The organism is Nocardia speluncae NBRC 108251, from assembly GCF_001613245.1.
Classification (GTDB): domain Bacteria; phylum Actinomycetota; class Actinomycetes; order Mycobacteriales; family Mycobacteriaceae; genus Nocardia; species Nocardia speluncae.
Window position 1 is genome coordinate 805,966 of the sequence record NZ_BDBZ01000002.1, and the last position, 53,254, is coordinate 859,219.

Below are 53,254 nucleotides of genomic sequence, written 5' to 3' on the forward strand. Positions count from 1 at the left end.
CCGTCCGCGCCGGTGATACCGGCACGGTCCAGGACCAGGGTGACCGGTTGCTTCAACAGCGCCACATCCATCAGCAACTGATCGAAGGCGCGGTTGAGGAAGGTCGAGTAGATCGCCACCACCGGATGCAGGCCGCCCAGCGCGAGGCCCGACGCCGAGGCCAGCGCATGCTGTTCGGCGATCCCCACATCGAAGAGGCGATCCGGGAAGCGTTCCCCGAACGCGGACAGCCCGGTGGGACCGGGCATGGCCGCGGTGATTGCGACAATATCCGCGCGCCGTTCGGCGTGCGCGATGAGTTCCGCGGAGAACACCGAGGTCCAGCTGGCCGCGCCGCCCTTGCTCACCGCTTCGCCGGTACGCGGATCGATCGGACCGCAGGCATGCATTTGATCGGCCACATGGTTCTCGGCCGGTTCGTATCCGTGCCCCTTCTGGGTGACGGCGTGTACCACCACCGGGCCACCGAATTCCTTGGCATGACGCAGGGCCGACTCCAGCGCGACGATATCGTGCCCGTCCACCGGGCCCACATACTTGATCCCGAGATCGCCGAACAGTTCCTGCGGGCTCACCGCGTCCTTGATCCCGGCCTTCACCGCGTGCACCATGGAATACGCGGAATCACCTACACCCGGAATACTTTTCAGGAAACGGCGGCCCGTATCGAGCATATGTTCGTAGACCGGCTGGGTACGCAGCGCCGTCAGCCGTTCGGCCAGGCCGCCGATGGTCGGCGCATAGGACCGCCCGTTGTCGTTGACCACGATCACCACCGGCCGGTCCGGCGCACCGGCGATGTTGTTCAGCGCCTCCCAGCACATCCCGCCGGTGAGCGCCCCGTCACCGACCACCGCGACGACACGGCGGTCCTGCCCCGTGAGCGCGAAAGCCTTGGCCAAGCCGTCGGCATAGGACAGCGAGGCCGAGGCATGGGAGGATTCGATCCAGTCGTGTTCGCTCTCCGCGCGACTCGGATATCCCGACAACCCGTCCTTGCGGCGCAACGTGTCGAAGCCGTCTTTGCGACCGGTCACGATCTTGTGCACATAGGCCTGGTGGCCCGTGTCGAAGATCAACGGGTCGGCGGGCGAATCGAATACCCGGTGCAGTGCGAGCGTGAGTTCCACCACCCCGAGGTTCGGGCCGAGATGCCCGCCGGTGACTGCGACCTTGTGCACCAGGAACTCACGGATCTCCTCCGCCAGCTCCCGCAGTTCTGGTACCGACAGCCGTCGCACGTCTTCGGGCGTATCGACCCGGGAAAGCACTCCCACCTGATTCGCTCCCTCCGGATAGCGCAGTTGATCCGACCAGTCTAGGAGCCGCGGCCGAGTAATCACCCGACGACGAGGGCTGCGCACCGCCGCACCGGGCCGGATCCGCGGTCCGGCGTATCCGTCCAGCCTAAGGTGAACGACGTATGCCGCGCGAACCGCGTGCACTTGCGGCCGCGGCGCGCCGGAACCGCCGCAGACCCGATGAGAAGAGGCCGGATGAACCATCCGCAGACCGGGACCGTCACCGTATTCGGGCAGGGCACGGTACGTGCGATACCGGATCTGATCGTCGTCGGTATCGGGGTGGAATGCCGCGCGAGCACCGTCGGCCTCGCCTACGAACAGGCAGGCCGGCGGCTGACCGCGATCACCACCACGCTGCGCGACGACGAGGTCACCGATACCGATATCGCCACCGGAGTGCTGTCGGTGCGTTCGGATATCGCATGGCAGGACGGTGTATCCAGAATCACTGGATATATCGCCACCAGCGGCCTGCGAATCACCCTGAGTCAGCCCGGAGCCGGCGGGCCGGGCGCCGTCCCCGACCCGGCGAGCGTTATCGCGCACGCCGTGGCCGCAGGCGGTGACGACGCCCGGCTGGGCGGCATTCAGCACACTTTCACCGACCGCACCCGGCTACTGACGCGTGCCCGGGATTCGGCCTGGGACGACGCGCTGGACCGGGCCCGCCAGTACGCCCGCCGGGCCGCGCGCGACCTGGGGCCGGTACTCGAGATCACCGAGGACACCGCCGCACCGGCGCCCCGCGCACCGCAGGAGTCCGGCGCGGTGCGCATGGTGGCGGCGACGAGCCAGTCCTCGGTTCCGGTGGAACCCGGCGAGCAGGAGATCTCCGCGATTCTGCGGGCCACCTGGCAGCTGGGCTGACCCCGCGGCCAGAGGCAACCCATCTACCGTCCGATCCGTCGCGCCGCCGGCGGAAGCCATCAGCGTTCCATCAACGCGAGGCATTCCACATGATGAGTCGCAGGGAACGCGTCGAAGGCACGCAGCGCACCGAGTCGGTAACCGGCGTCCAGGTACAAACGGAGATCGCGTGCGAAGGACGCGGGATCGCAACCGATATGCGCGATGCGGTCCGGGGCGGCCGCAGTCACCGCGGAGATCACGGATTTACCGGCACCGGCTCGCGGCGGGTCCAGCACCACCACCTGCGGCCTCGCCTCCGAGTGACTCGCGACCCACCGCTCGACCCGCCCGGTTTGCAGGCTCAGCCACGGCAGGTCGCTGAGTGCGGCATTGCCGTCGGCGACCGAGCCCGGCGCGGATTCGACCGCGTACACCGAGCCTGCGGGTCCGATCTGTGCCGCCAGCCGGGCCGCGAACACACCCACCCCGCTGTAGAGATCCCAGGCGGTCGCTCCTGTGGTCGGATCGGCCCATTCGGCGACGAGGTCGGAATAACGTTGGGCGGCGCCTCGATGCGCCTGCCAGAAACCGGCCGCAGAGACGTCCCAGCGGCGTCCCGCAACGTACTGCACGGCGCGTCCGGTCCCCTCGACCACCCATTCGTCGCGCGCGGTATGCGCGGCGGCACGACGAGCCACCGCGCGGCGCCGCTGCCCGTTCGGAGTGTCGGACAGCGAGCCGTCCGGCCACAACCCACGTTCAGGGTTCGGACGTGCGCCCCGCGGCCGCTCCCCCGGGCCGCGGCGCCCGTCCCGTGGGCCGGCACCGCGACGCTGTCCCGGTTGCGGGGCCGGGGCGAGCTCGACGATATGCCGGTGTCCTTCGTCATCGACCGCGATGACCAGATCCGCGCCGGGCGTCCAGCGCCGTTCGGCTATACCGTCGAGCGCGCCGGTAACGGCTTGCGGACACCGCAGGTCCGCAAGCACTTCCGTACTTCGATACCGGTGCACGCCGGCCCGCCCGGCAGCATCCACGACGAGCCGGACCCGAGTTCGCCAGCCACCGGCCGAATCCGGCGGACCGGGAATCGGTTCGACCTCCGGTTCCCGCTCGATGCCGGTGATCCGGCGCAGCTGCTCGGCAACGATCATGGATTTCAACGCTCGTTGCGCCGGCGGAGCCACATGAGCGAAATCACAGCATCCCGCGCCCCCCGGGCCCGATACCGGGCAGCTCCGCGGCACCCGATCCGGTGAGGGTTCCAGGATCTCCACCGCATCGGCTCGGCAGAACGCTCCGCCCCGATCCTCGGTGACCCGCGCCGAGACGAGTTCGCCCGGCAGGCCGTGCCGGACGAACACCACCCGGCCCTCGTACCGGGCCACACAGAACCCGCCGTGCCCGGGCGGGCCCAGCCGCACTTCGAGCACACGATCGCGCCAGGACGTCATAGGTCGTTTTCTCTCTGTCCGTCTTCGACAACGCCGACCGGCCGGCACTGTGCCCGTGGGGCCACGAACTCACCCATTGTCGCCGTACCCGCGACGGACCGACCCCGGCGCCGCATGATCGCCCGCAGTACGTGCCCGCGCCGAGGAACTGAGCTGCCACGGCACGCTCGTCACCATCACTCCGGGCTCGAACAGCAGGCGGCCCTTCAGCCGGAGCGCGCTCTGGTTGTGCAGCACCTGCTCCCACCAGTGACCCACGACGTATTCGGGGATGAACACCGTCACCACATCGCGGGGCGCGTCCTTGCGTACCCGCTTCACATAATCGAGGACGGGTTTCGTGATTTCGCGGTAGGGCGACTCCACGACCTTCAACGGTACCGAGATATCGCTGTTCTCCCACTCCCGGACCAGTGCACGAGTGTCCTCCTCGTCGACGTTCACCGTGATCGCCTCCAGCGTGTCCGGGCGGCCGGCGCGCGCGTAGGCCAGTGCGCGGCGGGTCGGCATATGCAGCCGGGAAACCAGCACGATCGAATGGGTACGGCTGGGCAGGACCCCGTCCCATTCGTGTTCTTCCAGTTCGCGGGCCACCGAATCGTAGTGGTGGTGAATCATCTTCATCACCACGAAGATCACTGCCATTGTCACGATCGCGATCCAGGCGCCGGCGAAGAACTTCGTCACCAGCACCACCACCAGCACTGCGCCGGTCGCCACCAGCCCGAGCGCGTTGATTGCCCGAGACCGCAGCATCCGCGACCGCTCGGCCGGATCTGTTTCCCGGCGCAGCAACCGGGTCCAATGCCGCAGCATGCCGGTCTGGCTGAGGGTGAAGGAGACGAAGACGCCGATGATGTAGAGCTGGATGAGTTTGGTGACTTCGGCGTCGAATGCCACCACGAACCCGATCGCCCCGACCGCCAGGAAAAGGATGCCGTTGCTGAAGGCCAGCCGGTCGCCACGGGTGTGCAACTGCCGGGGCAGGAACCGCGCCTGAGCCAGTACCGAGCCGAGCACCGGGAAGCCGTTGTAAGCGGTATTGGCCGCCAGGACCAGAATCACCGCCGTCACTATCGCGACGAAGTAGAAACCGGGCGTGAACGTGTCGAAGACCGCGTGCGCAATCTGCGTAACCAGTGTTTTCTGCTGGTAGTCCGCCGGGGCACCGATCAACTGCGCCGGGTTCTCGGCGAAAACCACATGTGCTTCGCGGGCAAGCACGATGATGCCGAGAAACAAGGCAATGGAGATGCCACCGAGCATGAGCAGCGTGGTCGCGGCATTACGCGATTTCGGTTTGCGGAACGCCGGGACTCCGTTGCTGATCGCCTCGACGCCGGTCAGTGCCGCACTTCCCGAAGAAAACGCACGGGCGAGCATGAAAACGAGCGCCACTCCCGCCAGGTGTTCTTCCTCCACCCTCAGTTCGAAGGAGGCCGATTCGGCTCGCACTTCGTCCCCGAGGACGAAAATACGGAGGAGCCCCCAGCCGAGCATGGCGAACATCCCGATCAGGAACGCGTACGACAGCAGTGCGAAGGTCCGCCCGGATTCACGCACCCCGCGCAGGTTCATCGCGGTGAGCAGGGCGATGGCAGCCACCGCGAACAGCACCTTGTGTGTGGCGACGAACGGTATGGCCGACCCGATGGTGGAGGCGGCCGAAGATATCGAGACCGCGACCGTCAGCACATAGTCCACCAGCAGCGCGCTGCCGACCGCCAAGCCTGCGGTGGGGCCGAGATTGGTGGTGACCACCTCGAAGTCGCCGCCGCCGGACGGGTAGGCGTGCACATTCTGGCGATAGCTGGCGACCACGATGATCATCACGACCGCGACGGCGAGTCCGAGCCACGGGGCGTACGCGTAACCCGCGAGCCCGGACACCGACAGGACGAGGAAGATCTCCTCGGGCGCATAGGCGACCGAGGACATCGCGTCCGAGGCGAAAACCGGCAGCGCGATTCGTTTCGGCAGCAAGGTGTGGCCCAGGGCGTCACTACGGAAAGGCCGCCCCAGCACCAGGCGTTTGGTGGCGGTCGTCAACTTCGACACTGGACGGAGCATAAGCCCCCGTCCAGCCTGCCGCCGCCAGGCATTACCGGATTCCCGGTTTGCCCGGGTTCGGCAGGGGGAATCTGGCAGAGGGCGCGAAGCGGCGGGTACGGTTCGATTCGCGGCAACCGCATGGCTACGCGGGAACACTCGCCGCGGAGCCGGGCCCGCAGGATCGGGCGCGGCCGTCGGGCAGTACAAGTCAGGAGCGGGATTCACGGTGTACGTGGTGATCATGGGATGCGGACGGGTGGGGGCCTCGCTGGCCCGTGCTCTGGTCCGGATAGGGCATGAGGTCGCCGTGATCGACCGCAATCCGGACGCGTTCCGGCGACTGGGCGACGATTTCCCGGGCGAACGGGTAACCGGGGTCGGGTTCGATCGTGATGTGCTGCGCCGGGCGGGTATCGAACGAGCGGGCGCGTTCGCGGCAGTCTCCTCCGGCGACAACTCGAACATCATCTCCGCCCGGGTGGCGCGCGAGATGTTCGGTGTCGAACGGGTGGTGGCGCGGATCTACGACGCCAAACGCGCCGCCGTATACGAGCGACTCGGTATCCCGACCATCGCGACCGTTCCCTGGACCACCGACCGTTTCCTGCACAACCTGCTGGGCGATGCGGGCACCACCACCTGGCGCGACCCCACCGGCACGGTCGCTGTCGCCCAGTTGATCCTGCACGAGGACTGGTACGGGCGCACCGTGCGTGATCTGGAGAGCGCCACCGGCGCCCGGGTCGCGTTCATCATCCGTTTCGGGCAGGGCATCCTGCCCGATGCCAAAACCGTCGTCCAGGCCGACGACACCGTGTACGTGGCCGCAACCTCCGGATCCGCCGGTGAGGCGGTCGCGCTGGCCGCAAAACCCCCAGCGAGCAAGGACTGATCATGAAAGTGGCCATTGCCGGAGCCGGGGCCGTCGGCCGCTCCATCGCGCGCGAGCTACTGCGGTCGGGGCACACTGTCATGCTGCTCGAACGCCAGCTCGACCATATCGACCGCGATTCGGTGCGCGACGCCGTCTGGGTGCACGCCGACGCCTGCGAACTACAACTACTCGAGGACGCCGGCCTGCAGGACTACGAGGTGGTCATCGCCGCCACCGGCGACGACAAGGCCAACCTGGTGCACAGTCTGCTGGCCAAAACCGAGTTCGGGGTACGCCGGGTGGTGGCTCGGGTCAACGACCCCCGCAACGAGTGGCTGTTCGACGAGGCGTGGGGGGTCGATGTCGCGGTCTCCACTCCGCGGCTGCTGGCGTCGCTGGTCGAGGAGGCAGTGACGGTGGGCGATCTGGTCCGGTTGATGACTCTGCGGCAGGGGCAGGCGAATCTCGTTGAACTCACCCTGCCGCCCGATACCACCCTGGCCGGAAAACCGGTCCGCAGCCTGCGTCTGCCGCGCGATTCGGCCCTGGTCACCATTCTTCGTGGCGGGCGGGTGATCGTGCCGCAGCCGGATGACCCCTTCGAAGGCGACGACGAACTCTTGTTCGTCGCCTCCGCCGAGGCGGAGGAGGAACTGCGCTCGGTACTGGCACCGATCGGCACCGCCGAACACACGGACACCGCAGCGGGCCTCACCGCCTCGCAGGACGTCGAATACTGACCACTCGCCGTTGAGTGAGCCCGGTCCGGAGGCGGTGGCGCAGCGCCGCTACGTACAGCCTTCGCTCACGGCCGATGGACACAGCCGCTGGGCGGTGCCGCTCGGGCGGCGTCACGCGGCAACGGGCTGCTCGGCACGGGCCCGCAGCTTGTTCAGGGCCCGATACTGCATAACCCGGACGACCCCGGCGCTGGTACCCAGTTCTGCCGCGGTTTCGGCCGCGCTCAAGCCGAGCACGATCCGCATCACCAGTACCTTCCGGTGCACCGGATTCAGCTGCCCTATGAGCTCGCGCGCCACCGCGCCCCGTTCGGCCGCCAGCGCCCGCTCTTCCGGGCCCGCCGCCGTCGAAGCCAGCTCGGGAAGGTCCGCCACGGGGTAGGCCGGGTGGACCTGCGCTCCGCGAAAGGCGTCGGACACCTTGTTCGCTGCGATGCCGTATACGAAGGCAAGGAACGATTTTCCTTGGTCTCGGTAGCGGGGAATCGCAGCGACAGTGGCCATGAGGACTTCCTGGGTCACATCGTCGGCTGTCACATGGAGATGCGCCGGATTTCCCAGCCGGGTACGGCAGTAACGCTGCACCAATGGTTGCACCAGCCGCAGGATTTCGGTCACCGCGCGGCGGTCACCGGCGGCCGCGGGCTCGACCAGGAGATCGAGTTCGGCGGAAACCAGGCGGCTCTGTGACCGCACCGGGTGTTCACGCCCCCGCTCCGGACGTGTCATCGTGTGCTGCTCGGTACGCATTCGCCAGTCCTCTCGGCAGATCGTCTTCTCTAACGATCGTCCGATGAAAGGCGCTGTCGGGATAGACACCAAAGGGTGGGTCATCCGCCACCCTGGCGGCCGCGTGCGTGCCGCGAATGTTCGGTTCAGGCGGCATGCCGGGCCGACGAGGCCGGCAGATGCCCTGCCCGGCGCACTGCCCAGACGGTCACCACGAGAGCAAGCGCGGTGAGCGGCCAGCCCATCGCGATCCGGGCGGCGGCGAGCCAGCCCGTGCTGTCGGCCGTGTACAGATGGTGCTGCACCAGGTAGCGGGCGCCGAAAACGAGAACCCAGGCGGCGGTCGCCAAATCATAGAGCCGGACCACGCGGGAATCGGTGCGCCAGGCACCACCGTGGCCGTTGAGTACGCCCCACACCACGCCGACAAGTGGTCGGCGGACCAGTATCGAGATCAGGAAGGCGGCACCGTAGACGAGGCTGGTGTAGATACCGAACAGGAAGAAGCCCTTGGCCTCCCCTACGCGCCAGGCGATCAACGCGCAGATCCCGACACCCAGGAATCCCGAGACGGCCGGCTGGATCGGCTCCCGGCGCACCAGCCGCCAGATCAGCACGGCACCCGCCACACCCAGTGCCGTCCAGATCGCCACGGTGAGCCCGAGCAATGCGTTCATCGGAACGAACACCAGTACCGGCAGGGTGGAGTAGATCAGCCCGGAGAAACCACCCAGCTGTTCCAGCAGGGTCTGTTGCGGGGGCTCGGCGCGCTCCTCATCCGGTACATCGTCCGCAGACGATTCCGATGCGGGGACGGTCCGCGGTAGCGGCGTGGTGAGGTACTCGTCGCTCGATGCCATGCGTCAGCTGTTTCCGCGCAATTCGTAGTAGGGGTTGTAGATCACCTTGCGGCCCTCGCGTTCACCGATACGGCCGCGCACCATGATGCGCCGGCCGGATTCGATACCGGGAATCCGGCGTCGCCCGATCCACACCAGCGTGATGGCATCGGTGCCGTCGAAGAACTCCGCTTGCACATTCGCCCCGGCGGCCTGCGGACACGAATCGACACTGCGCAATCTGCCCAGCATCGTCGCCTCCTCACCGCGCCGGCACTCCGAGACCCGGCAGGCGCCCGAAGCGTCCGCCGACTCCGCCAGCTCCTCGGCGTCGAGCTGATCGAGATCCTCGGTCAACCTGCGGCCGAGCCTGCGAAAATATCCGGATGCGGACTTGGCGCCCGCTTTTCTTCCTGCCGAGGAAGACATCGCTTGCTCTCCTGTGCGCGGACGGCGTGGGTCACACGTCATCCGAGATTCTCTGCTACGGCCCGGCTGTGGCCGTACCCGCCACTGTAGATGGGTACCGGCGGCACCGCTACGCTCGGTCCGGTGTTCGATTCCCCACGTCCGGCAGTCGTGGTCGCGCTCCCCGGCACCGGCTCCGATGCGCATTTCGCCCGGCGCGCCTTCGAGCCCGCCTGCACCGCACGCGGGCTCGAGCTGATAGCGGTCGATCCCGAACCGGGCGCGGTGATCTCCGGCTACCTCGCCGCCCTGGACACCGCCGCCGCCCGCGGGCCGGTCCTGGCCGCGGGTATCTCCCTGGGGGCGGCGGTAGCACTCGAATGGGCCGGCCGCCGCGCGGCCGGGGACGTGGCGGGCGTGATCGCCGCACTGCCGGCCTGGACCGGCCCGGATACGGCGCATTGCCCCGCCACTCTCAGCGCCTCGGTCACCGCCGCGCAACTGCGCGCGGAGGGCCTCGAACCCGTCGTCACCCGGATGCGGGCGAGCAGCCCGCGCTGGCTCGCCGACGCACTCACCCGCTCATGGCGCTCGCAGTGGCCCGGACTGCCGGACGCGCTGGAGGAGGCTGCCCAGTACAAGTGGCCGGAGGCGACGCTGCTGGACACGTTGGCGGTCCCGCTGGCGGTGATCGCCGCCGCGGACGATCCGGTGCATCCGGTGGCAGTCGGCCGGGAGTGGGCACGCCGCGCGCCACGCTCGGTGATCACCGAGATCACCCTCGACGAGCTCGGCGCCGACCCCGCGGTAGTGGGCCGGCTCGGCCTGCGGTACGCCCGCTGACCGAACGCGGCCCATCGGCCGGGCCCGCGAGGGAAAGCCGGTCAGCCGCGGCCGAGCTGCTGCATCGCCGAACCCTCGGCCCCGCGCCGCGGCTGCTGTGGCTGCTGTGGAGGTAGCACCGAACCGGTCTGCGCCGGCCGCGGGACGTTCTGCTGCGCGGCAGCGGCCTGTTGAGCCTGCTGCTGTTGTTGCTGCTGCTGATGGGCCGCAGTGAGCTGCTCGGCGAGCTGTTGCGGGAGCACCACCGGTAGCGGTTCCCGCACCGGGAGCGCATCGGTGCCGCGCCGGATGATCGTTTCGCTGAGCACCGACCGCGCCGCGACGACCAGCGGGCTGCCGACCGCGGTGGACCCCGACGGACCGGCCGCCACCAGACGGATCATCCACCGATAACCGTCCACACCGATGAACCGCAGATCGGCCCCCTCGGTGACGGCGACCAGTTCGCGACCCCACGGCCCCTTCTCCACCGAGACCCGGGCGCCGTCCTTGCGCAGCGATTCCGCGAGATCGGCCGCCACTGTGCGCCACTGCCCCTTGGATTTCGGTGCGGCATAGGCCGCCACCGTGATCCGCCCGTGTTCGGTGGCCAGATGCACCGCCTGCGGGGTGCCCTGCGGCGTCATCTCGACCTGCAGCTGCCCGCCCGGCGGGACCGGCAGGATCACCGAGCCCAGATCGAGCCGGGTATCGGTGAATTCCGCCAGCACCTCGGCGACATCGTCGTAGTCGTAGGGACCCCGCCGGTGCGGCTCGGTATCGGGATCGTCGATCGCCGCGTCGTAGGCGTCGCTGTAGGCGGCGCCACCGTACCCGTCGTCGTAACTGTCGTCGTGGTCACCGGGGTACTGCTCGTCGGCGGCGCGGTGATATCCGCCGTCGTCGTCGTAGTCGTAGTCGCCCTGGTACTCGCCGGTGCGGTATTCGCCGGTGTCGTACCGTTCGTCCTCGGATCTGCGTCCGCCGGATTTCCGTCGTCCGAACATGTCAGGCCTCCTTGCCGTGGGCGCCGTCGGCACCGTTCGGCATCAAACTCGTGTGTCCCCCGCTGGACCCGTACCCGTGCGCGCCCCGCGCAGAATCGTCGAGCCGATCCACCGCCACGAAATCGACCAGTTCCACGCGTTGCACCAGCAACTGCGCGATCCGGTCGCCGCGACGCAATTCGATGGGGGTCCGTGGATCGTGGTTGATCAGGCACACCTTGATCTCACCGCGGTATCCGGCGTCGATCGTTCCCGGCGTGTTCACCACGGACAGACCGGTCTTGGCGGCCAAACCGGACCGGGGATGGATGAGACCGACCGTGCCCACCGGCAGCGCGATCGCGATACCGGTGCCGACCAGCACCCGCTCTCCCGGCTCCAGGACGACATCCTCGGCGGTGCACAGGTCCACGCCCGCATCGCCGTCATGGGCGCGGCTGGGCATAGGGATCCCCGGATCCAGCCGGAGCAGTGGTATCGGTGAGAGTGCGTTCACGTCCGACCAGCCTACGCGCAGGGGCACCCGGCTTGTCGCTTAGTGTTGAGTCGTGTCCGACCAGCCTCGACTCACCGAATCCGGCCACCATGCACCGCCGGCGCCACCAGTCCATCGCGAGCGCCTGTGGGTACCGCTGTGGTGGTGGCCGGTGGGTTTCGCACTCGCCGCCCTGCTCGCCGCGGAGGTCCATATGGGAGCGCCCGGCCTGCGGGCCTGGCTGCCGTATGTGCTGCTGCTCCCGATCCCGGTCTGGGTCCTGCTCTGGTTCGGCCGGCATCGGGTCGAGGTCGCTGCCGACAGCAACGGCACACCGGAACTCCGCGTCGACCGAGCGCATCTGCCGGTCTCTTACGTCTCCCGTGCGACGGTGGTGCCCCGCAGCGCCAAGACAGCAGCCCTGGGCCGCCAGCTCGACCCGGCCGCCTACGTTCAGCATCGCCCGTGGATCGGCACCATGGTGCTCCTGGTGCTCGACGATCCGGATGACCCGACGCCGTACTGGCTGGTCAGTACGCGTCGGCCCGAAGAGGTACTGGCCGCGCTCGGAGTCCCGAGCGCGGAATGACCTCGCGCCGCCGTCAGGCTGCGCAATCCATACAGATCATCCGGCCGCCGGCCTCAGTGGCCAGGCGGCTGCGGTGATGCACCAGGAAACAGCTCGAACAGGTGAACTCGTCGGCCTGTTTCGGAACCACCCGAACTGTCAGCACTTCCTCGGACAGGTCCGCGCCGGGGAGCTCGAACGACTCCGCGGTATCGGATTCGTCGACATCCACGACGGCGGACTGGGCTTCGTTGCGACGCGCCTTCAGCTCCTCGAGCGAATCCTCCGAAACATCGTCGGTCTCGGTGCGCCTCGGTGCGTCATAGTCGGTTGCCATGTCGTCTTCCCCTCGTCCTTACTCCGTATATCCGGATCGGCGTACGCCGTCGGTTTCGACCGCGGCAGCCGCCCCGCCGGTGGTGCACTTCACATGCGTACCGGTCTCCTATCAGCGTGAATCTTTGGACACACCGCCGATAGCGTCCGGACAACGCGTGAGTTGCCCTGCTTGTTCCCGTGACCGATCGCCGATTTACTCACCGATGTTTCGGTCTGGGCGGGCAGACAATAGCGGACCCTGCGGAATTTGTCGCAATCGAAACCCAGCCGTGTCGAAACCGCCGGGCAATCGATACGCGGGGTGACGGCGCCGTACGAGGCGCCGCCCCGGCACGCCCGCCGGCGACCGGGTAATGCACGGACCCCGGACTCGGGTACGTACAGTATCGACGTGGTTTCACTGATCACCGAAGGCAGCTCGACGGATACCAAAGGCCGTCCCTACTCGCGCCGGCGGATGCGCCCCTGGCTCATTCTGGTCGTTGTGCTCACGCTGATCTGCGCAGCCCTGTGGACCAGCGCGCTGACCACCAAGGACGACGACTACACGCCGATGGCCTGCAATTCCCCCAGCCCCGCGACCGACCCCAAGGCAGCCCCGCAGCCGCTGCCCGGGCAGCGGCTGAGCGCGGATTCGCTGGCGGATACGGAACCCGCTCCGATGGCGGATACGAAGGTGCGCGTCCTCAACGCGAACGGCCAGCGCGGGCAGGCCGCGCATGTGGCGGCACAACTCGGCGATCTCGGATTCGGCACCGTATCCGGCGACCCGTATGGTAACGATCCGATATACGCCAACGGTGATCTCGAATGCACCGGGCAGATCCGGTTCGGCGAGAGCGGTCGCCCGGTCGCGGCCGCCGTCCAACTGGCGGTTCCGTGTGCCGAACTCATCGAGGACAAGCGGGACGACAACAGCGTCGATCTGGTCCTGGGTGCAGTGTTCGGCGGTGATCTGCAACCCAACAACGACGCCGAAGAGGTACTCCGGTCACTGAAGAACCCGGTGAGTGGCGAGAGCCCGGAAATCGACCCGGAGATGCTCGAGGCGGCCCGTACCGCGCGCTGCTGAGCGCGCTCAGGCTTCCGGAATAGGCGCCGACACCCGTAGCCGGTCCAGCAACGCGAAAAGTTCCTCGCTGATCCCGGGCGCGGCGGCCACCACCAATGCACCCGCGGAACCCGCAGTCGCCAACGGAGGCAAGCGCAGCACCGCTCCGGCCTCGGCGGCGATCAGCCCACCGGCAGCCCAATCCCAGGGGTTGAGCCCGTGCTCGTAATGGGCGTCGACTCGGCCTTCGGCGACCATGCAGAGATCCAGCGCGGCCGCCCCGATGCGGCGGATATCGCGCACATGGGGCAGCAGTTCGGCGACGTAGGCGGCTTGCCGGGTCCGCCGCGGGACGCCGTAGCCGAAGCCCGTAGCGACCAGCGCCAGCCGCGCCGAGCGCACCGGGTTACAGCGCAGCGCGGTCGCGTTCCCGCCCGGGCCGATCCGGTCGGCTCCGAGGCCCGCTCCGGCCGCATACACCGTCGAGGCGGCGATATCGGCCACCGCGCCGGCCACCGGGCGGCCGGCGCGTACAGCGGCCACCGAGACTGCGTACGCGGGGATCCCGTACAGGAAGTTCACCGTGCCGTCGATCGGGTCGACCACCCAGACCACTTCGTCGTCGCCGGCTGCGGACAGATCGCCGCCGCCTTCCTCACCGAGGATGGGATCGCCGGGACGCAGCCGAGCCAGCTCGTCGCGGATCAGCTGTTCTGTTTCGGTATCGACGACGGTCACCGGGTCCGTCGGGGTGCTCTTGGTGCGAACGGCGGTATCCGCGACACCGGCGGGCCCGAATACCTCGGGCCGTCGGACCCGGACATGGGCGGCGGCGATGCCTGCGAGATGGGTCGCGATCCGGCGCAACAGCGCGGCGTCGGCGGGAGCGGGTTCGGTGGTAGCGGTCAGGGACCAAATCGATTCCGGCACGCCCACCATCGCAGCACAGATCCTGCGGTCCGGGCATTCGGGCGCGCACATTACTCTTGTCGTGCACAGCACACCGGCCCGAGTCGGCCCCGGGGCGGCGAGCGTGGGCCGAGTGGCGGAAAAGCGCCGTTCGGGTAGTCGCGCATGCCCCGGTTCGACACCGGTACGCGGTGCGGCGCCAGACGACAGCAGCCAGCACAGGGAACGAGGGAAACCCGCATGTCCGCTCGACGGCACGCGTTCGGGATCGATATCGGCGGCAGTGGCGTCAAGGGCGCCGCGATCGACCTCGAGACCGGGGAACTCCGGCACGAACGCATCAAGATCGCCACCCCGCAACCGTCCACACCGGATGCGGTCGCCACGGCCGTAGCGCAATTGGTCGCCCAGGCGGGTTGGGACGGTCCGGTGGGGCTCACGCTGCCGTGCGTGGTCCTCGACGGCGTCGCCCACACCGCCGCCAATGTCGACAAATCCTGGATCGGTACCGATGCCCGGGCCCTGTTCTCCGCTGCTCTCGACGGCCGCGAGGTAACGGTCCTCAACGATGCCGATGCGGCGGGGCTGGCGGAGGACCGTTTCGGTGCCGCCCGCGATATCGACGGCCTGGTCTTGCTACTGACCTTCGGCACCGGAATCGGGTCGGCGATGCTGAACAACGGGACCCTGGTCCCGAACACCGAACTGGGCCATCTCGAGATCGGCGGTATGGAAACCGAGCACCGGGCCGCGGCCTCGGTGAAGGAACGAGACGATCTGAGTTACGCCGAATGGGCGACCCGGGTCAGTACGGTGCTGCGCGGGTTGGAGGATTTGTTCTGGCCGACGGTTTTCGTCGCCGGTGGTGGGATCAGCCGCGACGCCGGCCAGTGGATTCCACTGCTCACCAACCGCACCCGGGTGGTCCCCGCAGGTCTGCGCAACACAGCGGGTATCGTAGGCGCGGCCATGGCTGTCGATGCCGGAATCACCCCCTGAAGATGTCCGCCGCACAGGCAAGGGCACACTGGTCGATCGTTACAATGGAAGGACCCCGGCGGTGAGCCGGACACCCGACCGGCGTTTTAGCCGGTAAACCCGACAGACCGCTCCGCCGGAATACTACTCTGGCGTGACGCCGCACGAGACCGTCACGAAAGGGCGTACGTGGTAGCCACGAATACCCGTCAGACAGCCGAACCGGCCGACGCCGAGGCCACGGAAGTTCCCGCGGCACGCCCGGCGCGCAAGGCCGTCGCCAAAAAGGCCCCGGCCAAGAAAGCCGCAGCCAAGAAGGCCCCCGCGAAAAAAGCGGGCGCCAAGAAAGGCGCGGCCAAGAAGGCCCCTGCGAAGAAGGCCGGTAGCGCAGGCGCGCCCGGCCAGGGTGAGGAGCAGCCGGAAGACGATTCGCTGGATGTGGCCGACCTCGGGGATCTCGAGGTCTCCGAGGACGATCTCACCGAGGAGAGCGACGAATTGGTGGCCGAGGTAGCCGAGGAGGAACCCGAAGCCGAGACCCCCGAACCCACCGCGGCCGATAAGGCCTCCGGTGATTTCGTCTGGGACGAGGAAGAATCCGAAGCGCTACGCCAGGCCCGTAAGGATGCCGAACTCACCGCCTCCGCGGATTCGGTACGCGCCTACCTCAAGCAGATCGGTAAGGTCGCACTACTCAATGCCGAGGAGGAGGTGGAACTCGCCAAGCGGATCGAGGCCGGCCTCTATGCGGCCGAGAAGATGCGCGAGTTCACCGAGGCAGGGGAAAAGCCGCCGGTCGCGATCCGCCGCGACTACAACTGGATCGTCCGCGACGGCAACCGCGCCAAGAACCACCTGCTCGAGGCGAACCTGCGCCTGGTGGTATCACTCGCGAAGCGCTACACCGGCCGCGGCATGGCATTCCTGGATCTGATCCAGGAGGGCAACCTGGGCCTCATCCGCGCGGTGGAGAAGTTCGACTACACCAAGGGCTACAAGTTCTCCACATACGCCACCTGGTGGATCCGGCAGGCCATCACCCGCGCCATGGCCGACCAAGCCCGCACCATCCGTATCCCGGTGCATATGGTCGAGGTCATCAACAAGCTGGGCCGTATCCAGCGTGAGCTCCTCCAGGATCTGGGTCGCGAACCCACCCCGGAGGAACTGGCCAAGGAAATGGACATCACCCCGGAGAAGGTGCTGGAGATCCAGCAGTACGCTCGGGAACCCATTTCGCTGGATCAGACCATAGGCGACGAGGGCGATAGCCAGCTCGGTGATTTCATCGAGGATTCCGAGGCTGTGGTCGCAGTGGACGCGGTGAGCTTCACCTTGCTGCAGGATCAGCTGCAGTCGGTGCTGGAGACCCTGTCCGAACGCGAGGCGGGTGTGGTGCGGCTGCGGTTCGGTCTCACCGACGGCCAGCCGCGGACCCTCGACGAGATCGGCCAGGTGTACGGGGTCACCCGTGAACGCATCCGGCAGATCGAATCCAAAACCATGAGCAAGCTACGCCATCCGAGCCGCTCCCAGGTCTTGCGCGATTACCTCGACTGAGACCTACCGGGCACCTGCTCCGCGCCACAGCTCCTGAACACGCCGGAACCCACCGGTTCTCGCGATGCTCAGGAGCTGTGGCGTGCCGAGGGTGGTCGCCCACCGTCGTCGAGAGTGGCCGTGGGCCCCGGCAACACCGGATCCCGGGACATATCCTTCAGTTCGACACCCGAGCGGCCGAGCCGGTGCGCACCGGCGATCAGTCCCGCCGTCACCTCCGCGGCCCGCCGGTAATCCAGGCCTTGCGGCGGATGGATATTGGAAACGCAATTCCGGTCCGCATCGGTGACGCCCGGACGCGGCCGGTGGGTGAGATAGATGCCGAGACTGTCCGCGACCGATAGGCCGGGACGCTCCCCGATCAGCACGAGAACGGTCGTTACTCCGAGCGCGGCACCGATATGGTCACCGAGCGCGACCCGGGCCTGGGTGGCCACCACGGGCACGGCGATCGAATAGCGCGGCCGCAGCAAATCCATGAGCGCCCCGAGCAGCGGCGGTCCGTGTTCGGTGAGGGCTCGGGCCGAGAGGCCGTCGGCAAGCACCATGCCGATCGCCGGCCCGTTCCGGCCGCCCCCCGGCAGGAGCGAGATCGAGCCCGCGGACGGTAGCCGGCCCAGGTCGGGGCGCCGCAAGTATTCGGCCCGGTCCCGCGCCCGGCTCGGCACGTGGACCGGTTCGCCGAGGCCCAGAGCCGCAACCCGCGCCGAGCAGACGGCCACATCCAGCGCGGTATGTACCGCGTCGCGGGCTCGGGCATGCGCCGTGGCGAACTCGAGCACCTGCCGGGTGGGCAGCGCGTCACCGGCCCGTCCCAGACCGATCCGGGCCTGGGTCAGCGTGCGCAAGCCATCCCAGAACGTAGGGCCGGAGTCGGTGTCCGCCCGCTCTCCGTCGCTGCCGATCCCCATGGTCACCACGCCCTCGTTCGCCGAAAACCGTCACCCACCCGAACTGCCTTCGCTGCCCACGCTGTCCCGCACGGGCAGCGACACCGACCGGCGCCTACAACATCGCGCGCAACGGTGAAGCGGACGGCGGTATCGCATGCACCCGACCGGTATCGTCGAGCATCCCCAGCCGGTCCAGCCAGCCCGCGAACTCGGGGGCCGGCCCCAGGCCGAGCACGCGGCGAGCGTAGAGCGCGTCGTGGAAACTCAGGCTCTGATAGCCGAGCATCACATCGTCGGCACCGGGCACTGTGATGACAAAGGCACATCCGGCGGCACCCAGCAAGGTGAGCAGGGTGTCCATATCGTCCTGGTCGGCTTCGGCGTGGTTGGTGTAGCAGACATCCACCCCCATCGGCAGGCCCAGCAGTTTGCCGCAGAAATGGTCCTCCAGGCCGGCACGGACGATCTGTTTTCCGTCGTACAGGTACTCCGGCCCGATGAACCCGACCACAGTGTTCACCAGTAGCGGCCGCAGTTCGCGTGCCACCGCGTAGGCTCGTGCCTCGAGCGTCTGCTGATCCACCGGTTTCCCACCCGTACCCAGATGCGCGCCCGCCGACAATGCCGAGCCCTGTCCGGTTTCGAAATACATGACGTTGTCGCCGACGGTGCCGCGCCCCAGGGAGCGCGCGGCGTCCTCGGCTTCCCGCAGCAGCGCCAGATCCACCCCGAACGCGGCGTTCGCGGACTGCGTCCCGGCCACCGACTGGAACACCAGATCCACCGGTGCGCCCGCGGCGATCAGCTCGATGGTGGTCGTGACGTGGGCCAGGACGCAGGATTGGGTGGGGATGTCGAAACGGGCGCGGATATCGTGGAGCAGCGCCAGTAGATCGGCCGCGGCCCGCGGGGAATCGGTGGCGGGATTGATCCCGATCACGGCGTCGCCGCAGCCGAGCAGCAGCCCGTCGAGCACGGCGGCCGCGATACCACGCGGATCGTCGGTGGGATGGTTGGGCTGCAATCGAGTGGCTAGCGTACCGGGCATGCCGATGGTGGTCCGGAACGCCGACCGCACCCGAACTGCCCGCGCCACCGCGATGAGATCCTGGTTCCGCATGATCTTGGCGACCGCCGCGACCATCTCCGGGGTGAGGCCGGGCGCCAGATCGCGGAGAGTTCCGGCCGGGTCCGAGATACCGTCACCGGCCGCAATACTCAGCAGACGGTCGCGCAGCTCCCCCACTGTGCAGGAAGCGATCGGCCCGAACGCGACCCGGTCGTGGGTATCCACGATCAGCCGGGTCACCTCGTCGGTCTCGTACGGCACCACGGGCTGTTGCAGGAACTCGGTCAACGGGAGGTCGGCCAGCACCCACTGTGCGGCGACCCGTTCGGCATCCGTGAGCGCGGCGCACCCGGCCAGTTCGTCACCGCTACGGCGCGGGGTTGCCTTGGCCAGCACGTCCACGAGACCGTCGAATCGGTAACTCGTACCGTCCAGCAGCTGGGTGTAGACAGTCATCCGCCGGTCCCGTCCTTCCGGGCCGCTGCGATCGCCGCGACGGACCGCGAGCGCATACGGCCGAAATACGCCGTGACCGAGAACGATACCGGCAGTATCGCTGCCGCATCGGCCGAACTGGTTCCAGGGCGGGCGTGCCGGACCCGCGGCGCGGTGCGGCTCACAGGCCCCGGCCGGTGGACGACACCACCGAGTACGGCCCGGGTGGCCGATCCGACGCACAGGACATAGTCGCAGCAGGGCATCGGGGCAAGTCCGGCGCGGAGGTGCGATGGCTTCGGCGCGGCCGGCCGCAACGCACACCGGAGCCGAGTCTCCGGCCGTCCGCACGCTTCGGTCACCGGCACAACGATGCGCGGGTGTGTTCGGTACGACGGCGGATCGTTATTTCGATGGACGCCCCGCAGCGAACCGTGTGCTGAGATTGAGGAATGCAACGGTGGTCGGCGTTATCGGCGACGGGAAAAGACATCGTCGTCGCGGTCGTCTGGTTCGCGTTCGGCTCACTGATGTATCTGGCCGGCTTCCATATGCTGTTCATCTCCGCCGACGGCCCGTCCACACCACTGGCACCGCGTTTCGCCCTTCTGGCGATGGTGTGCGCGGTCCTGCTGGTGCGGCGACGGGCGCCGATCACCGCCATGGTGGTGGGGCTGATCCCGCTGGCGTTCGATCTGATGCTCGGGCCGACGCTGCCGGTGTGGCTCGTCTATTCCGATCTGATCTATGCCGCGGTGGTCTACGGCACCCGTCGCCAGATGCAGGGGGCGGTGGTGGCGTGGCTGGCGCTGTCCGCGACGGCCGCGGGTGTGGTGCTGGCGATGACCGAGAACTGGCGTTTCATGGTGCTGGCGCTGATCATGGCGGCAGCCTTCGTCGGCACCTCGCTGTGGTGGGGGCTCACGGTTCGTGCACATATGGAGACCGCGGCGGCCGAACGCGCCCGGCGGCGGGCGCTGACGCAGGTGGCGGAACTGGACCGCCGGGCGGCGGTGGCCGACGAACGCAAGGCCATGGCCCGCGATCTGCACGATGTGATCGCCGGGCATCTGTCGGCGATCGCTCTGCAATCCGAGGCGGCACTTGCGGGGATGAACGGCACCGGCACCGATCCGCGACTCACCGGCATCCTGACCGCCATCCGCACGAACAGTGTCGAGGGCCTACAGGAGATGCGGACCATGATCGGCCTGCTCCGCCGGGACGGCGATGCGACCGAAACCACCGCGCCGGGGCGGCTGGCCCAGTTGCCGGGGCTGGTCGCGGTGGCCCGTCAGGCGGGTATGCGGGTGCGGGTACGACAAGACACGGTAGGGCACCCGGTGGCAGGCGCGGTCGATCAGGCCGCGTACCGGATCGTCCAGGAGGCTGTTACCAACGCAATGAAGCACGCACCCGGGCAGGAGGTCGATATCGAGGTGCAGACAGAGGCCGCAACGCTCGTCCTGACGGTACGTAATCGGCTCCCTGCCGAGGAAGCAGCACTGGCCGCGCTCGATACCGGCGTGGAACCACGCGGTCTGGCGAATATGCGCGAACGCGCCACGGCGCTGGGCGGCACATTCCGGTCCGGCCCGCAATCCGGGTGCTGGTGGGTGCAGGCACACTTGCCGTTCACCGCAACCGCGGAACCCGTGGCGGAACCACTGTGATCCGGGTGCTCATCGCCGACGATCACGCGGCGATCCGGGCCGGGCTGCGCATGATCCTGGACACCGCCGGCGATATCGACGTGGTGGGCGAGGCGGCCGACGGAGCGGTCGCGCTCGCCCAGGCCCGCGCCCTGCGACCCGATGTGGTGCTGATGGACGTGCGGATGCCCGGGGTGGACGGTATCGTCGCGACCGCTCGGATCACCGGCGACAATCTGGCCCGGGTCCTCGTGCTGACCACCTTCGACCTCGACGAATACGTTTTCGGCAGCCTCCGGGCGGGGGCCGGCGGTTTCGTCCTGAAATCCGCGTCGGGACCGGCGCTGATCGAGGCGGTCCGGGCCGTCGCCGCCGGGGACGGTGTCCTCGCGCCGGAGGTGACCCGCGCGGTGATCCAAGCCTTCGCGAATACGAACTCCGCGCCCCGGCCGGAGCCGCCCCCGGGCGTGGCCGATCTGACCGGCCGGGAACGCGAGGTCCTGGACTGCCTGGGGGCCGGGTTGTCCAACGCACAGATCGCCGCCCGGCTGTTCATCGGGGAGACAACGGTGAAAACGCATGTATCCCGGGTACTGGCCAAACTGGGACTCCGGTCCCGGGTGCAGGCCGCGATCCTCGCCCGGGAACTGGCCGCGGAACCGGAGGACGATTCGGGCGCCCGGCGGTAACGCCGGTGCCGATCGGCCCGGTCAGCCGGTCAGTGGCGGGTACATTCCGTCCGGTCCTGGCCGATACTGTTCCACGCCGATCACCGCCGACACCGGAAGCGGACCGTACAGGTGCGGGAACCGCAGCGCGGGATCGTCGCCGGGAACGCCCGGCTCCCAGCGCACCGGGGCGTCCAGTCGCGTGGGGTCGAGCCGGAGCAGCACCATATCGGATCGGCCGGCGAAAAGCCGGTTTGCCGGCAGGTGCACCTGGTGCGGCGCCGACAGGTGCACGAAGCCCTCGGTGACCAGTGACGCCGGCCGATGAGCGCCGGATTGCCGCGCAATGGCCCACTCACCGGGAGAACAGAGGTGAACAAGGGTGTGAGTGTCACAGGGCACGGGTAACCTCCGATACACAACTCAACAGTCGTACAGTGCAGCGGGACACCGGTATTCCACGCCCGGCCCGCGGTGTTCGCCACAGGCGGAAATCGCTGGTCGTGTTAGGGAAAACACAGTGGTTCCCCACAGGGAACAAACCCAATGCCCGGAACGTCTGACAGAGTAGTCATACCACTGCTGGGAAGTAGCGGAAGCGAGCCCGCGGAGTGACCACGGGCCTCACACCAGGTGAACGGTCTTTGTGCCGGAAGCCAGGACGGAGGAGTCATGCCAGGAACCCTGACTAGCACCCCACTGACCGCGGTCGATCGCTGCGATCGCTGCGGGGCGGCGGCCCGTGTGCGTGCCGTTCTGCCCGCAGGTGGCGAATTGCTCTTCTGCCAGCATCACGCGAACGAACATATGGAACGACTGCGTGAGCTGGACGCCGTGATCGACACGGAGTCCGCTCCCGCCCTCTGATTCCGTCCGCGCGTCCGACACAACAGCATCGAACAACAGAACACCGCTTATCCGTGGCGGGCGACCCTCCGGTCGCCCGCCACGTCTTCATGTGGGCAAAATCGCGTCGATCAGCCGCGCGAGCCCGTATTCGAAATCGCCGGCCGGGTCGCCGGGCGCCTGGTACAGCTCGCCGACCGCGGCCCCCACTCTCGTGGACAGTGGGTATTCGGCGGCGGGCATGACCTCGGTCAGCAGGGGTCCGTAGGTCTCCCACCAGTCGGCATCGGATTGCTCGCGAGTGCTGCCGGCCGCGGCGAGCGCGGTGCGGGCGTTACCGGTGGCGAACTGGGTGAGGACCGAGATCACCCGGTCCATCCCGGGGTCGTCGAGACCGATACGGGCCACGGCCGCCAGCTGTTGCTCGTAGCGCCGCATCCGGCCCGGTCCCAGCACCATCCGCCACGACGGCACTTCCAACAGCCATGGATGTGCCAGGAATTCGTCGCGGACCTGCCGGGCGACGGCCGCCAGCCGCTCCCGGGCCGGTAGTTCGGTAGGCAACGGTGCGTCGGCAGCGGCCACCGCATCGACCATCAGCGCCGTAAGCGCATCCTTGCTGGGCACATAGGTGTACAGGCTCATCGGCCGTAGGCCGAGTTCGGCGGCGACGGCGCGGATGGACACCTTGTCGTAGCCCTCCCGGTCCGCCAGGCGAATCGCGGCGGTGACGACATCGTCGACGCTCACGGTCTGTCGTGGGCCGCGTCCACCTTTCCGCGGGGGCAAGCTGTGCCGCCACAACAGCTCCAGCAGGGTCCGCGCCGAATCGGCAGGGCGGCCGGCGCTGCCTTCCCGAGACGAGGCCGGGGCCCGACGCGAGTAGCCGTCCATCGATCTCCCATTCTCGGTTCGGGCGCCGGTCCAGGGGACGCCCAGGAACAAATCCGATATCGTGCGCGTTCCGAATATTACTCCGTACGCAATACGATGATATTAGGGGTGCCCTCTGCCGACCGTCGAAACCACCTACCTGCCCGACCGGCACATGTTCGCACTGTGGACGTGGACGGGTCGCGATACCGGACCGCCACCACCCGGCCTCGGCGATGACGCGACCCTGCCGCTGGTCGTTCCCACCGGAACCACCGCGCAACTCCACGCGGGCAGCGCCGACCTCCAGGTCGCGCCGGTCCGCTGCGCCCTGGTGGAGCCCGAACGATTCGCCACGCTCCCGGTCGACCATCCCGGAAACTCGACCCGCGCCTGGCAATCGAATCTGGCCGGTACCGCGGCGCGGCTTCCGGTGGCCGCACACGCGGTACCCAACGCCCAGGGCACCGCCATCGTGGATGCCGAGCACGCTCTCTCGGTCCTGCGGGATACCGCCGAGACGGCCGGCCGGATGCGAACCGGGCTTCACGCCGACCTTCGCCCCTATCAGGTACGGGGAATCGCCTGGCTGCGCGACACCGTCGCGCGCCATGGCGGCGCGATCCTGGCCGATGAGATGGGCCTGGGAAAAACGCTACAGACCATCGGGCTCCTCGCCGACCGCGCCCAGCAAGGGACTCAACTGGTGGTGTGCCCGACCTCCCTGGTCGGCAACTGGATGCACGAGATCAACCGCTTCGCACCGGATCTGCGGCCGATGCCCTGGCGGGGAGGGCCGGTGGATACCGCATCCGGAACCGTCGTCGTCGCCGGCTATCCCGTACTACGCCGCCACGGAAGCGAGCTCACGGGCATCGAATGGGCGACGATCGCCTACGACGAGGCCCAAGCGCTGAAGAACCCGCGCACTCAGGTGACGAAGGCAGCGCGGGCGCTGTCCGCCGGCGCGATCGTCGCCCTCACCGGCACACCCGTCGAAAACCACCTCGACGAACTGTGGGCACTCCTGCATCTCGTCGCACCGGGGATCTTCGGGCACCGCACCCAGTTCCGGCGGCGTTTCGTGAAACCCATCGAGCAGGGTGCCTCCGACGCTGCCGCACGGCTGCGGGACGCGGTCGACCCCATCCTGTTGACGCGCCGCAAGGATCAGGTCGCCGCGTCACTGCCCGCCAAGATCCACTCGGATCTGCTGTGCGATCTGACCCCGGAGCAGGAGCGCCTGTACGACAGCCTGCTCGACCGCGCGGTGGACGAGGGTTTCGGCACCGGCGCCGGACGGCAGACCCGGATCCTGGCGGCGCTGACCTCGTTGAAGCAGGTGTGCAATCACCCCGGGCTGATCAGCGGCGAAACGACCGAACTCGCCGGGCGATCCGGCAAGCTCGACCTCTGCACCGATATCGTCGCCAACAATCTCGACAACGCCGCGCCGACACTGATCTTCACCCAGTACCGCGGTACCGGTGAGCTACTGGTCCGGCATCTGCGCGAGCAATTCGCGATCACCGCGCCGTTCTTCCACGGCGGGCTTTCGCAGACCGAACGCGCCATAATCGTCGACGAATTCCAGTCCCCGGACGGCCCGCCGGTTCTGGTGCTGAGCCTACGGGCGGCCGGCACCGGGCTCACACTCACCCGCGCTGCCGATGTGGTCCATTTCGACCGCTGGTGGAATCCCGCAGTCGAATCCCAGGCCTCCGACCGGGTACACCGCATCGGCCAGACCCGCACCGTCACCGTCACGACCCTCACCTCGTCGACCACGGTGGAGGAACATATCGCGGATATGCAGCGGCGGAAGTCCGCGCTGACCGATTTCGGCGCCGGTACCGGTATCGCCGAACTGGCCCGGCTGGACGACGACCGGCTGGTGGAGATCCTGCGGCGGAAGCGAGGCAACTGATGGTGGACAACGAATTCGGTTACACCCGCTGGGGAATGGACTGGGTGCGCCTGGCCGAACCACTGCGCCAGACCCGCCCGGACCCGCTGCTGCCCCGCGCCCGCAGTATCGCCCGCAACAACGGCGTTCGCACCGAGGCCGAGGGCCGGATCGTCCGGGCGCATATCCACCGTGGCGGTCAGGCCTCGGTCACCCATGTCGAACTCACGCCGCTCCCCCGGCCCGTGGTGACCGCGCTGGCCCCGATCGTGGGAAGGGCACCGACATTGCCGACCGACGAGATGTATGCCGCCGCGGCCGCCGCGGGCCTGCCGGTAGCTCCGGTTCCGGCGGCGATCGACTGCTCCTGTACCGCCCGCACCGCCCGATGTGTGCACGTTCTGGCCACCTTCTACGTGCTGGCGCGCCTGGTGGACGAGAACCCCCGGTTCGGGCTGGACCTACAGGGCTACGGCCACGATCCGGGGCCGGACGATTCCGCGGCACCCACCGAGACCCCCCGCTGGACACCGCTCAACACCGTGGACCCCGCAATGTATTTCGAGGTCTGACAACGTATTCGACACACGGGGAAGCAACTGGGTCGCCGCCCGGCGGCGAAGTCCACCTCGGGTCAGCGCCCAGCTCGTGGCCGCCGTTCGGTGATCGGCCGCCGACGGTGGGTCCATCGACGTCGGCGATGCTCACGGTGTCGCCGCCGGTGGAGAGAAGCCGGGCGGTAACGCAGCGGGCGCTACCGCCCGGCGGGCCCGAGACCGATGTCTCCTACCCGGGGCTTGCTCACCTGCGCTCAGGGAGCTCGAGCAGGGCACTCAGCGCGGCAGCGCCTTCCAGCAGGGCAGCGGAACGGGCATCGATCCGGGCATCGCGCGCCGTCAGCGCCGCCGCGAGATCGTTCCAGTGCCGCCGCCCGCCGAGTTCTGGAACCAGCTGCCGTAAGGATTCGATTCCGTAGCCGGCCAGCCGGAGCTGATGCACCAGTCTCGCGGCCCGTACGTCGTCGGGTGTGAACACGCGGGTTTCCCGGACGCCGGAGCGACGCGGGACCACCAAACCAGCGGCGTCCCAGTGCCGCAATGTGGACGGGCGCACCCCCAGCGCCCGGGCCAGTTCGGAAATGCTCATGGCATCGGTGGGGCGGATATCGGTGTTCGGTTCGTCCGCGATGGCCTGAGCTGCCGTACGCGCGGCATCCAGGTCCCGGCGTTCGCGGTCGAGCCGGGCGTGCGCGGTGTCGAGCATCGCGAACACCCGCCGGCGATCCCCGTTGTGCACCGCGCGCAGGATCGTTTTCGCCGAGGCCGGGTCGGTACCGGCAGCCAGCGCGCGATATGCGCACGCCGACCGGACATGGACATCGCCATACACCCGGTACCCGGTTGCGGTCCGGGTCGCCGGGGGCAGCGCACCGTCACGCTCCAGATTGCGCACCTGCTGAACGGAGTACCCGGTACGGCGTGCGACCTCCGCGGTGCGCAGACTTGCTGAGTTGCGAGTTTGCACGTCACCACCTGTTGATATTCGAGTCGAAGTCTCCACAAGCACTTCAATGTAATGCTTGAACTCATGACCATCGACGAGATCATCGGGCACCTCACCACACTCGACGGCGTCCTGACGCTGCGGCCGAGCCCAGGCGACGGCTCCCCCGAAATCGCCTGGGGCGACTCATTCTTCTACTACGCACCGGATGGCGAAGTCCCGGCCAGGACTCAGCCGTTCGCCACCATCGTGACCAAGAACTATCCGGGCGACGACCGATCGCAGCTCGACCGCCCGGGCAGCTTCCGCCTGAATATCAGCGTCGGCCCGGAGGTCTTCCGCGAGTGGACCGGCCGCAACCCCCGGGACGCGAAATCCGTCGAGGACGATCCGAGTGCACGCGACACCGTAATCGCCCACCCCGTGTACGACACCGTGGGATGGCTGGCAGTCGTCGACCCGGGAACGCGCACTACGCCGACGATCCGGGACCTGCTCCGGATCGCGTACGACCGCGCCCGCTCGCGTACCGAGAAGAGACGGTAGGAACTCACACCGGGCCACCGGCAGCCGTCGAATACGCCTCCGTGAAGTGCCGTCGTGATCGCCGACCGTGGCAGATGTGGCAATGGCCGGGACCCAGCAGGCCCGGACCGACGCCGACCGATCCGGGCGTCAGCGGCCGCCGCCGGATCCACAACGTGTGTCCCGCCGACCACCGGTTGTGGCTACCGCTGCGTGGCCGGCCCGCCGGCTCACATACGGCGCAGGGCGGCAATGCGTTCGGTCAACTGATCTGTTGTGGCGAGGGCCGTGGGCGGGCCGCCGCACTGGCGGCGCAGGTCCCCGTGGATGACCCCGTGTGGTTTGCCCGTGCGGTGGTGGTGCATCGCGACCAGGCTGTTGAGTTCGCGGCGCAGTTCACCCAGCTTGTCCGCGGTCGCCACCCGCTCCGCGGCATTGCCGGCGGAGACGGTAGCCGGTGCCGCGGGTTCCGGTGCGGGCTTGGAGCGTTCGGCGACCTGACGGGCCTGACGCTCCCGCAGGAGTGCGCGCATCTGCTCGGCATCGAGCAGGCCCGGGATCCCCAGATAATCCTCCTCCTCGGCACTGCCGGAGAAGGTTGCCGTGCCGAACGAGGACCCGTCGTAGATCACCTGATCGAGTTCGGCGTCGGCGGCCAGCGGCACGAACCGTTTCTCTTCCTCACCCGGTTCGTCGCGCTGCTTGTTCGCCTCGGCCAGCAACTCGTCGTCGAGACCGTTCTTCTCCCGATGCGGCTTCCCGATCACATGGTCGCGCTGCACCTCGAGCTGGGCGGCCAGGTCCAGTAGAACCGGGACCGAGGGCAGGAACACGCTGGCCGTTTCGGCGCTCCGGCGGGCACGCACGAAACGGCCGATGGCCTGCGCGAAATACAACGGCGTCGAGGCGCTGGTGGCGTACACCCCAACCGCAAGCCGCGGGACGTCCACGCCTTCGGACACCATCCGCACCGCGACCATCCACGGCTGGGTACCGGCCGCGAACTCACCGATCCGGGCCGAGGACGCCGGATCGTCGGACAGTACCAGCACGGGTTTGTTACCCGTGAGATGTTCCAGGAGTTCGGCATACAACCGGGCACGTTCCTGATCGGAAGCGATCACCAGCCCGCCCGCGTCGGACATACCGCCGTCACGCAACTGCGCGAGCCGCATATCAGCGGCGCGCAGGACGGCGTAGATCCAGTCGCCCGCGGGGTCGAGCGCGGTACGCCACGCCCGGGCGGTCTGCTCGGCGTTCAACGGTTCGCCGAGCCGGGCCGTGTACTCCTCGCCCGCACTGTCGCGCCAATGCGCCTCACCCGAATACGCGAGGAAGACCACCGGGCGCACGACACCGTCGGCCAGCGCCTCCGAGTAGCCGTAGGAATGATCCGCCCGTGAACGCGGCAGCCCTGCCTCATCGGGTTCGTAGGTGACGAACGGGATCTGGCTGTCGTCGCTGCGGAACGGAGTACCGGTGAGCGCCAGCCGCCGGGTGGCGTCGCCGAAGGCCTCGGCCACCGCGTCACCCCAGCTCTTGGCGTCGCCGGCGTGATGGATCTCGTCCAAGATCACCAGAGTGCGGCGGTTCTCCGTGCGCACCCGATGCTTGAACGGATGTGCCGCTACCTGGGCGTAGGTGACGACCACGCCGTGATAGTCCCCCGAGGTTCCGCCGGTCGTATTCGAAAAATTCGAGTCCAGGGCGATCCCGGAACGCGCCGCCGAGGCGGCCCACTGGTGTTTGAGATGCTCGGTCGGCGCGACGACAGTGATCTGGTCCACCGTCCGATCGGCCAGCAGTTCGGCCGCTACCCGCAGCGCGAACGTGGTCTTACCGGCGCCCGGGGTGGCGACGGCCAGGAAATCACGGGGTTTGGTGGCCAGATAACGGGTCAAGGCGCGCCGCTGCCAGGCACGCAGGGATGCGCCCGGAACTGCCGTCGCCGTGGCGCCGCTCGTATCGGTCACGGAGACAAACACTAGCGGCCACCGCCGCGATGGTGCCAAACCGGCGCGACGGGTGTCACACACCTCTATCGTGCTGCGCGGGGGAACCGATGATTCACCTGCCGACCGCCGACACGTTCGCCATGCGCCACACCACGGGGTGCGCGGGTACGAGATGCTGGACTGACCATGCACAGCTACGGAAACGAACACGGGAGCCCGCGCCGGGATACCTCGTGGCTGCGGCATGCCCTGCTCCAGACCCGGCGGCTGATCGTCCGAGTGGCTGTGAAGTCGTGGAACGATTCGATCTTCGCGAAATCCGCCGCCGCGGCGTTCTGGCAGACGTTGTCGCTGGTACCGCTGTTGTTCGGACTGCTGGGCGGCCTGGGGTACGTCAGCGGCCTGTTCGGACCCGACACCGTCGAGATCGTCGAATCGAAAATCCTGACCTTCAGCCGCGATCTCTTCAACCCCAGCGTTGTCACCGATCTCATCGAGCCGACCGTCCGCGATGTCCTCGGCGAGGGTCGCGCGGCATTCGTCTCGGTCGGCTTCGTGCTCTCGCTCTGGGCGGGCTCGTCGGCCATGGCGACCTTCGTCGACGCCATCGTCGAAGCACACGGCCAGCAGGATGCGCGCCACCCTGTCTGGCAGCGCATCTTCGCCCTGCTGTTGTACGTGCAGTTCTTGATCGCGGCGGTGTTCATCCTCCCGCTGATCGCGCTGGGGCCGGTACTGATCGGCCGGATCCTGCCCGACACCTGGCGCGAACCCGGGCTGCGGCTGATCGATTCCTTCTACTACCCCGCGGTGGGGCTACTGCTCATCGTCGGCCTGGCCACGCTCTATAAATTTGCCCTGCACAGCTCACTGCCGTACCACCGATTGTTCTGGGGTGCGCTGCTCGCCGGGGTGTTCTTCATGGCAGCCAGCGAAGTGCTGCGCCGCTATCTCACGCTGGTCACCCGCACCGGGGTCACCTACGGCGCGCTGGCCACCCCGATCGCCTTCCTGCTGTTCACGTTCTTCCTCGGTTTCGCGGTGATCCTCGGCGCCGAGTTCAATGCCGCCGTACAGGAGTTCTGGCCGGCCCGCGCGACCCGGATCGAACAGTTCAAGGCATGGCTGGCCAAACGACGCGATACGCCGCCGGGAGAGGACCACGAGCCCCCGGAACCGGGTGCGCACCGGATCCCGCCACAGCATCGCGGGCACGCGCGCCACAACGGCACCGGTGGCAAACCGGCGCCGTCGACGATGCGCTGATACGCGCTCAGTCGCCCTTGCGCAGCTGCTCGTAAACCTTCTTGCATTCGGGGCAGACCGGCGAGCCGGGCTTCGCCGAGCGCGTCACCGGGAACACTTCACCACACAGCGCGACCACCATCGTGCCCATCACGGCACTTTCGGCGATCCGGTCCTTCTTCACGTAGTGGAAGAACTTCGGGGTGTCGTCACCGGTGGTTTCGTCGGTGGTCGTATCGGGGCGAACCAGAGTATCGGTACTCACGCACTCCATGATGCCGTACCGCGCGACAGTCCTCACGCACCACCGGGTACCCACCGGGGTTACGCCCACGCCGCGGTAGTGCAAGACTCGAAGGTATGCAGCAGCACGGCGAAGACTCCGGGCGCGGCCCGGAGCATATCGACGCCGGTGCGAGCGGTCTCGGTGAAGACATCGACGCACCGCGACCGGCCCGTCCCACCCGTTCGTCCGGATACTTTCCCGGTGACGACGCGAAACACGCGGCACTGATCACCGAGGCGGCGCCTTCCTTCGAAGATCAGCATCGCGCCCGGGTACGCCGCTACACGATCATCATGGCGTTCCGGATTCCCGCACTGATCCTGGCCGGTATCTCCTACTCCGTCTTCGGGAGCCCCCTGGTCGCGATCCTGATCATGGCGGCATCCGTCCCCCTGCCGTGGGTGGCGGTGCTCATCGCCAACGATCGTCCACCCCGGGACAAGAACGAACCCAGCCGCTGGGACCGCCCACGCACCGCGCTCGAGGAACGCCGCCACGACGCGATCGACGGTTAGCCCGCACCGGTGTCCGGACACCGGTGGCGCCGCACGCGAGTGGCAGAGTACTGCTGTGCCCATCCACGGACCGACCGTCGCATCGCCACTGACCGCACTCTGCCCGGACCTGCGCACGGCCCTGACCCGTGTGGGGTACGACGCCGACACTCTGCTCGAGGTCCTGGGGCCCGAGGCACACAGCGCACTCGGGCGTGGTGAGCCGGTCCCCGTACGGCGCGTCGCACGTACCGCGGGCGACCTGGGCACGCTGGTGCGGCTGCTACTGCTCGGCGACGCGGTCCCGGAAAAGGAAGTTGCCGCGGCACTCGCGCCGGTCACGGTGGGCGATGCCGTCGAGGCCGGACTCCTGTACACCGAGGGCGACCGGGTGCGCGCCGCCCTCGACCTGCGCCCGCTCGATACCGGCGCGGGTAATCGCTGGGTTCTGTCCGATCTCGACGATTCGATGCACCGCCGGACAATGACCGCGGACCACGTACTCGGCGTCGGCCATGCCTCGCTATCGCTGCTGCGGGCGACCCCGACCGCTGTCGTCGGATCGGCGCTGGATCTCGGTACCGGCTGCGGTGTCCAGGCAGTGCACGCCGCCGGTTACGCCCGTTCGGTGACCGCCACCGATATCAACCCGCGCGCCCTGTGGCTGGCCGAAGCCACCGCCGCCCTGAACAAGCTCGACCTCGAACTACTCCCCGGATCGTGGTTCGAGCCGGTGGCCGGACGACGGTTCGATCAGGTGGTCGCCAATCCACCGTTCGTCGTCGGCCCGGCCCGGATCGAGCACACCTACCGAGACTCCGGGCTGGCCCTCGACGGGGCGAGCGAACTGGTGATCTCCCGCGTCCCGGGCCTGCTCGCGCCCGGCGGGACGGCGGCCGTACTCGCGGCCTGGGTACATACCGGGAACGAGGACTGGCGGCAGCGCGTTTCGGGGTGGCTGCCCACATACGGAATCGACGCATGGGTCGTCCAGCGCGATATCGCCGACCCCGCGCTCTACGTCGGCACCTGGTTACGCGACGCCGGCCTGGATCCGCGGAGCCCAGCGGCACAGGAACGGGCCGAGGAATGGCTCACCGCCCTCGACGGGGCCGGCGTCACCGGAATCGGGTTCGGGTTCGTCTACCTGCGTGCGTTCGACGGGCCGACCGAGGTCATGGCCGAAGATCTGACCCACGGTTTCGAGGACCCGCTCGGCGCGGAGGCGCTCGCCCATTTCGAACGGTCGGCCTGGTTGCGTGCGGTGGCAGCAGACCCGGCCGTCGCCTGGAACTCCCGCTACCGGGTCGATGCGGCGACCGCACTGGAACGGGTCTACCTGCCCGGCGACGACGGCTGGGACCAGCGGGTGGCCCGCCTGCACCGCGGCGACGGACCGCGCTGGCAACACGAGGTCGACGAGACCACCGTCTCCCTGCTGGCGGGAATGCGATCCGATGGTCTGCCGTTGCACGAACTGATCGAACTGCTGGCACTGTCCCAAGGATCCGACGAGGTGGACCCGGAATTCGCCGCGGCGGCGCTGGGAGTGGTGACGGGCTTGGTGCGGCACGGACTGGTACACCCGGTCTGAACGCCCGCTCGGGGCGGTGGCCGTTCCCGGTGTCCCGGACCCTTCCGTTCTCAGGAACTTCTCAGAACGCGATGCCGAAAACCGCAGTTCAGAGCGGTTTAACCGTGCCCCGCGAGGGAACTTTCCCTATGTCGGGTCCGTTGTTCGGAGTGAGACACCACCGACAGGAGGCAAGTCATGACAAGCCCCGCCACCACTCGTGTGCGCCCCAGTGATATGGACCTCGACGCCCAGAGCCCCGCCGCCGACCTGGTACGCGTGTACCTGAATGGGATCGGACGGACCGCGCTGCTCACGGCCGCCGACGAAGTGGAACTGGCCAAGCGCATCGAGGCGGGTCTCTATGCCCAGCACCTGCTGGAGACCGGCAAGCGTTTGTCGGCGACCCGCAAGCGTGATCTGGCGATCGTCGTCCGGGAGGGCCGGGCGGCACGGTCGCACCTGCTCGAAGCCAACCTGAGGCTGGTCGTCTCACTGGCGAAGCGGTACACCGGCCGCGGAATGCCGTTACTGGACCTGATCCAGGAGGGCAACCTCGGCCTGATCCGCGCGATGGAGAAGTTCGACTACGCCAAGGGTTTCAAGTTCTCCACCTACGCCACCTGGTGGATCCGCCAGGCGATCACCCGCGGTATGGCCGACCAGAGTCGCACGATCCGGCTCCCGGTTCATCTCGTGGAGCAGGTCAACAAGCTCGCCCGGATCAAGCGCGAACTGCATCAGCAGCTCGGCCGGGAAGCCACCGACGCGGAACTGGCCGCCGAATCGGGTATTGCGGTCGAGAAGATCGCCGATCTACTCGACCACAGTCGCGACCCGGTGAGCCTGGATATGCCGGTCGGCAACGACGAGGAAGCTCCGCTGGGCGATTTCATCGAGGATTCGGAGGCAACATCGGCCGAAAGCGCTGTGATCGCCGGCCTGCTGCACCGCGATGTCCGCAGTGTGCTGAACACCCTCGACGAACGTGAACAGCAGGTCATCCGGTTGCGGTTCGGCTTGGACGACGGGCAGCCGCGCACCCTCGATCAGATCGGAAAACTGTTCGGCCTGTCCCGTGAACGGGTCCGCCAGATCGAGCGCGAGGTCATGTCGAAACTCCGCAAGGGCGAACGGGCCGACCGGTTGCGCGCCTACGCCAGCTGAGCCCGCAGAATACCGATAATCCACGATGACCGGCCCCCAACGGCCGGTCATCGGCCGTTGGGGCGCTCCGAATCATCCGGCGCCGGGCTTGCCGGCACCTATCGTGAGTCAACCCATTTCATCCCAGGCGCCGCGGGCCGGTATCGAAACGGCTGGGCTGCGGGCCGATCCGGGCGCGGGCATACAGGATCGCGGCCGATTCCGGACTGGCCAGTACCGGTTCGCAGGACAATTCCCGCATTTCGGGGAGATCGTCGAACAGGGCCGATATACGGCGGGTCAGATCGATCAGGGCGGCCTTGTCGACTCGGGGGCTGGCCGGTGTGCCGTTCAGCAGCGGCGCGGCCCGGGGGGCATCGATCAGGGCGGCGGCTTCCTCTGCCGACAGTGGTAGCGCACGATAGGCGCGGTCCCCCAGAAGTTCGATGATCGGTCCCGACAGTCCGAATTCGATGACCGAACCGAACGCCGGATCGTCCTGCACCCGCAGCACGCAGCCGACGCCTTTAGGCGCCATGCGCTGGATATGCAGGAGCGGATCGCCACATAATTCCACCAGATCACGGTAGGCCTGGCGTACCGCTTCCGGACGCCACAAATCCAAGCGCACCCAGCTCATATCGGGCCGCCGCCGCCAGCTCTCGTTCGTCGCCTTTGCCGCCACCGGATACCCGAGTTCGGCGGCCGCGGCCACCGCCGAATCGACATCGCGGACCGCGCGGAAGTCGACGACAGAGATTCCGTAGCAGGCAAGTAGCGTAACGGTCTCATCGTCGGCCAGTCGGCGGCCGTCACCCGAATCGGCCATCCATCCCGCCATCAGCGCGACCGCTCGTTCACTGTCGATCCCGGCTGGACGATTGTGTTCGGCCTCCGGCCGGCCGGTGCCGTCGTGTCCCGGCGTGGCCGGACGATCGCGCCAGCGGGCGTAACGCTGTACCCGCGCCAATGCCCGCACCGCACGTGCCGGATCCGGGAACGACGGGATGGAGCCGCGGATCGCCGCCGCTCCGGGGCCACGCACCGCGAGCAGATCGGGAATACCATCCCCGCTGGCAAACGTGGTGAGTACCGGCTTGTCGCCGGATACGGTGGCCACTGCGGTGCGGATCGCTTCCGCATAACCGGTCTGCGGCAACGGGATCGGCGGCGCGAAAATGACGATCACCGCGTCGGTTTCGTCCGAACGCAGGGCCGCGGTCACTGCGGTGAGGTAATCCTCGGGCATTGCCTGCGGCCCGAGATCCACCGGTTCCGCAGCATTCAGCCCCTCACTGCGTGCGGCGTCGGCGGTGAGCCAGTTGAGCGCCGTACTGTTTCCCACGATCGCCGGACGCGGACCGCGTGGTAGCGGCTGGTAACCCAGCAGCGCCGCACAGTCGAACATCTCCGAGATCGACTCCGCCTGAACGACACCGGATTGTGCGAACAGATCGCGGACGACGGCGCGGTCCAGCTCCCCGTCCGAATTCCCGCGCGCCGCCAACCGGCTGGGGCTCACGGCCACGATCGGTTTGTTCCGCGCGACCCGGCGCGCGATCCGGGAGAACTTCCGCGGGTTACCGAAACTCTCCAGGTACAGCAGGATCACATCGGTATCGGCATCGGTATCCCAGTACTGCAAGAGGTCGTTACCGGAAACATCGGCACGATTACCGGCGGATACGAAGGTGGACAAGCCCAGATTCCGAGTGGCTGCCTCGGCCAGGATCGCCACGCCCAAAGGGCCCGACTGGCAGAAGAACCCGATTCGCCCGCGACCGGGTAGCACGGTAGCCAGGGTCGCGTTGAGGCCGATTGCGGGATCTGTATTGGCGATACCGAGGGCGCTGGGGCCCACTACCCGCATCCCGTGACCGCGGGCAGCCGCGACCAGTTCCGCTTCGGGCCCGCGGCCCTGCTCCCCGGTTTCGCTGAATCCGGCGGACAATACGAGCAAGCCTTTGACGCCCTTGGCCATACAGTCGTCGAGCACGGAGCCGATCTCGGTAGCGGGTACCGCCACCACCGCCAGATCCACCTCGTCGGGGATATCGCGCACCGTGGGATAGGCGTGCACTCCGCGGACCGAACGGCGGCCGGGATTCACCGGATACACGGCACCGTGGTACGAACCGTCGAGCAGATTCGCCAGCACCACTCCGCCGACCCGTCCCGTACTGGGTGTGGCACCGATAACCGCCACCGAACGCGGCGCGAGCAGGTTGCCGACGCTACGGGCCTCCGAGGCCCGCTCCCGCGCATCCCGGACCGAACGCAGGGCTTCGGTGGGATCGATGGCGAACTCGAGATGCAGCACCGACCCGTCACGGCTGCGTTCCACCTGGTACCCGGCCTCGCGGAACACGGTGACCATTACCGTGTTCTCCGCGAGCACCTCCGCGACGAAGGTTTCGATCCCGTTCTCCGCCGCCGCCCCTGCCAGATGCTCCAGCAGGATCGAACCGAGGCCGCGGCCCTGGTGACCGTCCGCCACGACGAACGCGACCTCCGCGGAGCGCTTGCCCGAGCGATCGAGCAGTTCGTACCGGCCCACGGCGATGATCGAATCCCCGAGCACGACGACCAGCCCGACCCGATCGTGATAGTCGACGTGGGTGGTGCGGTACAGATCCTTCGGCGAGATCCGCGGGTACGGCCCGAAGTAGCGCAGGTATCGGGTGCGTTCGGAGAGCGCGGTGTGGAACCGCTGCAGTTCGTCGGCGTCCGCGGGCGTGATCGGGCGTAACCGCACCACGCCGCCGTCGGAGGCCAGAACATCGGCGTACCAGTGCTGTGGCGCGGGGGCCGGCTCGTCGGGAACTGTTTCGGCCGATTCAGTCACGCGGGTCCTCCGGATCCAGGCCGAGCGGGCCGAAGCACGCGCGGCGGGTGGCGAGGACGGCGGTATCGACCGCACGCTGCGCGCGGTCGATCCGGGCGTCCCCGGTTTCCGCGGTGCCCCCTGGGCCGTCCCAGCGCTGGAACGCGATATCCACACCGTCGCCCATCGTGCGGGGCGGCGATATCCGCGGCCTTTCGGTTTGCACGAGATCGATCCAATCCTGCGGTATCGCAGTCGCCGGGTCCACCGGACGGTCCAGCGCGAGGGCCAAGAGCTGGGTCCACGCCCGCGGCACGACCCGGACCAGGCCGTACCCGCCACCGCCGACGGCCAGCCAGCGGCCCTCGGCGTACCGGTCGGCCAGATCCCGCATGGCGGCGAAGGCGGCCACCTGGCCCTCGACACCGAGTTCGAGATCGGCCAGCGGATCCTCCCGGTGGGTGTCGACTCCGCACTGACTGATGATCAGCTGCGGCCGGAACGCCGCGATCGCGCCGGGTACGACTGCATGGAAGGCGCGCAGCCATTGCGGGTCGCGGGTACCCGGTAGCAGCGGCAGGTTGATCGCGGTGCCGTCGCCGGATCCACTACCCGTTTCCTCCGGCCACCCCGTATTCGGCCACAATGTCGCGGGGTGCTGGTGGATCGAGAGGGTGAGTACGCGCGGATCCCGGTAGAACGCGTGCTGGACGCCGTCACCGTGGTGGACATCCACGTCGATGTAGGCGATCCGGTCGAAACCGTGGTCGAGCAGCCAGGAGATGGCCACCGCGACGTCGTTGTACACGCAGAAGCCGGCCGCTCGTCCCGGCATGGCATGGTGCATCCCGCCGCCGATGCTCACCGCGCGCCGGGAACTTCCCGCCGCGATCGCCCGAGCTGCGGCCAGCGTGCCGCCCACGATCACCGATGAGGCCTCGTGCATCCGGGGGAAGACCGGATTGTCGGTGGAGCCGAGGCCGTAGGGCGGGTCGGCCGATTCCTCGCCGGGAGCAGCGGGTACCGCCCGGCGTACCGCCTCGATGTAGTTCCCGGTGTGCACCCGGAGCAGCTCGCCGGTATCGGCCGCGGCCGGCTCCAGCGTTTCGATACCGTCCAGCACGCCGAGCGCACGCGCCAGCGCCATGGTGTACCGCAGCCGGGCCGGTTTCATCGGGTGCTCGGGCGTCCACGAGTACTCGAGGAACCGGTCGGTCCACACGACGGTCGCCGCCTGCGGGGCGCCGCATTCTGCCTGCCGTGCTGAAGTGGCCATGATCGCAACCGTATCGGGAAGGGCGGAACCCCATCCGACGTTGTCATGCAGTAGAAATACATGTATGTGCGACAGCGGCGCCGAACCGCGCGCCGCCGGTATTCCCATCGCGTCATGCGACCCGCTCCGTCCGACCGGGGTCGCTGGTGCGCAGGTAGAATTCGTGCCGACGAAGGGGCAACAGTGAAGGATCTGGTCGACACCACGGAGATGTATCTCCGTACCATCTACGACCTCGAGGAGGAGGGCGTAGTACCCCTGCGCGCCCGGATCGCGGAGCGCCTCGAGCAGAGCGGGCCGACCGTGAGTCAGACCGTGGCACGGATGGAGCGCGACGGGCTGCTCCTGGTCGCGGGTGACCGGCATCTCGAGCTGACCGATAAAGGCCGCAGCATGGCGGTTGCCGTGATGCGCAAACACCGGCTGGCCGAACGGCTGCTCGTCGATATCATCGGCCTCGACTGGCAGAACGTGCACGCCGAGGCCTGCCGCTGGGAACATGTGATGAGCGAGGAAGTCGAGCGGCGGCTGGTCGAGGTGCTCAACCATCCCACCACCTCGCCGTACGGCAACCCCATACCCGGGCTGGACGAACTCGGTATCAATGCCGATCTGTTCGAGGAACCACTGAAGCGGCTCTCCGAGTTGCCGCAGGGCCGGACACATGCCGTGGTGGTGCGACGACTGGCCGAACATATCCAGACCGACCCGGAAGTGATCGGCCGATTGCGGGAGGCCGGTGTCGTACCCGATGCCCGCGTAACGGTCGAGAGCAAACCGGGCGCCGTGGTGATCACCGTTCCGGGGCACGGGGGTTTCGAACTTCCCGACGAAATGGCCCACGCCGTCCAGGTAAAGCTGGTCTGATCCGTGGAACTCTTGATCACCGGCGGTGCCGGTTATGTGGGTGGCGTATGCGCGCACGTCCTGCGCGAGCAGGGACACGATGTGGTGGTCGTGGACGATCTGTCGACCGGTAATGCGGACGGGGTGCCCGCGGGCGTCGAATTCGTCGAAGGTGATATCGCCGAGGTCGCGCCGGATCTGCTGCACACCCGGCGCTTCGACGGTGTTCTGCATTTCGCGGCGCAGTCGCTGGTCGGTGAATCGGTACAGCAGCCGGAGAAATACTGGCACGGCAACGTGGTGAAAACCCTCACGCTGCTCGAGGCCATCCGGAAGACCGGAACTCCGCGCCTGGTGTTCTCCTCGACGGCAGCGGTGTACGGCGAACCGGAGCAGGTTCCGATCACCGAGGATGCGCCCGCCCGGCCCACCAATCCCTATGGTGCATCCAAACTGGCCATCGATCATGCCATCACGTCGTATTCGGTGGCGCACGGCTTGGCCGCTACCAGTCTGCGCTATTTCAATGTGGCCGGCGCCTACGGCGGCCTCGGCGAGAACCGGGTGGTGGAAACCCATCTGATCCCGCTGGTGTTGCAGGTCGCGGCGGGCCATCGGGATTCCATCTCGGTGTTCGGTACCGATTGGCCCACGCCGGACGGGACCGCGGTGCGCGATTACATCCACATCCTGGATCTGGCGCAGGCCCATCTGCTGGCCCTCGAATCCGCTGCTGCGGGCACCCACCGGGTGTTCAATCTCGGCAGCGGCACCGGGTTCTCGGTGCGCGAGGTGATCGCAGCGTGCCGCCGCGTCACCGGCCGACCGATCAACGCGGTCGACGCGCCCCGCCGTGCGGGTGATCCGGCGGTGCTCATCGCCTCCAGCCGCCGGGCGGTCGACGAGCTCGGCTGGCAGCCCGCACACAACGATCTCGACGAGATCGTCTCCGCCGCGTGGGCATATCTGCAAGGCCTCGGCTCGCGTGCGCACAGCGCCCGCTGACCCCGGCGCACCGTTCACCACTGCGGGGCATCCATATCGACGCCGAGTGTGAGGGCACAGTCCTTGCCGCACCGCGCCAGGTCGCGGACACGTTCGGGACGCATCTCGGTCTCCAGCGCGGTGTGCAGCAGGGCGGCCATGGAATGATGCGGGTCCGCGTCGAGGGCGGCGTCCAGGGCGATCCCGGCGAACGGGCCGTCGCCACGGACGTAGGCGAAATAGCCCAGCAGCATGGCTGTTTCGGCGCGATCGGCACCGCCGAGCGCGCGCGCCAGCCGGGACCACACTTGCTCGGCAGCCTCGGCGTGCACGGTTGCGGCAAGCGCAAACATGCAGTCCCGCAGTTCCCGGTCGCGCAGCGCCACCGCAATATCGGCCAGTTCGCGGGCGGCGAGATCGGCACCGGATTCGGTGTTCGAAATCAACCAGAGCACGGTGACGAGTTCACCGTGCAGGAATCCGATCGGATCCTCGCGCCGGGCGGCTGCGACGTAACGGTCCTTTGCCCGGTCCTGCGCTGCGCCCAGTTCGGCCGAAACCTGTTCGCACAATGCGGGGTCCGGCGCGATCAGTGCGGTGAGCTCGCCTCGGCACCGCCGAATCGGCCGACCGTCCAGGACTCGATTCAGCGTCACCCGAGAGGCCACCGGATCGGCGATGAGACCGCGGTGACCCGGGTCGGTAAGACTCCACCAGGGCCGGCCGTTGCAGATCGAGTGGGCAGCCCATACGGCCCGCACCGGGACCGCGGCGGACTCCATTCGGCGCTCCAATGCAGTGAGGACCGGAATCGGTTGCGGTAGCGATCCTTCCGGATCCGGCAATCCCTCGTCGACGAGTACGACGAGAACCCCCACGACACCGGGCCGGGCGCATACCCGCGATGCCGCCGCGGCAACGGTGCCCTCATCGGAGGGCCTCCCGGTGGCAGGCTGCCGGAGATCGAACCGGACGACGAGATCGATGACGGCGCTGTGGGGGGCGTCAGGTGCCGCACACAGCACGGCCAGCACAAGCGAACGTTCGGGACGGAAACCGAGCATGGCGGGAATCGCCGCGATGAGGTCGCCCGGATCGTCGAGCCGGGCCGGGCCCGGCCGGGCGAGCCGATCGTATTCACCCGTCGCTCCCTCGGCGCAGCGGAGCAGTGCCGCCCCGGCCGGTCTGCCACCGGCCGGGGCGGGTGACACGCCGGGCCCGGCGGCGGTCGGGGCGGGGGTCCGAACGGTCAGCGACCGGGCGGTCGGGCAACGGCCACCGGTGCCGGCCCGGGTGGCCGCCCGGCCCATGACGGCCGGACCCGGATGATCGAGTGCGCGGAGTGGAGCGGCAGGAGAGTGTGAAACGGAGGTCGGTGCGGGTGTCATGGATCGATCATGCGGCGAGGTGCTCCCAGCTCGCCGCCGTGAGCTGGGACGATGCCGAGAACAGAGAAGTCTGTGGATAACGTCGGGTTGTGCACGGATTGGCCGTCCCGGGGGCGTAGATGCGGCGGCAGGAAGCCATCGGAGCCGAAAACGGTACATCGGCGGGACGGCTGTGCCACACTCCCTTCGTTCACCGGCCGCGCAGCACCCCGATCCGGCATCGAGCCCGCTCGGGGCCGGGAATTCACCGGCGTCGGCCGCTGTTGTCACCGCAGAGAGCCGATGCACGGCCCCGTGTGGCTGTTCATCGTCATGGGGGACAATGAAGTGTGATTCGCGGCTCGTGGCGCGGCAGCGGACACAACAGTTGCCCGACCGGCCCGCCGACGGATCGCGCAGGAAGGAGTACGCGATGGACTACGAGTCGCGAATGTACGAACTGGAGTTCCCCGCTCCGCAGCTGTCGTCCGACGACGGCTCGGGGCCGGTTCTGGTGCACGGCCTCGAGGGTTACTCCGACGCAGGCCACGCCGTCCGGCTTGCGACGACCCATCTGCGGGAAAGCCTCGAAAGCGAACTGGTCGCATCGTTCGACGTCGACGAGCTGCTCGACTACCGATCGCGGCGCCCGTTGATGACCTTCAAGACGGATCATTTCGCCGACTACGCCGAACCCGAACTGAACCTGTGGGCGGTGCGCGATACCGCGGGCACGCCGTTCCTGCTCCTCGCCGGGATGGAACCCGACCTGCGCTGGGAAAAGTTCACCACTGCGGTACGGCTGCTGGCCGAACAACTCGGGGTGAGCCGCAGTATCGGCCTCAGTGCCATTCCGATGGCGATTCCGCATACCCGCCCGCTGGGTGTGACGGCGCATTCCTCGAACCGCGATCTCATCCCGGACAATCAACGCTGGCCTGGTGAGCTGCAGGTTCCGGCCAGCGCCTCCACTCTCCTGGAGTACCGGATGGCCCAGCACGGCCACGAATCGCTGGGGTTCTCGGTGCACGTTCCGCATTATCTGGCGCAGACCTCCTACCCGGAGGCCGCGCAGACGCTGCTCGAACATCTCGGCGAGAACTCCGGGCTGCAATTCCCGCTGGCGGCCCTCGGCGAGGCCGCGGCGCAGGTCCGCGAACAGGTCAACGAACATATCGCCGGCAATGCCGAGGTGGAGACGGTCGTCCAGGCGCTGGAGCGCCAGTACGACACCTTCGTCACCGCCCAGGAACGCCAGTCCAGTTTGCTGGTCGGTGAGGGTGAGCTGCCCAGCGGGGAGGAACTGGGTGCCGAGTTCGAACGCTTCCTCGCCGAACAGGGTGGCTACTCCGACGACGAGCAGAACTGATCGAAGCGGTCACCGGCACACGACCACCGTGCCGGTGACCGGGACCGGGGACGACGTAGGGTGTCCCGGGTGGATCTGACCGAACTGCTGGAGATACCGGGAACCGACGCCGACGCGTTGTACGAGTCGTTCGCGATATGGGCAGCCGATCAGGGGACACCGCTGTATCCGGCGCAGGACGAGGCGCTGATGGAGCTGGCGTCCGGCTCCCATGTCATTCTCTCCACCCCGACCGGTTCGGGGAAATCACTGGTCGCGGTCGGCGCCCACATGTTCGCCCTGGCAGGGAGTCGGCGTACGTATTACACCGCCCCTATCAAAGCGCTGGTGAGTGAGAAGTTCTTCGCGTTGTGCGAGGTGTTCGGTGCGGAACGGGTCGGCATGGTGACCGGCGACGCGGCAGTCAACCCGACCGCACCGATCATCTGCGCGACCGCCGAAATCCTGGCCAACCTCGCGCTACGCGAGGGTGCGGACGCCGATATCGGCCAGGTGGTGATGGATGAATTCCACTTCTACGCCGACCCCGACCGAGGCTGGGCCTGGCAGGTGCCGCTGCTGGAGCTACCGAACGCACAGTTCCTGCTTATGTCCGCGACGCTCGGCGAGGTCGATTTCTTCGCGACCGACCTGGAGCGGCGCACCGGTCGCAGTGCCGCGGTGGTGGCGGGTACCGAGCGGCCGGTACCACTGAATTTCTCCTACGCCCGCACACCGGTCACCGAAACCCTCACCGAACTCGTGACCACCCATCAGGCACCGGTCTATGTCGTGCATTTCACCCAGGCCGCCGCGCTGGAGCGGGCGCAAGCCCTGACCAGTGCGAACTTCGCCAGCCGGGCCGAGAAGGACGCGATCGCCGAGGCGCTCGGCGAGTTCCGGTTCTCTTCCGGGTTCGGGCGGACGCTGTCGCGGCTGATCCGGCACGGAATCGGCGTGCACCATGCGGGGATGCTGCCCAAGTACCGGCGGCTGGTCGAACGCCTCGCGCAGGACGGACTGCTGAAAGTCGTCTGCGGCACCGACACGTTGGGTGTAGGCATCAACGTACCGATCCGCACGGTGTTGCTGACCGGGCTCACAAAGTTCGACGGTGTCCGAACCCGGCGGCTCAAGGCCCGCGAATTCCATCAGATCGCCGGCCGCGCCGGGCGGGCGGGTTTCGACACGATGGGCACTGTGGTGGTGCAGGCGCCCGAGCACGAGGTCGAGAACGCCCGACTGCTGGCGAAGGCCGGTAACGATCCCAAGAAGATGCGTAAGGTGCAGCGCCGCAAACCGCCCGAAGGTTTCGTGTCGTGGAGCGAGGAAACCTTCCAGCGGCTGGTCACCGCCGCGCCCGAACCGATGGTGTCGCGGTTCGCGGTGACCAACGCCATGCTGCTGAACGTGATCGCACGTCCCGGCAACTGTTTCGACGCGATGCGCCATCTGCTGGAGGACAATCACGAACCGCGTCCCGCGCAGCGGCGGCATATTCTGCGGGCCGTGCGGTTGTACCGGGCACTGCGCGATGCCGAGGTGGTGCAACAGCTGCCGGAACCCGACGAACAGGGCCGTTACGCCCGCCTCACCGTGGACCTGCAGCGCGATTTCGCCTTGGACCAGCCGCTGTCGCCGTTCGCCCTGGCCGCGTTCGAACTACTCGACCGGGATTCGCCGAACTATGCGCTGGATATGGTGTCGCTGGTCGAGGCCACGCTCGAGGATCCGCGCCAGCTGCTGATGGCCCAGCAACACAAGGCCCGCGGCGAGGCAGTGGCCGAGATGAAGGCCGAGGGAATCGACTACGACGAGCGGATGGAACTGCTCGAGGAAATCACCTGGCCGAAACCGCTGACGGAACTGATCGAGGGAGCCTACGAGACCTACCGGGCCGGGCATCCTTGGCTGTCGGAGTTCGCACCGTCTCCGAAATCGGTGGTGCGGGATATGGTCGAGCGGGCGATGACCTTCACCGAGCTGATCTCCTATTACGAGTTGGCCCGGTCGGAAGGCGTTGTCCTGCGGTATCTCGCCGACGCTTACCGGGCGCTGCGGCGCACTGTGCCGGAGGCGGCGCGGACCGAGGAATTGGACGACCTCACCGAATGGCTGGGCGAGCTGGTGCGCCAGGTGGATTCGAGCCTGCTCGACGAATGGGAGCAGCTGACGGGCGCGGGCGCCGAAACCGATGCCGGACAGCTCGCGTTCGGTGCCGAAACCGTCCGTCCCATCACGGCAAACGAACGCGCCTTCAAGGTGATGGTGCGTAACGCGATGTTCCGCCGGGTCGAACTGGCAGCCCGCCGCCGCTGGGCCGAGCTGGCAGAGCTGTCCCCGGGACCGGACTGGGTGGCCGATCTGGAACCCTATTTCGCCGAATACGACAGTATCGGCGCCGGCCCGGACGCCCGCGGTCCGCAACTGTTCCGGATCGAGGCACGCCCCGGTTTCTGGCAGGTACGGCAGATCATCGACGATCCGGCCGGCGATCACGGCTGGGCGATTGTCGCCACCGTGGATCTGGCCGAATCCGATGCCGCGGGCGATGTGGTGTTCGACGAGGTCACGGTGGTAGCCGGGTGACCGCCGAGGACGAATGAGTAAGGTCGAGGGGTCGTGACGGCGGAGTTCACCGGCCGGCATGTGCTGGCCGAGTTCGGCGGGGTCGACAGTGCGCTGTGCGACGACCTGGACCGGCTCAGGGCAGCCCTGCACGCGGCGCTGACCACCGCGGGCGTCACCATCTGCGAAATGGTGAGCAAGCAGTTCGAACCGCACGGGGTCACCGTGCTGGCGTTGCTCGCCGAATCACACGCTTCCCTGCACACCTATCCGGAGACCGGCGATATCTTCGTCGATGTCTTCACTTGCGGGACCTCCGCCGACGGCGCCGAAGCAGTCGCCGCGCACCTGCGCGCCGCACTGGCACCGCGCCGGGTGCAGATCTCGACGGTGCGGCGCGGCCGGGCGCCGGACAGGGGCGGGGCGCGAGTTATCGGCGGATGACTCGCCGCTCGGCCACTGGGAATGTACGGGCAGGTGAGTGCGCCGACGTGCCGGGTACTGCGCAGGCAGAGTCGCGACCGGCCGAACGAGCGGGAACCGGCCGGCTCAGCCGAACGCGGCGGCAGCCAGCATGTAGGCCATCCCGAGATCCATGATCACGTGCGGTAGTACTCCCAGCGGTAGTCCACGTCCCGGCGCAGCCGTATGCACCGCCCACCACAGACGGTCCCCGCGCAGCGCCGTCACGGCCACCGCGACCGCGTCGGCCAGGAACAACAGTGCGAGGATCGTCACCGGCACACCCCCCGGCCCGCCGCCGTGCCCGCCGGCGGAATGACCCGACATGGTTGCCAACATCACACCGGCCGCGATGAGGTGATAACCGAGCGCACCGGCCTGCCCCGGGCGAGATGAGCGGCTCCCCACGACCCGGGCCGCCAACAGCAGGCCGAAGACCAGCGTCATCGCGAGCAGCACACCGTGCAGAGCGTGGGCGTGAACCTGAACAGGGAACAACACCATGACCGACATCACGGCACACATCAGCAGATGCGCCGCATCGGATTCGTGGTCGCTGTCCGCGCTTCCACAGCCTGCGCCGGCGGGGTCCCGCTGTCCGGCGTGCGCCTGTCGCGACGTCATCCGGGCCGCCACCATGGCGGCAGTGATGGTGAACGCAAGCGCGGCACACACTCGTAGCGCCGTCTGATCGAGGCCGAATTCACCCATGCTGCATTGCCTTTCGCAAACGGATCCCGCCATCGGACATGGTCGCACGGCCTCCCCGGTCAAGGCAGGACTTCGATCGGAACGGGAACGAACAACCGATCGCGGCGCGGCTCAGCCGCCGGCACGCGGGCACTGTCGTTCGTGCGCAGCACGGTCGCGCGACCGCCGCAACCTCGATCGCGAGACGACCGCCGCCGGTGGCCGTCCGGGGTTTCGTTACGCTGGTTGTCGCAATGACCAGGACTGCCGTCACTCACCGGGAGCTTCGTACCCGGTTGGCCTCACTCACCCTCCGCGACGAACACCGGCTGGGCAAACAGCTCGCCCGGGTACGGGGCGGCGATCTCACCCGGATCGAATCCGAGATCGGCGCCGCCGAACAACGCGTCGCCGCGCGGCGCGCGGCGCTACCGTCGCTCACCTACCCTGAGCAACTCCCGGTGACAGCGCGGCGCGCCGATATCGCCGCCGCCATCGCCGCCAACCAGGTGGTGGTCGTCGCCGGGGAGACCGGGTCCGGTAAGACCACGCAGATCCCGAAGATCTGCCTCGAACTGGGCCGGGGTATCCGCGGTGCGATCGGACACACCCAGCCGCGGCGGCTGGCGGCCCGTACGGTCGCGGAGCGGATCGCTACGGAGCTGGACACCGAACTGGGTGACGCGGTCGGCTACACGGTGCGGTTCACCGACCAGGCGGCCGAGCACACCCTGGTCAAGCTGATGACCGACGGCATCTTGCTTGCGGAGATCCAGCGCGACCGCATGTTGTGGGCATACGACACGATCATCATCGATGAGGCCCATGAGCGCAGCCTCAATATCGACTTCCTGCTCGGTTATCTGAAGCAGCTGCTGCCGCGCCGGCCGGATCTGAAGATCATCATCACTTCGGCCACCATCGACCCGGAGTTGTTCGCCCGGCATTTCGCGGACGAGGCGGGTGATCCGGCACCGATCGTCGAGGTGTCGGGCCGCTCGTATCCCGTCGAGCTCCGGTACCGTCCGCTGGCACTGCCGGTCGCGGCGGATACCGACGACGACGAGGACCGCGCGGTGGATCGCGACCCGGTCGACGCCATCTGCGATGCCGTGGTCGAACTGTTCGCCGAGGGCGACGGCGATGTGCTGGTATTCCTGTCCGGTGAACGGGAGATCCGCGATACCGCCGACGCCCTCACCGATCTGAAACTCCCCCGCACCGAGATCCTGCCGCTGTTTGCGCGGCTGTCGGCGGCCGAACAGCACCGGGTCTTCGCACCGCATACCGGACGCCGGGTGGTTCTGGCGACGAATGTCGCCGAGACCTCGCTGACGGTTCCCGGGATCCGCTACGTCGTCGACCCCGGTACCGCGCGTATCTCCCGGTACTCGATGCGGACCAAGGTACAGCGGCTGCCGATCGAACCGATTTCCCAGGCCTCGGCGCGGCAGCGGTCGGGTCGCTGCGGCCGGGTGGTAGACGGTATCTGCGTCCGCCTGTACTCCGAGGACGATTTCGATGCCCGCCCGATGTTCACGGATCCGGAGATCCTGCGCACCAATCTCGCCGCGGTCATCCTGCAGATGACCGCACTGGGCCTAGGCGATATCGAACGATTCCCGTTCGTCGAGGCGCCGGACAGCAGGGCGGTCCGCGACGGCGTCGCACTGCTCGAGGAACTCGGTGCCCTGGTCGGCCGGACAGCGGAACCGCGGACCGCCGGCTCGCCGGCCGCCCGCGCCGGAGACGGCTCGGTCTCGGCAGACGCTCGTGGCCCGGCCCCCGGGGACCGACCGGGCACCGGCACTCGGTCCGCGGCGGAGCCCGCCACACCGGAGGAACGGGTCGAGTCCAGCGGCCCGGAAGCGGACTCCACGAAGTCTCGTCCGGGCCGGCGCCGGACAGGTTCAGGTAGCCCGGAATCGGGGCATACGCTCACCGCGACCGGGCGGGAGATGGCCAGGTTGCCGGTGGATCCTCGGATGGGCCGCATGCTCGTAGAGGCGCACCGCACCGGCTGTCTGGCCGATGTGCTGGTGATCGTGGCCGCGCTGTCGATCCAGGACGTCCGCGAACGGCCGGCCGACCAGCAGCAGGCCGCCGATACCGCACACGCCCGGTTCAGTGTTCCGAACTCGGATTTCCTGGCGTATCTGCGGCTGTGGGAGTACCTCGACGGTCAGCGACGGGCCCTGTCCTCCAACCGGTTCCGGCGCATGTGCCGGGAAGAATTCCTACACTATCTGCGAATCCGCGAATGGCAGGATCTCTACGGCCAGTTGCGCACCATCACCAAGAGCATGGGCTGGTCGCTGCACGACGGTTCGGCCGAAGCCGCGCCGGCGCAACGCACCGCCCAGGGGGAAACCTCCGACAGGACCACCGATTCCCGGCGACGGGGTCGCCACACCAGGAAACCGGGGCACAAAGAAGGCGGCCGCGATACCCGTGCCGCTCGATCCCTGCCGACCGGACCACGGCCGCTCGACGAGATGACACCCGATACCGATCCCTGGGATTCGACGGCGATCCATCAAGCGCTGCTCTCGGGCATGCTGTCGCATATCGGTGTCCGCGAGGCCGAATCCCGCGAGTTCCTGGGTGCCCGCAATGCCAAGTTCATGATCTTCCCGGGATCCGGGCTGGCCAAGAAGCCGCCGCGTTGGGCGATGGCGGCGGAACTGGTGGAAACCTCCCGGCTGTGGGGTCGGATGGCGGCCCGGATCGAACCGGAGTGGGCCGAACAGCTCGCCGGAGACCTGGTGAAACGCCACTACTCCGAACCACATTGGTCGGCGCGGCGCGGCACCGCCCGCGCCTACGAACGCGTGACGCTCTACGGGGTTCCCCTGGTCACCGGCCGGCTCGTCGATTACGGCCGGATCGACCCCGAAACCACCCGGGAACTGTTCCTGCGCCATGCCCTGGTCCAGGGCGAATGGCAGACCCGGCACGAGTTCTTCCAACGCAACCGCGCCCTGCTCGACGATATCGCCGATCTGGAGCACCGGGCCCGGCGCCGTGACATCCTCGTCGACGACGAGGTGCTGTTCGATTTCTACGATCAGCGGATACCGGCCGATATCGTCTCGGTCCGGCATTTCGACACCTGGTGGAAAGCCGCCCGGCACAACGACCCGCACCAGCTCGATTTCACCACCGACGCCGTGGTCAACGAGGGCGCCGACCGGCTGGACCCGGCGGCTTTCCCGGACACCTGGCGTCAGGGAGAGTTGTCGTTCCCGTTGACCTACCAGTTCGAGCCGGGACAGGCCGACGACGGTGTGACGGTGTGGATTCCGGTCGCGCAACTGGCCCATGTCCGGGCGGTCGGATTCGACTGGCTGGTGCCCGGGGTGCGGGCGGAACTGGCCGCGGCGCTCATCAGGACCCTGCCCAAACAGTTGCGGCGGACAGTGGTGCCCGCCCCGGATTTCGCCGCTGCTGCGCTGGCCACGCTCACTCCCCGCGCCGAACCGTTGCGCACCGGACTGGCCCGGGAGCTCACCCGGCTTGCGGGTATCCCTATCGCCGCGGCCGACCTGAACCCCGCCGCGCTCCCGGACCATCTCCGTATGACATTCGCCGTCGTCGACGTCGGTGGCCGGGTCCTCGACACCAGCAAAAGTCTCGCCGAGCTCAGAACCCGGCTGTCCGAGCAGGTTTCGGCGTCGGTGGCGGCGGCGACAGCCGGAGCCGAACGAACTGCCGCCACCGTGTGGACATCGGAATCGCTGGGGACCCTGCCCGCGACGGTGCGCCGGGAGGTCGGCGGTCAGCCGATCACCGGTTATCCCGCGCTGGTACCCGAACCCGACGGTGTCGCGGTCCGGGTGCTCAAAACACCGGGCGAACAAGCCCGGGCAATGCGCGCCGGAACGCGGGCACTTGTGCTCGCCGCGATCCCGACATCCGCCCGTGCGGTCACCGCCGGCCTGTCACCGGCGGACCGGTTGGTGCTGAGCCAGAATCCGTACGGGTCGGTGGACGCGCTGGTGGAGGATTGCCGCGCAGCCGCCGCCGATCAGCTCATCACCGCCGCCGGTGGACCGGTCCGCGACCCGGATCGGTTCGACCGGCTCGTGGCGCAGATCCGGCCGAAGTTCAACGAGGTGGTGGGCCGGATAGTCCGCCTGGTGATCCCGGTACTCGCCGCGGCACACGAGGTTTCGGCCACACTGGCGGGGGTCCGGGAACCCGATATCGCCGCCGACGTGCGAGAGCAGCTGACGGAACTGGTATTCGACGGTTTCGTCTCGGAGTGGGGTCCGGCGCGGTTGCGGGAGCTCCCCCGCTACCTGCGGGGCGCCACCGCCAGGCTCACGGCGCTGCCCGCGTCGGCCGACCGCGACCACCGAGCCATGACTGAGCTCGACGCGGCGGCCGAGGTCTACGATCGGCTGATCGCCGGTTTGCCGGAATCACGGCAGCGCGCACCCGAGGTCACCGAGATCTGGTGGATGATCCAGGAATTGCGGGTGAGTCTCTTCGCCCAGAAGCTCGGCACACCGTATCCGGTGTCGGTCAAGCGGATTCACAAGGCGGCAGATGCTGTCCGGCGCTGAGGACGATCACCACCGCGGGCGATGCGACGACCGTCGAATATCGTCACCGGCCCGCCGAGTTCGACGATGCTGCGGTCGCGGTGGATAACCGGGTCGAAACGCCGACGGCCGCCCTCCGGCCGACCCCGCGGGGCTGTCGGTGGCCGGACCGATGGGCCGGCACCGGATGGTGGCTTCGATCCCGCGGTGTCGCAGCCAGATGCGGTTGCTGCGACTGGAGTAAGCCTCGTCGGCGAGTTCTCGATTCATGGGTACACAGACGCGGGCAGTTGTCACATGAGCAGCGACTCGAGCTCCGGGAGCCGGCCGAACAGGTCGGGAAGGCCGCACACGCCGTTGCGCACGGACTCGTGCGACAGCGCCAGTTCTGGGCCGGTGCTTGTCTCGGCACCGGCAAGGCAACGGAGGATGTTCCATCTCATGTGCCCCAACCAGCCGCCGATCATGAATACAAACCAGCTCGGGCCTGATGGCGGCAGCGTTCCGCCCCCTGCGACATAGCCGTCGAGGACCGAGCGGAAAATGGCGGGCCGGAGGTCGTCGAAGCCAGGTCCCTTCGCGAGGCTGAGTGCGGTCGAGCCGAGCTCACTGGACAAGTCGAGCAGTCCCGAGAGCTCCCAGTCGAGCACTACAGGCCGCCCCTCTCGAGCGAGCAGGTTCCACGGTTGGATGTCCTTGTGGGTCAGCACGACGGGGCCTGGCCGTTCGCAGGTGTCGACGAAGTGGGCAATCGCAAGGAATGTCTCGACGTGCGAGGCGAGTTCTTCGGCCCACGGCTGTCCGGTCGCCGCCGCCCGCGCCGCGAGTTCGGACCAGTCCCGTAACGCCGGTTCCTCGATCGGCACAGGGGTCCACGCGACGTCGAGCGTGTGGATGCGTGCGAGGATCTCACCGATCTCGAACGCGTACGCCGGTGACACCGGCGCTTCGGGCACCTTTTCTCCCTCGACCCATCGGTGAACGAGCGTGTCGTGGCCGGCCGAGATCGGCTCTGGCATAGGAATTCCGGCAGCGAAGGCTGCCCGCTCAAACCTGAACACGTCCTCGACGTGATAGGCCCAGCGGCGGTCGCTCAGGTTCAGCTCCTTCACCGCGAACGCCCCTCGGTCGGTGTCGAGCCGGTACATCCGGTTGGCGAACCCGCCGTGAACGCGGCTCATCGGTTCGATCGGCGCGCCGAGATGCGAAAGGTTCACCCAGGCATGCTAGCCAGGTGTGCTGGCTCAGGACGTTGATTCCACGCTCGCGATCTCGCGGGCCAGCTGTGCAGGTCTGCCGCGCGGCCGATGCGCTGCGGGGATCGACAGAGCGGCTCGGTAATTGCGGGTGAAAGGCAGGCCGGTCACCGTCGCGTACCGGCCCGGCGGCGCCGGATCAGTCGCTGGCGGCTACCGCTGCACGCGCCCGGCGTATCTCCCGGATCTCGCGTTCGAAATCCTCGGCCGAGGTGAACGATCGGTACACCGAGGCGAAGCGCAGATACGCCACCTCGTCCAGTTCGCGGAGCGGCCCGAGTATCGCCAGACCGACCTCATGGCTCGGCACCTCGGGCGAACCCTTGGCTCGGACGGCGTCCTCGACCTGCTGTGCCAGCAGATTAAGCGCATCGTCGTCGACCTCGCGGCCCTGACAGGCACGGCGCACGCCGCGAATGACTTTTTCCCGGCTGAAGGGTTCGGTGACTCCGCTGCGTTTGACCACGGAGAGAATCGCCGTTTCCACGGTGGTGAAGCGGCGGCCGCATTCCGGGCATGCGCGTCTGCGGCGAATGGCGGCGCCTTCGTCGGCCAGTCGCGAGTCGACGACCCGGGAGTCGGGGTGTCGGCAGTACGGGCAGTGCATCCGGGGTCCTTCGTCGCTGCGAACGCTCGCGGCCGAACCAGCGGCGGCCGCGGGTCCGGCGAGCGCTGGCACCAGGTGGCTGCCCGGTACCGGGAGGGCCGGTGGCAGGCACCGGCTGATCTACATAACACATCGAGGATACCGGCATGGGGTGTGCCATGCTTTCGCTCACCCCGGGACGGCGCGCGGACGGGTGCACGACCTACCGGACTCCGGCCGCGCCACCGGGCGCCGCAGGCACTGCCACGGCCGGAATTCCGGGCCGTTCCGGGGCCGGCGGGGGCTCGGGGGCACGCAGGTGGGCAAGCGCCAGGAAGCCCGCCACCACTGCCGCGGTGAACAGGGCGGTGACCGCAGTCGCGGCGAACCCGGCACGGGCACGCTGGACGAGTTCGGCGGGTTCCGGCGCGACGGCCCGGCCCCAGGCGCCGGGTTGCGTCCGCAGGGCGGCG

General features: G+C 68.1%; 47 protein-coding genes and 1 pseudogene (1 of these 48 cut by a window edge). 24 read left to right on the forward strand and 24 right to left on the reverse strand.

Translation table 11 applies throughout. The annotated features are described in order from the left end of the window. A protein-coding gene (gene dxs, locus NS6_RS06520) for a 1-deoxy-D-xylulose-5-phosphate synthase (protein ID WP_068037632.1) crosses the window boundary here: on the reverse strand, positions 1-1,277 show its 5' portion. It extends 622 nt beyond the left edge of the window; the window shows 1,277 of its 1,899 coding nt (coding positions 1-1,277); the start codon lies at positions 1,275-1,277; its stop codon lies beyond the left edge, outside the window. 219 nt (positions 1,278-1,496) lie between these two features. On the opposite strand from dxs, the gene NS6_RS06525 reads away from it, so the two are divergent. Then, positions 1,497-2,171, forward strand: coding sequence for an SIMPL domain-containing protein (locus NS6_RS06525; protein WP_157112629.1), 675 nt, complete (start codon positions 1,497-1,499; stop codon positions 2,169-2,171). Between the two features lie 59 nt (positions 2,172-2,230). On the opposite strand, the gene NS6_RS06530 is transcribed toward NS6_RS06525, so the two are convergent. Both NS6_RS06530 and NS6_RS06535 read right to left on the reverse strand, forming a co-directional pair. Further along, positions 2,231-3,607, reverse strand: coding sequence for a class I SAM-dependent RNA methyltransferase (locus tag NS6_RS06530; RefSeq protein ID WP_068037636.1), 1,377 nt, complete (start codon positions 3,605-3,607; stop codon positions 2,231-2,233). Positions 3,608-3,676: 69 nt separating this feature from the next. Next, a complete protein-coding gene (locus tag NS6_RS06535; RefSeq protein WP_068038189.1) occupies positions 3,677-5,665 on the reverse strand; it encodes an APC family permease in 1,989 nt (662 codons plus the stop codon). Between the two features lie 220 nt (positions 5,666-5,885). On the opposite strand from NS6_RS06535, the gene NS6_RS06540 reads away from it, so the two are divergent. Both NS6_RS06540 and NS6_RS06545 read left to right on the forward strand, forming a co-directional pair. Next, positions 5,886-6,551 carry a potassium channel family protein gene (locus NS6_RS06540; RefSeq protein ID WP_068037639.1) on the forward strand — a complete coding sequence of 222 codons (666 nt, stop codon included), beginning with the start codon at positions 5,886-5,888 and terminating at the stop codon, positions 6,549-6,551. Positions 6,552-6,553: 2 nt separating this feature from the next. Continuing rightward, positions 6,554-7,273 (forward strand): potassium channel family protein, encoded by a 720-nt coding sequence (locus tag NS6_RS06545; RefSeq protein ID WP_068037641.1) that lies wholly within the window; start codon positions 6,554-6,556, stop codon positions 7,271-7,273. A 111-nt stretch (positions 7,274-7,384) separates the two neighbouring features. On the opposite strand, the gene shbA is transcribed toward NS6_RS06545, so the two are convergent. The 3 genes from shbA to NS6_RS06560 form a co-directional block, all read right to left on the reverse strand. Next, positions 7,385-8,023, reverse strand: coding sequence for an RNA polymerase sigma factor ShbA (shbA, locus tag NS6_RS06550; protein WP_084470658.1), 639 nt, complete (start codon positions 8,021-8,023; stop codon positions 7,385-7,387). 125 nt (positions 8,024-8,148) lie between these two features. Further along, positions 8,149-8,862 (reverse strand): DUF3159 domain-containing protein, encoded by a 714-nt coding sequence (locus NS6_RS06555; protein WP_084470660.1) that lies wholly within the window; start codon positions 8,860-8,862, stop codon positions 8,149-8,151. 3 nt (positions 8,863-8,865) lie between these two features. Further along, complete coding sequence (locus tag NS6_RS06560) at positions 8,866-9,270, reverse strand: OB-fold nucleic acid binding domain-containing protein (protein ID WP_068037645.1); 405 nt, start codon at positions 9,268-9,270, stop codon at positions 8,866-8,868. A 90-nt stretch (positions 9,271-9,360) separates the two neighbouring features. On the opposite strand from NS6_RS06560, the gene NS6_RS06565 reads away from it, so the two are divergent. Beyond that, positions 9,361-10,092, forward strand: coding sequence for an alpha/beta fold hydrolase (locus tag NS6_RS06565; RefSeq protein WP_068037648.1), 732 nt, complete (start codon positions 9,361-9,363; stop codon positions 10,090-10,092). A gap of 41 nt (positions 10,093-10,133) precedes the next feature. Here the strand turns inward: NS6_RS06565 and NS6_RS06570 are convergent, their stop codons facing one another. Continuing rightward, complete coding sequence (locus tag NS6_RS06570) at positions 10,134-11,078, reverse strand: DUF3710 domain-containing protein (protein WP_068037651.1); 945 nt, start codon at positions 11,076-11,078, stop codon at positions 10,134-10,136. Between the two features lies 1 nt (position 11,079). Further along, positions 11,080-11,574 (reverse strand): dUTP diphosphatase, encoded by a 495-nt coding sequence (gene dut, locus NS6_RS06575; RefSeq protein ID WP_084470662.1) that lies wholly within the window; start codon positions 11,572-11,574, stop codon positions 11,080-11,082. Positions 11,575-11,698: 124 nt separating this feature from the next. Between dut and NS6_RS06580 the strand changes: the two genes are divergently transcribed. Next, positions 11,699-12,142, forward strand: a complete 444-nt coding sequence (locus tag NS6_RS06580; RefSeq protein WP_157112640.1) for a DUF3093 domain-containing protein — start codon at positions 11,699-11,701, stop codon at positions 12,140-12,142. Positions 12,143-12,155: 13 nt separating this feature from the next. On the opposite strand, the gene NS6_RS06585 is transcribed toward NS6_RS06580, so the two are convergent. Next, positions 12,156-12,458, reverse strand: a complete 303-nt coding sequence (locus NS6_RS06585) for a DUF4193 domain-containing protein (protein WP_068037659.1) — start codon at positions 12,456-12,458, stop codon at positions 12,156-12,158. Positions 12,459-12,851: 393 nt separating this feature from the next. On the opposite strand from NS6_RS06585, the gene cei reads away from it, so the two are divergent. Further along, positions 12,852-13,532: an envelope integrity protein Cei gene (gene cei / locus NS6_RS06590; protein ID WP_068038198.1), complete on the forward strand. Its 681-nt coding sequence runs from the start codon at positions 12,852-12,854 to the stop codon at positions 13,530-13,532. A 6-nt stretch (positions 13,533-13,538) separates the two neighbouring features. On the opposite strand, the gene NS6_RS06595 is transcribed toward cei, so the two are convergent. Continuing rightward, positions 13,539-14,450 (reverse strand): inositol monophosphatase family protein, encoded by a 912-nt coding sequence (locus NS6_RS06595; RefSeq protein WP_068037662.1) that lies wholly within the window; start codon positions 14,448-14,450, stop codon positions 13,539-13,541. A gap of 210 nt (positions 14,451-14,660) precedes the next feature. Here NS6_RS06595 and ppgK point away from each other — a divergent pair, with 210 nt between their 5' ends. Together ppgK and NS6_RS06605 are read left to right on the forward strand one after the other, a co-directional pair. Then, entirely contained in the window at positions 14,661-15,419 is a 759-nt protein-coding gene (ppgK, locus tag NS6_RS06600; protein WP_068037665.1) for a polyphosphate--glucose phosphotransferase, read from the forward strand. Between the two features lie 168 nt (positions 15,420-15,587). Continuing rightward, on the forward strand, positions 15,588-16,958 hold the full coding sequence (locus NS6_RS06605) for an RNA polymerase sigma factor (protein ID WP_068037670.1): 1,371 nt from the start codon (positions 15,588-15,590) through the stop codon (positions 16,956-16,958). Positions 16,959-17,026: 68 nt separating this feature from the next. On the opposite strand, the gene eutC is transcribed toward NS6_RS06605, so the two are convergent. Then, a complete protein-coding gene (gene eutC / locus NS6_RS06610) occupies positions 17,027-17,869 on the reverse strand; it encodes an ethanolamine ammonia-lyase subunit EutC (RefSeq protein ID WP_068037673.1) in 843 nt (280 codons plus the stop codon). Between the two features lie 94 nt (positions 17,870-17,963). After that, complete coding sequence (locus NS6_RS06615) at positions 17,964-19,376, reverse strand: ethanolamine ammonia-lyase subunit EutB (RefSeq protein ID WP_068037676.1); 1,413 nt, start codon at positions 19,374-19,376, stop codon at positions 17,964-17,966. Positions 19,377-19,807: 431 nt separating this feature from the next. On the opposite strand from NS6_RS06615, the gene NS6_RS06625 reads away from it, so the two are divergent. Together NS6_RS06625 and NS6_RS06630 are read left to right on the forward strand one after the other, a co-directional pair. After that, positions 19,808-21,028, forward strand: coding sequence for a sensor histidine kinase (locus tag NS6_RS06625; RefSeq protein ID WP_068037686.1), 1,221 nt, complete (start codon positions 19,808-19,810; stop codon positions 21,026-21,028). Continuing rightward, a complete protein-coding gene (locus NS6_RS06630; protein ID WP_068037688.1) occupies positions 21,025-21,696 on the forward strand; it encodes a response regulator in 672 nt (223 codons plus the stop codon). Before NS6_RS06625 ends, NS6_RS06630 begins: the two co-directional genes overlap by 4 nt. 21 nt (positions 21,697-21,717) lie before the next feature. Here NS6_RS06630 and NS6_RS06635 read toward each other — a convergent pair whose 3' ends face one another. Then, positions 21,718-22,077 carry a DUF952 domain-containing protein gene (locus NS6_RS06635; protein WP_068037691.1) on the reverse strand — a complete coding sequence of 120 codons (360 nt, stop codon included), beginning with the start codon at positions 22,075-22,077 and terminating at the stop codon, positions 21,718-21,720. A 270-nt stretch (positions 22,078-22,347) separates the two neighbouring features. Here NS6_RS06635 and NS6_RS33680 point away from each other — a divergent pair, with 270 nt between their 5' ends. Next, positions 22,348-22,542, forward strand: coding sequence for a DUF7455 domain-containing protein (locus NS6_RS33680; protein ID WP_030521621.1), 195 nt, complete (start codon positions 22,348-22,350; stop codon positions 22,540-22,542). Positions 22,543-22,629: 87 nt separating this feature from the next. On the opposite strand, the gene NS6_RS06645 is transcribed toward NS6_RS33680, so the two are convergent. Beyond that, positions 22,630-23,415, reverse strand: a complete 786-nt coding sequence (locus tag NS6_RS06645; RefSeq protein WP_084470664.1) for a TetR/AcrR family transcriptional regulator — start codon at positions 23,413-23,415, stop codon at positions 22,630-22,632. A 154-nt stretch (positions 23,416-23,569) separates the two neighbouring features. On the opposite strand from NS6_RS06645, the gene NS6_RS06650 reads away from it, so the two are divergent. Together NS6_RS06650 and NS6_RS06655 are read left to right on the forward strand one after the other, a co-directional pair. Continuing rightward, entirely contained in the window at positions 23,570-25,321 is a 1,752-nt protein-coding gene (locus tag NS6_RS06650; RefSeq protein ID WP_068037695.1) for a DEAD/DEAH box helicase, read from the forward strand. Beyond that, a complete protein-coding gene (locus NS6_RS06655; RefSeq protein WP_068037697.1) occupies positions 25,321-25,872 on the forward strand; it encodes a hypothetical protein in 552 nt (183 codons plus the stop codon). Before NS6_RS06650 ends, NS6_RS06655 begins: the two co-directional genes overlap by 1 nt. A gap of 229 nt (positions 25,873-26,101) precedes the next feature. Here the strand turns inward: NS6_RS06655 and NS6_RS06660 are convergent, their stop codons facing one another. Next, positions 26,102-26,824: a MerR family transcriptional regulator gene (locus tag NS6_RS06660; protein WP_068037699.1), complete on the reverse strand. Its 723-nt coding sequence runs from the start codon at positions 26,822-26,824 to the stop codon at positions 26,102-26,104. Positions 26,825-26,887: 63 nt separating this feature from the next. Between NS6_RS06660 and NS6_RS06665 the strand changes: the two genes are divergently transcribed. Beyond that, positions 26,888-27,349 carry a DUF6194 family protein gene (locus tag NS6_RS06665; RefSeq protein ID WP_068038204.1) on the forward strand — a complete coding sequence of 154 codons (462 nt, stop codon included), beginning with the start codon at positions 26,888-26,890 and terminating at the stop codon, positions 27,347-27,349. A gap of 209 nt (positions 27,350-27,558) precedes the next feature. On the opposite strand, the gene NS6_RS06670 is transcribed toward NS6_RS06665, so the two are convergent. Continuing rightward, the gene (locus tag NS6_RS06670) at positions 27,559-29,301 is read right to left on the reverse strand and encodes a DEAD/DEAH box helicase (protein WP_084470774.1); all 1,743 of its coding nucleotides are present in this window, start codon (positions 29,299-29,301) and stop codon (positions 27,559-27,561) included. Between the two features lie 168 nt (positions 29,302-29,469). Here NS6_RS06670 and NS6_RS06675 point away from each other — a divergent pair, with 168 nt between their 5' ends. Continuing rightward, positions 29,470-30,549, forward strand: coding sequence for a YihY/virulence factor BrkB family protein (locus NS6_RS06675; RefSeq protein WP_084470666.1), 1,080 nt, complete (start codon positions 29,470-29,472; stop codon positions 30,547-30,549). Positions 30,550-30,556: 7 nt separating this feature from the next. On the opposite strand, the gene NS6_RS06680 is transcribed toward NS6_RS06675, so the two are convergent. After that, a complete protein-coding gene (locus NS6_RS06680; RefSeq protein ID WP_033242248.1) occupies positions 30,557-30,793 on the reverse strand; it encodes a DUF3039 domain-containing protein in 237 nt (78 codons plus the stop codon). 95 nt (positions 30,794-30,888) lie between these two features. On the opposite strand from NS6_RS06680, the gene NS6_RS06685 reads away from it, so the two are divergent. From NS6_RS06685 to NS6_RS06695, 3 genes are all read left to right on the forward strand, one after another. After that, positions 30,889-31,329, forward strand: a complete 441-nt coding sequence (locus tag NS6_RS06685) for a DUF3099 domain-containing protein (RefSeq protein WP_084470668.1) — start codon at positions 30,889-30,891, stop codon at positions 31,327-31,329. A gap of 55 nt (positions 31,330-31,384) precedes the next feature. Next, positions 31,385-32,902 (forward strand): DUF7782 domain-containing protein, encoded by a 1,518-nt coding sequence (locus tag NS6_RS06690; protein ID WP_068037716.1) that lies wholly within the window; start codon positions 31,385-31,387, stop codon positions 32,900-32,902. A gap of 177 nt (positions 32,903-33,079) precedes the next feature. Next, a complete protein-coding gene (locus NS6_RS06695; protein WP_068037719.1) occupies positions 33,080-34,048 on the forward strand; it encodes a sigma-70 family RNA polymerase sigma factor in 969 nt (322 codons plus the stop codon). A gap of 118 nt (positions 34,049-34,166) precedes the next feature. Here NS6_RS06695 and NS6_RS06700 read toward each other — a convergent pair whose 3' ends face one another. Further along, positions 34,167-36,872 (reverse strand): bifunctional acetate--CoA ligase family protein/GNAT family N-acetyltransferase, encoded by a 2,706-nt coding sequence (locus NS6_RS06700; RefSeq protein WP_068038213.1) that lies wholly within the window; start codon positions 36,870-36,872, stop codon positions 34,167-34,169. Then, positions 36,865-38,127 carry an acetoin utilization protein AcuC gene (locus NS6_RS06705; protein ID WP_068038210.1) on the reverse strand — a complete coding sequence of 421 codons (1,263 nt, stop codon included), beginning with the start codon at positions 38,125-38,127 and terminating at the stop codon, positions 36,865-36,867. Before NS6_RS06705 ends, NS6_RS06700 begins: the two co-directional genes overlap by 8 nt. Positions 38,128-38,310: 183 nt before the next feature. Here NS6_RS06705 and NS6_RS06710 point away from each other — a divergent pair, with 183 nt between their 5' ends. Together NS6_RS06710 and galE are read left to right on the forward strand one after the other, a co-directional pair. Beyond that, positions 38,311-38,994, forward strand: a complete 684-nt coding sequence (locus NS6_RS06710; protein WP_068037722.1) for an iron-dependent transcriptional repressor DtxR — start codon at positions 38,311-38,313, stop codon at positions 38,992-38,994. 3 nt (positions 38,995-38,997) lie between these two features. Beyond that, complete coding sequence (gene galE, locus NS6_RS06715; protein WP_068037725.1) at positions 38,998-39,978, forward strand: UDP-glucose 4-epimerase GalE; 981 nt, start codon at positions 38,998-39,000, stop codon at positions 39,976-39,978. A 14-nt stretch (positions 39,979-39,992) separates the two neighbouring features. Here the strand turns inward: galE and NS6_RS06720 are convergent, their stop codons facing one another. Then, a complete protein-coding gene (locus NS6_RS06720) occupies positions 39,993-41,345 on the reverse strand; it encodes a DUF4192 domain-containing protein (RefSeq protein ID WP_157112630.1) in 1,353 nt (450 codons plus the stop codon). Positions 41,346-41,757: 412 nt separating this feature from the next. Between NS6_RS06720 and NS6_RS06725 the strand changes: the two genes are divergently transcribed. The 3 genes from NS6_RS06725 to speD all read left to right on the forward strand — a co-directional run bounded on the left by NS6_RS06725 (position 41,758) and on the right by speD (position 45,684). After that, on the forward strand, positions 41,758-42,693 hold the full coding sequence (locus NS6_RS06725) for a PAC2 family protein (RefSeq protein ID WP_068038219.1): 936 nt from the start codon (positions 41,758-41,760) through the stop codon (positions 42,691-42,693). Between the two features lie 93 nt (positions 42,694-42,786). Beyond that, entirely contained in the window at positions 42,787-45,261 is a 2,475-nt protein-coding gene (locus NS6_RS06730) for a DEAD/DEAH box helicase (RefSeq protein WP_371859306.1), read from the forward strand. Between the two features lie 33 nt (positions 45,262-45,294). After that, a complete protein-coding gene (gene speD / locus NS6_RS06735) occupies positions 45,295-45,684 on the forward strand; it encodes an adenosylmethionine decarboxylase (RefSeq protein WP_068037734.1) in 390 nt (129 codons plus the stop codon). Positions 45,685-45,789: 105 nt separating this feature from the next. Here speD and NS6_RS06740 read toward each other — a convergent pair whose 3' ends face one another. Continuing rightward, entirely contained in the window at positions 45,790-46,413 is a 624-nt protein-coding gene (locus tag NS6_RS06740) for a DUF5134 domain-containing protein (RefSeq protein ID WP_068037735.1), read from the reverse strand. A 233-nt stretch (positions 46,414-46,646) separates the two neighbouring features. On the opposite strand from NS6_RS06740, the gene hrpA reads away from it, so the two are divergent. Continuing rightward, a complete protein-coding gene (gene hrpA / locus NS6_RS06745; RefSeq protein ID WP_068038222.1) occupies positions 46,647-50,960 on the forward strand; it encodes an ATP-dependent RNA helicase HrpA in 4,314 nt (1,437 codons plus the stop codon). Positions 50,961-51,232: 272 nt separating this feature from the next. Here hrpA and NS6_RS06750 read toward each other — a convergent pair whose 3' ends face one another. The 3 genes and pseudogenes from NS6_RS06750 to NS6_RS35130 form a co-directional block, all read right to left on the reverse strand. Further along, on the reverse strand, positions 51,233-52,156 hold the full coding sequence (locus tag NS6_RS06750) for a phosphotransferase family protein (RefSeq protein WP_068037738.1): 924 nt from the start codon (positions 52,154-52,156) through the stop codon (positions 51,233-51,235). Between the two features lie 178 nt (positions 52,157-52,334). Then, positions 52,335-52,802, reverse strand: coding sequence for a transcriptional regulator NrdR (nrdR, locus tag NS6_RS06755; protein WP_068037741.1), 468 nt, complete (start codon positions 52,800-52,802; stop codon positions 52,335-52,337). 202 nt (positions 52,803-53,004) lie between these two features. Beyond that, positions 53,005-53,254: pseudogene (locus NS6_RS35130) on the reverse strand (hypothetical protein); the annotation flags it as partial.

Bases quoted from the DNA above. Each gene is read 5' to 3' on its own strand.
- NS6_RS06525 (WP_157112629.1), top strand. From the start codon at position 1,497: ATGAACCATCCGCAGACCGGGACCGTCACCGTATTCGGGCAGGGCACG.
- NS6_RS06530 (WP_068037636.1), bottom strand. From the start codon at position 3,607: ATGACGTCCTGGCGCGATCGTGTGCTCGAAGTGCGGCTGGGCCCGCCC.
- NS6_RS06545 (WP_068037641.1), top strand. From the start codon at position 6,554: ATGAAAGTGGCCATTGCCGGAGCCGGGGCCGTCGGCCGCTCCATCGCG.
- shbA (WP_084470658.1), bottom strand. From the start codon at position 8,023: ATGCGTACCGAGCAGCACACGATGACACGTCCGGAGCGGGGGCGTGAA.
- NS6_RS06555 (WP_084470660.1), bottom strand. From the start codon at position 8,862: ATGGCATCGAGCGACGAGTACCTCACCACGCCGCTACCGCGGACCGTC.
- NS6_RS06560 (WP_068037645.1), bottom strand. From the start codon at position 9,270: ATGTCTTCCTCGGCAGGAAGAAAAGCGGGCGCCAAGTCCGCATCCGGA.
- NS6_RS06565 (WP_068037648.1), top strand. From the start codon at position 9,361: ATGGGTACCGGCGGCACCGCTACGCTCGGTCCGGTGTTCGATTCCCCA.
- NS6_RS06570 (WP_068037651.1), bottom strand. From the start codon at position 11,078: ATGTTCGGACGACGGAAATCCGGCGGACGCAGATCCGAGGACGAACGG.
- NS6_RS06585 (WP_068037659.1), bottom strand. From the start codon at position 12,458: ATGGCAACCGACTATGACGCACCGAGGCGCACCGAGACCGACGATGTT.
- NS6_RS06595 (WP_068037662.1), bottom strand. From the start codon at position 14,450: ATGGTGGGCGTGCCGGAATCGATTTGGTCCCTGACCGCTACCACCGAA.
- ppgK (WP_068037665.1), top strand. From the start codon at position 14,661: ATGTCCGCTCGACGGCACGCGTTCGGGATCGATATCGGCGGCAGTGGC.
- eutC (WP_068037673.1), bottom strand. From the start codon at position 17,869: ATGGGGATCGGCAGCGACGGAGAGCGGGCGGACACCGACTCCGGCCCT.
- NS6_RS06615 (WP_068037676.1), bottom strand. From the start codon at position 19,376: ATGACTGTCTACACCCAGCTGCTGGACGGTACGAGTTACCGATTCGAC.
- NS6_RS06625 (WP_068037686.1), top strand. From the start codon at position 19,808: ATGCAACGGTGGTCGGCGTTATCGGCGACGGGAAAAGACATCGTCGTC.
- NS6_RS33680 (WP_030521621.1), top strand. From the start codon at position 22,348: ATGCCAGGAACCCTGACTAGCACCCCACTGACCGCGGTCGATCGCTGC.
- NS6_RS06645 (WP_084470664.1), bottom strand. From the start codon at position 23,415: ATGGACGGCTACTCGCGTCGGGCCCCGGCCTCGTCTCGGGAAGGCAGC.
- NS6_RS06650 (WP_068037695.1), top strand. From the start codon at position 23,570: ATGTTCGCACTGTGGACGTGGACGGGTCGCGATACCGGACCGCCACCA.
- NS6_RS06655 (WP_068037697.1), top strand. From the start codon at position 25,321: ATGGTGGACAACGAATTCGGTTACACCCGCTGGGGAATGGACTGGGTG.
- NS6_RS06665 (WP_068038204.1), top strand. From the start codon at position 26,888: ATGACCATCGACGAGATCATCGGGCACCTCACCACACTCGACGGCGTC.
- NS6_RS06675 (WP_084470666.1), top strand. From the start codon at position 29,470: ATGCACAGCTACGGAAACGAACACGGGAGCCCGCGCCGGGATACCTCG.
- NS6_RS06685 (WP_084470668.1), top strand. From the start codon at position 30,889: ATGCAGCAGCACGGCGAAGACTCCGGGCGCGGCCCGGAGCATATCGAC.
- NS6_RS06695 (WP_068037719.1), top strand. From the start codon at position 33,080: ATGACAAGCCCCGCCACCACTCGTGTGCGCCCCAGTGATATGGACCTC.
- NS6_RS06705 (WP_068038210.1), bottom strand. From the start codon at position 38,127: ATGGCCACTTCAGCACGGCAGGCAGAATGCGGCGCCCCGCAGGCGGCG.
- NS6_RS06720 (WP_157112630.1), bottom strand. From the start codon at position 41,345: ATGACACCCGCACCGACCTCCGTTTCACACTCTCCTGCCGCTCCACTC.
- NS6_RS06725 (WP_068038219.1), top strand. From the start codon at position 41,758: ATGGACTACGAGTCGCGAATGTACGAACTGGAGTTCCCCGCTCCGCAG.
- NS6_RS06740 (WP_068037735.1), bottom strand. From the start codon at position 46,413: ATGGGTGAATTCGGCCTCGATCAGACGGCGCTACGAGTGTGTGCCGCG.
- hrpA (WP_068038222.1), top strand. From the start codon at position 46,647: ATGACCAGGACTGCCGTCACTCACCGGGAGCTTCGTACCCGGTTGGCC.
- nrdR (WP_068037741.1), bottom strand. From the start codon at position 52,802: ATGCACTGCCCGTACTGCCGACACCCCGACTCCCGGGTCGTCGACTCG.